Annotated in this window: 53 protein-coding genes, 1 pseudogene and 2 riboswitches (2 of these 56 only partly in view); of the genes and pseudogenes, 23 read left to right on the top strand and 31 right to left on the bottom strand. The window is 72.3% G+C overall.

Features of this window, described 5'->3' with window-relative positions:
* Positions 1–584, bottom strand: partial view of a response regulator gene (locus tag ACZ6I3_RS13585; protein WP_469414378.1) — the 5' portion only. Its footprint begins 88 nt before the window's first position; 584 of the gene's 672 nt are visible here — the first part of the coding sequence; it begins with the start codon at positions 582–584; its stop codon lies beyond the left edge, outside the window.
* 209 nt (positions 585–793) lie between these two features.
* Between ACZ6I3_RS13585 and ACZ6I3_RS13580 the strand changes: the two genes are divergently transcribed.
* The gene (locus ACZ6I3_RS13580; protein WP_469414376.1) at positions 794–2,020 is read left to right on the top strand and encodes a DUF418 domain-containing protein; all 1,227 of its coding nucleotides are present in this window, start codon (positions 794–796) and stop codon (positions 2,018–2,020) included.
* Between the two features lie 29 nt (positions 2,021–2,049).
* On the opposite strand, the gene ACZ6I3_RS13575 is transcribed toward ACZ6I3_RS13580, so the two are convergent.
* Together ACZ6I3_RS13575 and nac are read right to left on the bottom strand one after the other, a co-directional pair.
* On the bottom strand, positions 2,050–3,045 hold the full coding sequence (locus ACZ6I3_RS13575) for a 2-hydroxyacid dehydrogenase (RefSeq protein ID WP_469414373.1): 996 nt from the start codon (positions 3,043–3,045) through the stop codon (positions 2,050–2,052).
* 91 nt (positions 3,046–3,136) lie between these two features.
* Positions 3,137–4,069 carry a nitrogen assimilation transcriptional regulator NAC gene (gene nac, locus ACZ6I3_RS13570; RefSeq protein WP_469414372.1) on the bottom strand — a complete coding sequence of 311 codons (933 nt, stop codon included), beginning with the start codon at positions 4,067–4,069 and terminating at the stop codon, positions 3,137–3,139.
* Between the two features lie 256 nt (positions 4,070–4,325).
* Here nac and ACZ6I3_RS13565 point away from each other — a divergent pair, with 256 nt between their 5' ends.
* The 7 genes from ACZ6I3_RS13565 to ACZ6I3_RS13535 all read left to right on the top strand — a co-directional run bounded on the left by ACZ6I3_RS13565 (position 4,326) and on the right by ACZ6I3_RS13535 (position 10,910).
* Positions 4,326–5,108 carry a LamB/YcsF family protein gene (locus ACZ6I3_RS13565; RefSeq protein WP_469414371.1) on the top strand — a complete coding sequence of 261 codons (783 nt, stop codon included), beginning with the start codon at positions 4,326–4,328 and terminating at the stop codon, positions 5,106–5,108.
* A 1-nt stretch (position 5,109) separates the two neighbouring features.
* Entirely contained in the window at positions 5,110–5,823 is a 714-nt protein-coding gene (locus ACZ6I3_RS13560) for a 5-oxoprolinase subunit B family protein (protein ID WP_469414369.1), read from the top strand.
* Positions 5,816–6,802, top strand: coding sequence for a 5-oxoprolinase subunit C family protein (locus tag ACZ6I3_RS13555; RefSeq protein ID WP_469414367.1), 987 nt, complete (start codon positions 5,816–5,818; stop codon positions 6,800–6,802). Before ACZ6I3_RS13560 ends, ACZ6I3_RS13555 begins: the two co-directional genes overlap by 8 nt.
* Positions 6,803–6,906: 104 nt before the next feature.
* Complete coding sequence (locus tag ACZ6I3_RS13550; protein ID WP_382829603.1) at positions 6,907–8,217, top strand: MFS transporter; 1,311 nt, start codon at positions 6,907–6,909, stop codon at positions 8,215–8,217.
* A gap of 34 nt (positions 8,218–8,251) precedes the next feature.
* Entirely contained in the window at positions 8,252–8,995 is a 744-nt protein-coding gene (locus ACZ6I3_RS13545; protein ID WP_399022832.1) for an SDR family oxidoreductase, read from the top strand.
* A 4-nt stretch (positions 8,996–8,999) separates the two neighbouring features.
* On the top strand, positions 9,000–10,226 hold the full coding sequence (locus tag ACZ6I3_RS13540; protein WP_469414365.1) for an aspartate transaminase: 1,227 nt from the start codon (positions 9,000–9,002) through the stop codon (positions 10,224–10,226).
* A 9-nt stretch (positions 10,227–10,235) separates the two neighbouring features.
* Positions 10,236–10,910, top strand: coding sequence for a 4-carboxy-4-hydroxy-2-oxoadipate aldolase/oxaloacetate decarboxylase (locus tag ACZ6I3_RS13535; protein WP_469414363.1), 675 nt, complete (start codon positions 10,236–10,238; stop codon positions 10,908–10,910).
* Between the two features lie 18 nt (positions 10,911–10,928).
* Here ACZ6I3_RS13535 and ACZ6I3_RS13530 read toward each other — a convergent pair whose 3' ends face one another.
* Entirely contained in the window at positions 10,929–11,378 is a 450-nt protein-coding gene (locus ACZ6I3_RS13530; protein WP_469414362.1) for an ATP-binding protein, read from the bottom strand.
* A gap of 173 nt (positions 11,379–11,551) precedes the next feature.
* Between ACZ6I3_RS13530 and ACZ6I3_RS13525 the strand changes: the two genes are divergently transcribed.
* The 4 genes from ACZ6I3_RS13525 (at position 11,552) to ACZ6I3_RS13510 (ending at position 14,781) form a co-directional block, all read left to right on the top strand.
* On the top strand, positions 11,552–11,917 hold the full coding sequence (locus ACZ6I3_RS13525) for an STAS domain-containing protein (RefSeq protein WP_469414360.1): 366 nt from the start codon (positions 11,552–11,554) through the stop codon (positions 11,915–11,917).
* The gene (locus ACZ6I3_RS13520) at positions 11,914–12,792 is read left to right on the top strand and encodes an alpha/beta fold hydrolase (RefSeq protein WP_469414358.1); all 879 of its coding nucleotides are present in this window, start codon (positions 11,914–11,916) and stop codon (positions 12,790–12,792) included. Before ACZ6I3_RS13525 ends, ACZ6I3_RS13520 begins: the two co-directional genes overlap by 4 nt.
* Before the next feature lie 111 nt (positions 12,793–12,903).
* Positions 12,904–13,494: a hypothetical protein gene (locus tag ACZ6I3_RS13515; protein ID WP_469414357.1), complete on the top strand. Its 591-nt coding sequence runs from the start codon at positions 12,904–12,906 to the stop codon at positions 13,492–13,494.
* Between the two features lie 102 nt (positions 13,495–13,596).
* Complete coding sequence (locus ACZ6I3_RS13510; protein WP_469414355.1) at positions 13,597–14,781, top strand: Rieske 2Fe-2S domain-containing protein; 1,185 nt, start codon at positions 13,597–13,599, stop codon at positions 14,779–14,781.
* 111 nt (positions 14,782–14,892) lie between these two features.
* Here the strand turns inward: ACZ6I3_RS13510 and proP are convergent, their stop codons facing one another.
* On the bottom strand, positions 14,893–16,389 hold the full coding sequence (proP, locus tag ACZ6I3_RS13505) for a glycine betaine/L-proline transporter ProP (RefSeq protein ID WP_469414354.1): 1,497 nt from the start codon (positions 16,387–16,389) through the stop codon (positions 14,893–14,895).
* A 196-nt stretch (positions 16,390–16,585) separates the two neighbouring features.
* Here proP and ACZ6I3_RS13500 point away from each other — a divergent pair, with 196 nt between their 5' ends.
* Positions 16,586–18,076, top strand: a complete 1,491-nt coding sequence (locus ACZ6I3_RS13500; RefSeq protein ID WP_469414352.1) for an MFS transporter — start codon at positions 16,586–16,588, stop codon at positions 18,074–18,076.
* 18 nt (positions 18,077–18,094) lie between these two features.
* On the opposite strand, the gene ACZ6I3_RS13495 is transcribed toward ACZ6I3_RS13500, so the two are convergent.
* The 3 genes from ACZ6I3_RS13495 to ACZ6I3_RS13485 all read right to left on the bottom strand — a co-directional run bounded on the left by ACZ6I3_RS13495 (position 18,095) and on the right by ACZ6I3_RS13485 (position 22,113).
* Positions 18,095–18,850, bottom strand: coding sequence for a hypothetical protein (locus ACZ6I3_RS13495; RefSeq protein ID WP_469414351.1), 756 nt, complete (start codon positions 18,848–18,850; stop codon positions 18,095–18,097).
* Between the two features lie 79 nt (positions 18,851–18,929).
* Complete coding sequence (locus ACZ6I3_RS13490; protein WP_469414350.1) at positions 18,930–20,591, bottom strand: amidohydrolase; 1,662 nt, start codon at positions 20,589–20,591, stop codon at positions 18,930–18,932.
* A gap of 25 nt (positions 20,592–20,616) precedes the next feature.
* The gene (locus ACZ6I3_RS13485; RefSeq protein WP_469414349.1) at positions 20,617–22,113 is read right to left on the bottom strand and encodes an APC family permease; all 1,497 of its coding nucleotides are present in this window, start codon (positions 22,111–22,113) and stop codon (positions 20,617–20,619) included.
* Positions 22,114–22,260: 147 nt separating this feature from the next.
* Between ACZ6I3_RS13485 and ACZ6I3_RS13480 the strand changes: the two genes are divergently transcribed.
* Entirely contained in the window at positions 22,261–22,968 is a 708-nt protein-coding gene (locus tag ACZ6I3_RS13480) for a TetR/AcrR family transcriptional regulator (protein ID WP_469414347.1), read from the top strand.
* Between the two features lie 34 nt (positions 22,969–23,002).
* On the opposite strand, the gene ACZ6I3_RS13475 is transcribed toward ACZ6I3_RS13480, so the two are convergent.
* The 3 genes from ACZ6I3_RS13475 to ACZ6I3_RS13465 form a co-directional block, all read right to left on the bottom strand.
* Positions 23,003–24,817, bottom strand: a complete 1,815-nt coding sequence (locus ACZ6I3_RS13475) for an ABC transporter ATP-binding protein (protein ID WP_469414346.1) — start codon at positions 24,815–24,817, stop codon at positions 23,003–23,005.
* A gap of 244 nt (positions 24,818–25,061) precedes the next feature.
* On the bottom strand, positions 25,062–25,709 hold the full coding sequence (locus tag ACZ6I3_RS13470; RefSeq protein WP_469414344.1) for a dihydrofolate reductase family protein: 648 nt from the start codon (positions 25,707–25,709) through the stop codon (positions 25,062–25,064).
* Positions 25,710–25,780: 71 nt separating this feature from the next.
* Positions 25,781–26,365, bottom strand: a complete 585-nt coding sequence (locus ACZ6I3_RS13465) for a TetR/AcrR family transcriptional regulator (protein WP_469414343.1) — start codon at positions 26,363–26,365, stop codon at positions 25,781–25,783.
* 92 nt (positions 26,366–26,457) lie between these two features.
* Between ACZ6I3_RS13465 and ACZ6I3_RS13460 the strand changes: the two genes are divergently transcribed.
* Together ACZ6I3_RS13460 and ACZ6I3_RS13455 are read left to right on the top strand one after the other, a co-directional pair.
* A complete protein-coding gene (locus ACZ6I3_RS13460) occupies positions 26,458–26,889 on the top strand; it encodes a tautomerase family protein (protein WP_469414563.1) in 432 nt (143 codons plus the stop codon).
* Positions 26,882–27,913 (top strand): zinc-dependent alcohol dehydrogenase, encoded by a 1,032-nt coding sequence (locus ACZ6I3_RS13455; RefSeq protein WP_469414341.1) that lies wholly within the window; start codon positions 26,882–26,884, stop codon positions 27,911–27,913. Before ACZ6I3_RS13460 ends, ACZ6I3_RS13455 begins: the two co-directional genes overlap by 8 nt.
* On the opposite strand, the gene ACZ6I3_RS13450 is transcribed toward ACZ6I3_RS13455, so the two are convergent.
* The 4 genes from ACZ6I3_RS13450 to ACZ6I3_RS13435 all read right to left on the bottom strand — a co-directional run bounded on the left by ACZ6I3_RS13450 (position 27,908) and on the right by ACZ6I3_RS13435 (position 31,553).
* Positions 27,908–28,240, bottom strand: coding sequence for an STAS domain-containing protein (locus ACZ6I3_RS13450; RefSeq protein ID WP_469414339.1), 333 nt, complete (start codon positions 28,238–28,240; stop codon positions 27,908–27,910). The genes ACZ6I3_RS13455 and ACZ6I3_RS13450 overlap by 6 nt on opposite strands.
* The gene (locus ACZ6I3_RS13445) at positions 28,237–29,556 is read right to left on the bottom strand and encodes a PP2C family protein-serine/threonine phosphatase (protein ID WP_469414337.1); all 1,320 of its coding nucleotides are present in this window, start codon (positions 29,554–29,556) and stop codon (positions 28,237–28,239) included. The genes ACZ6I3_RS13450 and ACZ6I3_RS13445 overlap by 4 nt, the downstream gene beginning before the upstream one ends.
* Entirely contained in the window at positions 29,556–30,359 is an 804-nt protein-coding gene (locus tag ACZ6I3_RS13440) for an alpha/beta fold hydrolase (protein ID WP_469414336.1), read from the bottom strand. Before ACZ6I3_RS13440 ends, ACZ6I3_RS13445 begins: the two co-directional genes overlap by 1 nt.
* Before the next feature lie 180 nt (positions 30,360–30,539).
* Entirely contained in the window at positions 30,540–31,553 is a 1,014-nt protein-coding gene (locus tag ACZ6I3_RS13435) for a LacI family DNA-binding transcriptional regulator (protein ID WP_469414335.1), read from the bottom strand.
* Between the two features lie 126 nt (positions 31,554–31,679).
* Here ACZ6I3_RS13435 and ACZ6I3_RS13430 point away from each other — a divergent pair.
* Positions 31,680–31,958 (top strand): annotated as a pseudogene (locus ACZ6I3_RS13430) (beta-galactosidase); the annotation flags it as partial.
* 40 nt (positions 31,959–31,998) lie between these two features.
* On the opposite strand, the gene ACZ6I3_RS13425 reads toward ACZ6I3_RS13430, so the two are convergent.
* Positions 31,999–32,655 carry a maleylpyruvate isomerase N-terminal domain-containing protein gene (locus tag ACZ6I3_RS13425; RefSeq protein ID WP_469414333.1) on the bottom strand — a complete coding sequence of 219 codons (657 nt, stop codon included), beginning with the start codon at positions 32,653–32,655 and terminating at the stop codon, positions 31,999–32,001.
* Between the two features lie 207 nt (positions 32,656–32,862).
* Here ACZ6I3_RS13425 and ACZ6I3_RS13420 point away from each other — a divergent pair, with 207 nt between their 5' ends.
* Complete coding sequence (locus ACZ6I3_RS13420) at positions 32,863–34,656, top strand: FAD-binding dehydrogenase (protein WP_469414331.1); 1,794 nt, start codon at positions 32,863–32,865, stop codon at positions 34,654–34,656.
* A gap of 336 nt (positions 34,657–34,992) precedes the next feature.
* On the opposite strand, the gene metE is transcribed toward ACZ6I3_RS13420, so the two are convergent.
* The 10 genes from metE to ACZ6I3_RS13370 all read right to left on the bottom strand — a co-directional run bounded on the left by metE (position 34,993) and on the right by ACZ6I3_RS13370 (position 46,590).
* Positions 34,993–37,326 carry a 5-methyltetrahydropteroyltriglutamate--homocysteine S-methyltransferase gene (gene metE / locus ACZ6I3_RS13415; protein WP_469414329.1) on the bottom strand — a complete coding sequence of 778 codons (2,334 nt, stop codon included), beginning with the start codon at positions 37,324–37,326 and terminating at the stop codon, positions 34,993–34,995.
* 166 nt (positions 37,327–37,492) lie between these two features.
* A riboswitch (cobalamin riboswitch) is annotated at positions 37,493–37,712 on the bottom strand.
* Positions 37,713–37,739: 27 nt separating this feature from the next.
* On the bottom strand, positions 37,740–38,591 hold the full coding sequence (locus ACZ6I3_RS13410; protein ID WP_469414328.1) for an energy-coupling factor ABC transporter ATP-binding protein: 852 nt from the start codon (positions 38,589–38,591) through the stop codon (positions 37,740–37,742).
* The gene (gene cbiQ / locus ACZ6I3_RS13405; RefSeq protein WP_469414327.1) at positions 38,588–39,337 is read right to left on the bottom strand and encodes a cobalt ECF transporter T component CbiQ; all 750 of its coding nucleotides are present in this window, start codon (positions 39,335–39,337) and stop codon (positions 38,588–38,590) included. Before cbiQ ends, ACZ6I3_RS13410 begins: the two co-directional genes overlap by 4 nt.
* Before the next feature lie 5 nt (positions 39,338–39,342).
* Positions 39,343–39,687 (bottom strand): energy-coupling factor ABC transporter substrate-binding protein, encoded by a 345-nt coding sequence (locus ACZ6I3_RS13400; RefSeq protein WP_469414325.1) that lies wholly within the window; start codon positions 39,685–39,687, stop codon positions 39,343–39,345.
* Positions 39,684–40,385 (bottom strand): energy-coupling factor ABC transporter permease, encoded by a 702-nt coding sequence (locus ACZ6I3_RS13395; RefSeq protein ID WP_469414323.1) that lies wholly within the window; start codon positions 40,383–40,385, stop codon positions 39,684–39,686. Before ACZ6I3_RS13395 ends, ACZ6I3_RS13400 begins: the two co-directional genes overlap by 4 nt.
* A 30-nt stretch (positions 40,386–40,415) precedes the next feature.
* Positions 40,416–40,600: riboswitch (cobalamin riboswitch) on the bottom strand.
* Between the two features lie 78 nt (positions 40,601–40,678).
* On the bottom strand, positions 40,679–42,106 hold the full coding sequence (locus tag ACZ6I3_RS13390) for a serine/threonine-protein kinase (RefSeq protein ID WP_469414322.1): 1,428 nt from the start codon (positions 42,104–42,106) through the stop codon (positions 40,679–40,681).
* A gap of 262 nt (positions 42,107–42,368) precedes the next feature.
* Positions 42,369–43,667, bottom strand: a complete 1,299-nt coding sequence (locus ACZ6I3_RS13385) for an MDR family MFS transporter (protein WP_469414320.1) — start codon at positions 43,665–43,667, stop codon at positions 42,369–42,371.
* Positions 43,664–45,475 carry an ABC transporter permease subunit gene (locus tag ACZ6I3_RS13380; RefSeq protein ID WP_469414562.1) on the bottom strand — a complete coding sequence of 604 codons (1,812 nt, stop codon included), beginning with the start codon at positions 45,473–45,475 and terminating at the stop codon, positions 43,664–43,666. The genes ACZ6I3_RS13385 and ACZ6I3_RS13380 overlap by 4 nt, the downstream gene beginning before the upstream one ends.
* Positions 45,476–45,588: 113 nt before the next feature.
* Positions 45,589–46,125: a GNAT family N-acetyltransferase gene (locus tag ACZ6I3_RS13375; protein WP_469414319.1), complete on the bottom strand. Its 537-nt coding sequence runs from the start codon at positions 46,123–46,125 to the stop codon at positions 45,589–45,591.
* 30 nt (positions 46,126–46,155) lie between these two features.
* Complete coding sequence (locus tag ACZ6I3_RS13370; protein WP_469414318.1) at positions 46,156–46,590, bottom strand: nuclear transport factor 2 family protein; 435 nt, start codon at positions 46,588–46,590, stop codon at positions 46,156–46,158.
* A gap of 137 nt (positions 46,591–46,727) precedes the next feature.
* Between ACZ6I3_RS13370 and ACZ6I3_RS13365 the strand changes: the two genes are divergently transcribed.
* Positions 46,728–47,468 (top strand): carbonic anhydrase family protein, encoded by a 741-nt coding sequence (locus ACZ6I3_RS13365; RefSeq protein WP_469414317.1) that lies wholly within the window; start codon positions 46,728–46,730, stop codon positions 47,466–47,468.
* Between the two features lie 54 nt (positions 47,469–47,522).
* Here ACZ6I3_RS13365 and ACZ6I3_RS13360 read toward each other — a convergent pair whose 3' ends face one another.
* Complete coding sequence (locus ACZ6I3_RS13360; protein ID WP_469414316.1) at positions 47,523–48,320, bottom strand: VOC family protein; 798 nt, start codon at positions 48,318–48,320, stop codon at positions 47,523–47,525.
* A 169-nt stretch (positions 48,321–48,489) separates the two neighbouring features.
* Here ACZ6I3_RS13360 and ACZ6I3_RS13355 point away from each other — a divergent pair, with 169 nt between their 5' ends.
* Positions 48,490–49,338 carry a class I SAM-dependent methyltransferase gene (locus tag ACZ6I3_RS13355; RefSeq protein WP_469414315.1) on the top strand — a complete coding sequence of 283 codons (849 nt, stop codon included), beginning with the start codon at positions 48,490–48,492 and terminating at the stop codon, positions 49,336–49,338.
* A gap of 17 nt (positions 49,339–49,355) precedes the next feature.
* Here ACZ6I3_RS13355 and ACZ6I3_RS13350 read toward each other — a convergent pair whose 3' ends face one another.
* A complete protein-coding gene (locus ACZ6I3_RS13350; protein ID WP_469414313.1) occupies positions 49,356–50,153 on the bottom strand; it encodes an SDR family NAD(P)-dependent oxidoreductase in 798 nt (265 codons plus the stop codon).
* A 64-nt stretch (positions 50,154–50,217) separates the two neighbouring features.
* Between ACZ6I3_RS13350 and ACZ6I3_RS13345 the strand changes: the two genes are divergently transcribed.
* The gene (locus ACZ6I3_RS13345) at positions 50,218–50,694 is read left to right on the top strand and encodes a DUF4396 domain-containing protein (protein ID WP_469414560.1); all 477 of its coding nucleotides are present in this window, start codon (positions 50,218–50,220) and stop codon (positions 50,692–50,694) included.
* Positions 50,695–50,721: 27 nt separating this feature from the next.
* Here ACZ6I3_RS13345 and ACZ6I3_RS13340 read toward each other — a convergent pair whose 3' ends face one another.
* Complete coding sequence (locus tag ACZ6I3_RS13340) at positions 50,722–51,867, bottom strand: winged helix DNA-binding domain-containing protein (RefSeq protein WP_469414311.1); 1,146 nt, start codon at positions 51,865–51,867, stop codon at positions 50,722–50,724.
* 143 nt (positions 51,868–52,010) lie between these two features.
* On the opposite strand from ACZ6I3_RS13340, the gene ACZ6I3_RS13335 reads away from it, so the two are divergent.
* Positions 52,011–52,685 (top strand): hypothetical protein, encoded by a 675-nt coding sequence (locus ACZ6I3_RS13335; RefSeq protein WP_469414309.1) that lies wholly within the window; start codon positions 52,011–52,013, stop codon positions 52,683–52,685.
* A gap of 148 nt (positions 52,686–52,833) precedes the next feature.
* Positions 52,834–53,448 (top strand): sigma-70 family RNA polymerase sigma factor, encoded by a 615-nt coding sequence (locus tag ACZ6I3_RS13330; protein WP_469414308.1) that lies wholly within the window; start codon positions 52,834–52,836, stop codon positions 53,446–53,448.
* A gap of 61 nt (positions 53,449–53,509) precedes the next feature.
* Here the strand turns inward: ACZ6I3_RS13330 and ACZ6I3_RS13325 are convergent, their stop codons facing one another.
* Both ACZ6I3_RS13325 and ACZ6I3_RS13320 read right to left on the bottom strand, forming a co-directional pair.
* Positions 53,510–54,718, bottom strand: a complete 1,209-nt coding sequence (locus ACZ6I3_RS13325; protein ID WP_469414307.1) for a type III PLP-dependent enzyme — start codon at positions 54,716–54,718, stop codon at positions 53,510–53,512.
* A protein-coding gene (locus ACZ6I3_RS13320) for an IucA/IucC family protein (RefSeq protein ID WP_469414306.1) crosses the window boundary here: on the bottom strand, positions 54,715–54,823 show its end. Its footprint extends 1,637 nt past the window's final position; 109 of the gene's 1,746 nt are visible here — the last part of the coding sequence; its start codon lies beyond the right edge, outside the window; it ends in the stop codon at positions 54,715–54,717. The genes ACZ6I3_RS13325 and ACZ6I3_RS13320 overlap by 4 nt, the downstream gene beginning before the upstream one ends.

Raw genomic sequence — 54,823 nt, 5'->3', positions numbered from 1 at the left:
AGCTTGGTGAGGATCGCGCTGACGTGATCCTTCACCGTGCCCGCGCTGAGATGGACGCGGGCACCGATCTCCGTGTTGGACAGGCCCTCCGCGACCAGGACGAGCACCTCGCGCTCACGCTCGGTGAGCCGTCCCACGCGCGCCGCCTCGGCATCGCCGGCCGCCGCGGCCCCGGGATGGCTCTGCCACACGGCACGGGACGCCTTCGGCGACATCACGACCCCGCCCGCGGCCAGGGTCCTTACCAGCTGGGCGAGTTGATCGGGCTCGGTGTCCTTGAGCAGGAACCCGGCCGCTCCGGAGCGCAGCGCGGTGAGGACGTACTCGTCCGCGTCGAACGTCGTCAGCATCGCCACCACCGGCGGCTTCGGCAGGGCCCGCACCTCCCGCAGCACGGTCAGGCCGTCGACGTCCGGCATCCGGATGTCCAGCAGCACGACGTCCGGCCGCTCCCGCCGTACGCTGTCGACGGCCTCCGCGCCCGCCGTGGTCGCGACGACCTCGATGTCGTCCGCCGCGCCCAGGATCAGCTTGAAGCCGGACCGCACCAGCGCCTCGTCGTCCACCACCACTACCCGGATCACGCGTGCTCCGCCTCGTCGTCCCCGTGCGCACGCCTCCGGCCGCACGTCGGTGCCGACCGGCACCGGTCCCACCGTAGAACGTGGAATCCCGTGTGCGGTGGTGCGGCGGGACGCTCCCGCCACTCGGGGGGTCCGGACCCGCCGTCCGGCGGGCCGGACCGGACAGGTGCGGGATGGTCCCGGCTCAGGCGGGTCCAGAGCCTGGAATCATGACCCAGAACGCAGACGACACGGCACTCGCGGCACCGCCCGCCGCCCGGCCGGAAACCGCCGCGCGTGGACACGCCCCGGTGGGACGCCTGATCGGAGTGGACCTCGCCCGGGGGCTCGCGGTCTTCGGGATGTACGCGGCCCATGTCGGCCCCGATCCCGCCGAGGGCGGAGCGACCGGCTTCCTCATGGAGCTGGCGCACGGCCGGGCCTCCGCGCTCTTCGCCTTCCTCGCCGGCTTCTCGATCATGCTGATCACGGGCCGCCGCACCCCGAAGACGGGCCGGGCGGGTCGTCAGGCGGTCGCCAAGGTCGTGATCCGGGCGCTGGTGCTGCTGGCCCTGGGCACCGCGCTCACGCTCACCGATACGCCGGTCGAGGTGATCCTCGCCTTCTACGGCCTGTACTTCCTGCTGGTCCTGCCGCTCTACCGGCTGAGCGCCCGCCCGCTGGCGATCATCGCCGCGTCCGGCGCGCTGGTCCTTCCCCAGGTGCTGTACGTCGTCCAGGGCGCCCTGAACTCCGGCGAGGAAGGAGGCCCCGGGGGCATCTGGGCCTGGCCCGCGGATGCCGATGGCATCGTCTCGCTGCTGTTCACCGGCAGTTACCCCGCGCTGACCTGGATCCCCTTCGTCGTCGTCGGCATGGCCGTGGCCCGCCTGGACCTGGCCGCCACCGCCGTCCGCATACGCCTGGCCCTCACCGGTGTCTCCCTGGCCGTGCTCGGTTACGGCGGCTCCTGGCTGGCCCTGCACCTGGTGCCCGGAGCCCTGCCCGCGATCAACGCCTCCGCCTGGGGCGAGGGCGGTTCGGCCGCGTCCGCCTGGTGGTCCGACACCTGGGGCTACCCCGGCGGCGACACCCCGGCCGCCCTCCTCGTGGCCTCCCCGCACAGCGAGACCACCCTCTCGATCATCGCCAACGCCGGTGTGGCGATCGCGGTCCTCGCCGGCTGTCTCGCGGCCGTCGACGCCTTCCCGCGCTTCCACCGGCTGGTCCAACCGGTGATCGCGGTCGGCACGATGTCCCTGACCGCGTACGTCTTCCACGTCGTCGGCATGCGCTTCCTCGGCATCGAGGAACTCCCCGGCTCACCGCCGCACGTGCTGCTCGGCTTCATCGCCGCCGTGACCCTGCTGGCGGCAGTGTGGTCCCGGTACTTCCGGCGAGGCCCTCTGGAGTGGCTGCTCGGCAAGGCGGCCAAGCCGGCCGAACTGGTCCGGTGAGCCGTCGGAGATCGAGTGGGAGAGGCCGGTCAGGGCTGCCGGACGACGTCGCCGGGCACCGCTGGGCTGCCCGGCAGCGGCGTCCGGGCGGGGCGTCCGGCCAGGACGTCCAGGATGTTGTCGACCGCCAGGTCGACCATGGCGGCCCGGGTGGCCTCGGTGGCCGAGCCGATGTGGGGCAGTGTGACCACGTTCGGCTCGGCGACCAGCGGTGACAACTGCGCTCCCATCGGCTCGCGTTCGAAGACGTCGAGTCCGGCGGAGTGCAGCCGCCCATCCCGGACGGCGTGCAGCAGGGCCTCCTCGTCTACGACACCGCCGCGGGAGGTGCTGACCAGCGTGGCCGTGGGCTTCATCGCGGCCAGTTCGCGGGCGGAGACGAGGTGTCGCGTCTCCTCGGTGAGCGGGACGTGCAGCGACACGACGTCGGAGTCGGCGAGCAGCGTGGCCAGATCGACCGAGGTGGAGAGGTCGTCGTCGGGCGCGTAGGGGTCATGGTGGAGCACGCGCATGCCGAACCCGTGGGCGCGGCGGGCCACCGCGCGGCCGATCTGGCCGTAGCCGACCAGGCCGAGGGTGGCGCCGTGGATGTCCAGACCGAGGTAGTCGTGCATCCGGAACAGCCCCCAGGACCCCGACGCCATACTCGCCCCGGCGGCGCCGATCCGCCGGCGGGCGGCGAGGATCAGGGCGAAGGTGAGGTCGGCGGTGGTCTCCGCGAGCACACGCGGGGTGTGGGTGACGACGATGCCGCGCTCGGCGGCGGAGGCCCGGTCGACGTTGTCGAAGCCCATGCTCGCCAGCGCGATGACCCGCAGAGAGGGGCCGGCGGCGTCCATCAGCGCGCCGTCCACCGGGTCGTTGCCCAGGGCGAGGATTCCGCTGACTCCGGGTGCGAGCGCCGCGAGGTCCGAGGGCCCGGGCTTGCCGTCACCGGGCCAGGCCACCCTTTCCGCAGCCTCGGACAAGCGGTCCAGGCCGTTGCCGGGCAGGTTTTCACGGGTGGTGAGCACACGCTTCTGCATTCATGTCTCCAGGGCAGCGATTTTCGCAGAAAACTAGCCGCGACTGCCGCCGGAAACAAATAGAGGTTTTGTGTGACGCTATTGCGGTTTCTTATTCTTCGTGCGGTGATTCTTCGTGCGGTGTCTCGTCGAAGTCCGTGATGAGTTCCAGGAACAGGTCGTGCACCGCCAGGGCGGGTTCCGACAGGGGCTGGTTGTCCGAGGTGACCAGGGACAGCTTCACCTGGATCACGGGATGCACGATGCGGCGTACCGACAGGGAGCGGACGTCGAGGATGGCGCGCGCGGCCGACCAGGGCAGGACGGTGGCGCCGAGGCCCGCGTCGACGGCGTTGACGAGGGTCAGCGCGGACTCGACCTCACCCGCCACGTTCGGCAGGAGCGAGGCCTGCTGGAAGGCGGCGTCCACCACCTGCCGGATCGTGTGGATGCGGCTGGGCAGCAGCAGGGGCACGTCCTTGAGCTCGTCCAGATCCACCTCGCCCGCTCCGTGCGGGGCCGTGCCGCCGGGCGCGCCGATCAGGAACAGGTCCTCCGTCCGCAACGGCTCGAACTGCACACCCCGCAGCGGGCCGGCCCCGTAGATGAACGCCATGTCCATCCGCCCGGTCATGATGGCCTCGCTGATCACACCGCCGAAGTTCTCGTTGATGTGCAGCAGGATGTCCGGATAGCGCTCGCGCACGCTCTTCAGCAGCGGCAGCGCCAGCGCCGCGCCCAGACTGTACGGCGCGAGACCCACGGACACGCTGCCGGCGGGGGCCCGGCCGGAGACCTCCACGGCGGCGTGCGCGAGGTCCACCTGCCTCAGGATCAGCTGGGCGTGCCGGTACAGCGCCCGGCCCGCCTCGGTCGGGGCCACCCCGCGTTTGCTGCGGATCAGCAGCTGCTGCCCGAACTGCGCCTCCAGCGCGGACAGCTGCTGGCTGAGCGCGGGCTGGGCGATGTGCAGGATGTCGGCCGCGCGCGTGATGCTCCCCGCGTCAATGATCTTGATGAACGAGTACAGACGCCTGGTGTCCATGCGGGGCCTTCCACGGGGAGCGGAGCCTCATCGTAGGGAGGGGGCACCCGGAAGCACAGCCCCGAGAGGGCCCGGCGTGTGAGGCAGGTCATAACCGTTCGCGATAACGCCAGATCGAACGCATATTGGCGGTCGAGCGAGCAGGGGATTAAGTTGAGCGGAACATCCAGCCAGGATGCATTTCGGGAAATCGGCGAGACGTGATCGCATTCCCCTTCCTCGCATTGTCCTTCCCCATATTCTCCCGGAGGACTTCATGACCCCCAAGGTTGATCTCGTCGCCGATCTGGGCGAGGGATTCGGCGCCTATACAATGGGCGACGACGAAGCCCTCCTGGAAATGCTGACGTCCGCGAATGTCGCCTGCGGATTCCACGCCGGCGATCCGCGCATCATGGACGCCACCGTCCGGACCTGCGTCGAGAACCGGGTGGCCGTGGGCGCCCACCCGAGCTTTCCCGACCTGGTCGGCTTCGGCCGCCGCGCCATGGACCTCACGCCCGAGGAGGTCCGCACCGACGTGCTGTACCAGATCGGCGCCCTCCAGGCGTTCGCCGTCGCGCACGGCACCCGGGTGCGGCATGTCGCCCCGCACGGACGCCTGGGCAACCTGGTCGCCGTACGCGCCGACTACGCCCGTGCCGTCGTGGACGCCGTCGCCTCCCTGGACGAGTCGCTGATCGTCCTCGCGCAGGACGGCGAGCTCGCCGACGCCGCCCGGGCCCGCGGACTGCGCGTGGGCATCGTCGGCATCGCCGACCGCGCCTACCGCGACGACGGGACCCTCGTCCCCCGCTCGGAGCCCGGAGCGGTCGTCCACGACCCGGACGAGGTGGCCCGGCGGACCCTGCGCATGGTCACCGAGGGAGTCATCCGCAGCGCCGACGGCAAGGACATCCCGGTCGCCTGCGACACCGTCCTGCTGCACGGCGACAGCCCCGGCGCGATCGCGCTGGCCGGCCGCATCCGCGCGGAACTCCTCGCCGCCGGTGTCGAGATCGCCTCGCTCGACAAGGTGCTGAGCGGGACGGGCGCCTGACATGAACGGGAACATCACGATCACGGACTGCGGTGACTCCGCCCTGACCGCCAGGGCCGTGGGCCTGGACGCCGAAGACGCCTGGCGGCTCGTCCACGCCCTGGCCGACGCCCTGGACGCGGTCCGGCTCCCCGGAGTCCACGACGTGGTGCCCACCTACGACGCCCTGCTCGTGGAGTTCGACTGCACCGGCACCGACCACGACACCGTCCGGCGGATCGTGGCGCACGAGGCCGCCCGCCTCGGACCGGACCCCGCGCCGGCATCACCGCCCCGACGCTTCGTCGTGCCCGTCGTCTACGGCGGCGAGCACGGGCCCGACCTGCCCGAGGTCGCCCGCCGACTCGACCTGACCGAGAGCGAGGTCGTCGCCCTCCACACCGGTAGCGACCTCACCGTGCGCTGCCTCGGAGCACCCGCCGGCGCACCCATGACGGACGGCCCGCCCTTCCCGAAACCGGTGCCGCGGCTGGCGTCACCCCGCACCCACGTCGACCCCGGCGCGGTGGCCGTCGCCGGACGGCAGGCGGTCATCTGCCCGATGCCCTCGCCCGGCGGCTGGCCGCTCCTCGGACGCACGCCCGTGCGCGTCCTCGACCCGCACAGCGACCCCATCACCGCCTACCGGCCCGGCGACACCTTCCGCTTCGTCCCCATCACCCCCGACGAGTGGGACGACCACGCCGGCACCCCCCTGGCGGCCTGTCATGGCTGACACCCTCACGATCCGCACCCCGGGCATCGCCACCGTGCAGGACCTCGGCCGGGTCGGCCGCTCCCGCTACGGTCTGCCCGCCGGCGGAGCCGCCGACCAGCACTCGGCGCGCGTCGCCAACGTCCTGTGCGGCAACGACGACCGCGCCCCGCTGCTGGAGATCACGGCGTTCGACTTCGCGTGCGTGCCCTCCGCCGACATCCTCGTCGCCGTGACCGGCGCCCCCGCCGACGTGACCGTCGAGGGTGGCGTCCGCCCCCAGTGGGAACCGGTCTCCGTGTGCGCGGGCGAGACCCTTCGCGTCACCGGCATCCGCCGGGGGCTGCGCGTCTACCTGGCCGTGCTCGGCTCGTTCGAGGCCGACTACCTTCAGGGCAGCTGCGCCCCCGACACCATTCTGGGCTTCGGCCCCGCCCTGAGCGGCGGCGACGAACTCGTGCTGCGCGCGGCCTGCCCGCCCCTCGACCACCCCTTCTCACGGATCCCGCTGTTCCGCCTGAACGCCCCCGTCCCCGCGTTCCCCGCCACCTGGACCATCGACGTCACCGACGGCCCCGACCGGGCCGAGTTCGGAGACACCGGAAGCCGGCTGTTCGAGGCTCCCTTCACCGTCAGTCCGCGCAGCAACCACATCGGCCTGCGACTGCGGGGCGACGTACCCCGCCGCGTCACCCAGGGCGAGATCCTCTCCCGCGGCGTCCCGATCGGCGCCGTCGAGGTGCCGGCGGGGGACGAACTCCTCGTGCTGCACCGCGGCCGGGGCGTCACGGCCGGCTACCCCGTCCTCGCCGTCGTCACCGCCACCGGCCTGTCCGCCCTCGGGCAGGTACGCCCCGGGCAGAGCATCCGCTTCCGCCACCGCACCCTCGACCAGGCGGTCACCGCCCACCGCGCCCAGCGGGGCGCCGTCGACGCCCTGCGCACCCGCGTCCGCACCGCCTTCGAGGCCCTGCGGATCCGCGCTCCCGACACGGCCTGACGCCCAGCCACCTCCCCAGCCGTTCCCCCCGTCCCCCTCGCCCGCCCGCACGGAGCCCCACGCCCCTCGTCTCGTCCCCAGACCGCCGCAAGACAGGAGACGCCATGACCACCATGGCCGCTCAGCCAGTCCCCAACACCGTCGACCCCAGAACAGCCCGGAAGGTCACCCTCGCGGGATGCGTCGGCATCTTCGCCGAGCTCTACGACAACGGCATCTTCGGCTTCATGGCCGGCACGCTCGCCGCCGTCTTCTTCCCCGGCTCCGACGACGCCATCATGCTCGTCTTCCTCGGGTACGCCGTCTCCTTCTTCTTCCGCCCCCTCGGCGGCATCATCTGCGGACACCTCGGCGACCGCATGGGGCGCCAGCGGATGCTGGTCTTCGTCATCATGCTGATCAGCGTCGCCACCGCGGCCATCGGCATCCTGCCCACCTACGCGAGCATCGGCATCGCGGCCCCGGCCCTGCTGATCCTGCTGCGCGTCGCCCAGGGCTTCTCCGTCGGCGGCGAGGCGTCGGGCGCGATGAGCTTCCTCGCCGAGCACGCCCCGGAGGGCAAGCGCGGCCTCTACACCAGCTACGCGCAGATCGCCTCCTTCCTCTCCCTGCTCACCGGCACGCTGGTCGCCGCCGCCATGACCAGCGGACTCGGCGACGAGCGCATGGAGTCCTGGGGCTGGCGCATCCCGTTCCTGCTCGCCGTCCCGCTCGGCATCACCGGCATCTACATCCGCAAGCGCATCAGCGACACGCCCAACTTCAACCGCCTGAAGGAACAGGGCGGCCTGTCCAAGAACCCCCTGAAGGAAGCGTTCACCTCCGCCGAGCACCGCCGCGCCATGCTGCTGGCCCTGTTCATCCCCCTGATGAACGGCTCCGGGTACTACGTCCTGTTCAGCTACATGCCCACCTTCATGAGCAGCGAGCTCGACTTCGGCAAGGTCCAGGGGCTGCTCGTCACCGCCTCCAGCCTGGTCGCGATCTGTATCGCCATCCCCTACATGGGGCGTCTCTCCGACCGGATCGGACGGAAGAAGGTCATCGCCGGCTCGGCGATCGCCATGGCCGTCGTCGGTATCCCCTGTTACCTGCTGATCGGCACCGGCAACCTCGCCCTCGCCGTCGTCGGCGCCTGTGTCATGGCCGTCGTGTTCGCCGGGCACACCGGCGTCATCCACATCCTGCTCGTCGAACTGTTCCCCACCCGGGTGCGCTACTCCGCCTACGGCCTGGGCTACAACGTCTCCTCCGCGCTCTTCGGCGGCACGGCCCCGCTGCTGATGACCTACCTCATCGCCCAGACGGGCAACGTCAACATGCCGGCCTTCTACGCCGTCGTCACCGCCCTCGGCACCCTCATCGCCGTGTCCCGGGTGAAGGACCGCGCTCACCTGCCCCTGCGCGACGCCTGATCCCCCTTCCCCTCACTTCTAGGAGCACAGCAGCATGCCCATCTCCGACTACAGGACGGCCCTCGTCACCGGAGCGTCGACCGGCATCGGAGCCGTGGTCGTCGAGCGACTCGCCAAGCACGGCCTCGAGGTCCACGCCGTGGCGCGCAACGCCGAACGGCTCGACGCCCTGGCCCGCGACACCGGTTGCATCCCGCACGCCGTCGACATCACCGACACCGAGGCGCTCACCGCCGAGCTGGACGGTCTGGACATCGACATCCTCGTCAACAACGCCGGCGTCTCGCGCACCGGCAACATCCTGACCGCCGACGAGTTCGCCGTCGACGAGCAGGTCGCCGTCAACATCCAGGCCGTTCTGCACCTGGTGCGCCTGCTCATGCCCGGCATGGTCGAGCGCGACCTCGGCCACATCGTCAACATCAGCTCCATCGCCGGCGTCTACAACTTCGGCGGCAACACGATCTACCACGCCACCAAGGCCGCCGTGCACACCCTCTCCCGCCAGCTGCGGGTCGACGGCTACGGCCGCCGGGTCCGGGTCACCGAGATCTGCCCGGGCCGCGTGGAGACGGAGATCTTCGGCCGTCTGCTCGGCGACATGGAGGAGGCGCAACGGCGGTTCTACGACGGCTACGAGTCCCTCAAGCCCGAGGACATCGCCGACTCCATCGAGTTCGCCGTCGACTCGCCCCGGCACGTCAACATCGGCCACATCGAGATCCTGCCCACCTTCCAGGTCCCCGGCGGCCTCAACTTCGAGCGCAGGGAGGGCTGATCCCATGGACACGGCAGAGCGGGTACGCCGTATCAAGCCCTCGCCCAGCACGGCCGCCGCCCAACGCGTGCGCGAGCTGAAGAGCCAGGGCCACACCATCCTCGACCTGACCGTGGGCGAGCCCGACTTCGACACCCCCGACCACGTCAAGGCCGCCGCGATCGAGGCCATCGAGGCGGGCGAGACCAAGTACACCCCCGTGAACGGCACACCGGCCCTGCGCGCCGCGATCACGGGCAAGCTCCGCGAGCGCCACGGACTGGAGTGCGCCGACGCGCGGATCGCGGTCGGCGGCGGAGCCAAGCAGGTCATCTTCCTCGCCCTGATGGCCACCCTGGACGAAGGGGACGAGGTCATCGTCCCCGCCCCGTACTGGGTGTCCTATCCGGACATGGTCCGCGCCAACGACGGCACCCCGGTCGTCGTGGACTGTCCCGAGGCGGACGGCTTCAAGCTCACTCCGGAGCGGCTCGGGGCGGCGATCACCGCGCGCACCCGCTGGGTCGTCCTCAACACCCCCGGCAACCCGACCGGCTCCGCCTACACCCCCGCCGAACTGCGGGCGCTCGCCCAGGTGCTGCTGGACCATCCGCAGGTGCGCGTCCTCACCGACGAGATCTACGACGAGATCTGGTACCGCGAGGAGGACGCCCCGTCCCTGGCCGCCGTAGAACCCCGTCTGGCCGAGCGGGTGTTCCTCACCAACGGCGTCTCCAAGACGTACGCCATGACCGGCTGGCGCATCGGCTACGGCGTGGGCCCGGCGGACCTGGTCACCGCGATCAACACGCTGCAGTCCCAGACCTCCTCCTGCCCCTCCTCCGTGAGCCAGGCCGCCGCCGCTGCCGCGCTCACCGGACCGCAGGACTTCGTACGCGAGACCGTGCGCGTCTACCGCGCACGCCGCGACGCCACCGTGAAGCTCGTCAACGACATTCCCGGTCTCAGCTGCACCGTCCCCGACGGCGGCTTCTACCTCCTCGTCAACTGCCAAGGCGCGATCGGGAAGTTCACCCCGTCGGGAAGCCGGATCGAGAGCGACGAGGACTTCGCCCGCCACCTCCTCGACAGCGGGCAGGTGGCGGTCATCCACGGAGCCGCGTACGGCGCGCCCGGCTATTTCCGCATCTCCTTCGCCACGTCGACGGACGTGCTCACCGAGGCCTGCGCGCGCATCGCGACGGCGTGCGCCGACCTGTCCGCCGCCCCCTCGACCGTTCCCTCCGTCTGAAAGGCCGCCATGATCCGCGTCAGCACGAAGTTCGATCGGCCGGACGCAGCTCTGGTCGAACAACTGCGGGCCTTCTCCTCGGCCACCGTCCACGAGGCGCAGGGCCGGCTCGGCGCGCTGGACTCGGTCATCAAGCCCGTCGACCACCGCATGTCCCTCTGCGGCCCCGCCTTCACGGTCCAGTGCGCACCCCGCGACAACCTGATGCTGCAGACCGCCATCGCCTACGCCCGCCCGGGGGACGTCATCGTCGTCTCCGCCGGAGCCTACGAGGAGGCCGGCTCCTTCGGGGACGTCCTCGCCAACGCCTGCCAGTCCAAGGGGCTCGGCGGCCTGATCACCGACACGGGCGTGCGGGACACCGAGGACCTGCGCGCCCTGGGATTCCCCGTCTTCTCCCGCAGCATCTCCATCAAGGGCACGGTCAAGGAGACCGTCGGGCCGATGTGCGAGCCCGTCACCGTCGGCGGCGTGCTCGTCCGCCCCGGTGACGTGATGCGGGCCGACGCCGACGGCGTGGTCGTCGTCCGCCGCGAGGACGCGGCCGAGGTGGCCGCCGCCTCACAGGAACGGGTCGACACCGAGGCGGACTACATCGCCGCGTACCGCGCGGGCAGGACCGTCATCGACATCTGCGGGCTCGAGCCGCTGCTCGCGGCGAAGGGCCTGGTGATCGAGGAGTAGCGGCGAGAGGCATGCCGGTCAGGGCCTCGTGTCGGCCAGGGAGATGCGGGCGGTGATGCGCTTGCCGACCGGCTGCCGCTCGATGTCGAGGTCCTGGGCGACGGCCTTGACGATCTCCAGGCCGTGCTGGCCGACGCGGTCCGGGTCGGCGGCCCGGGCCGCGGGCACGGCGGGGTCGCTGTCCCACACGACAACCTCCACCGCGGTGCCCGCGACGCGCAGTTCCATGAGGACGGGACCGGGCGCGTACTTACGGGAGTTGGTGACCAGCTCACTGACGACCAACTGGGTCAGGTCCATGGCCCGCGGGGAGACGTCCAGGCCGTGCTCCTCCCGGAGCCGGGTGAGGAAGTCGGCCGCGTGGTGACGGGCCTGGGCGATGCAGCCGTCGTCCCCGCCCAGGGCGTAGCCCACCTGCGCCGGGCGGGCGCCTGGCTCCGTACGGTCCCCGTCGGGTTGCGGCTCCAACAGCATCGTCCTTCTACTCCCCGTTCACGCGCGTGCGTGTACCCCCCACTTTGTCATGCATGCCACGGGCGTGTTGTTCGGCACAGTCGATCGGATGCGTCCGGCCGGGAGAGTGCGGCACAATCGTCGGCACAGACGTTGCACGGGGCAGCCCAGGCGCAGTTGAGGAGACGGTGACCGACAACCAGGGGACGAGCCGGCCGGACCGGCTGTCCATCGAGCACTCCACCGCCGACGGCATCCGCGTCGTGACCTTGCGCGGCGAGATCGACCACGGAGTCAAGGACGCACTGCAGCAAGCCCTGTTGCCCCAGGACGGGGATGCCGGGGCGCCTCGGATCGTGGCGGATCTCAGCGGCGTGACCTTCATCGACTCCAGCGGCATCAACGTCTTCATCCACACCCATCAACGTGCCGACGCCGCACAGGGATGGCTGCGCCTGGCCGGGATCCGGGGATCGGTGATGCGGGTGGTCCAGCTCGTCGGCCTGGACGCCGTCGTCGCCTGCCACCCCACGGTCGAGGAGGCTCTGACGTGAGCGGACCGGGGCGGCCGACCTTCGTGCTGGTGCACGGAGCCTTCGCGAACTCCTTCTCCTTCGCACCGCTCCAGGCCGAACTCGGCCTCCTCGGACACCGCTCGGTCGCCGTCGACCTGCCCGGTCACGGATTCGGGGCGACCTACACCCACGCCTATCAGGCGCCGCAGGATCTCGAAGGGCTCGCCGGCACGCCCGGCTCGATCAAGGGTGTGACGCTCGCCGACAACGCCGCGCACCTGATCGGGATCCTGGAACGGGCCAAGCGCCACGGCCCCGTGATCCTCGTCGCCCACAGCCGCGGCGGCATCACGGCCACGGCGGCGGCCAACGCACGGCCGGACCTGATCGACCGCATCGTCTACGTCGCGGCCTGGTGCCCGGTCGATCTCGACGTCGGCGGCTACTACGCCGAGCCCGAGATGGCCACGGTCGACGTCGCCGCGCTGGGTGCGGCGATGGCCGGTGACCCCGCCGAACTCGGCCTGCTCCGCGTCAACTTCCGCACCGCCGACCCGGACGCCCTCGCGGCGTTCAAGGCGGCCTTCCTCGCCGACGGCACCGACGAGGAGTTCCTGACCTTCCTGAACACCTTCCAGCCCGACGAGAACCTGGACGCCGGCGCCTCGAAGGACCGGGCCCAGGCCGCGACCTGGGGCCGTGTCCCGAAGACCTTCGTCCGCCTGGCCGACGACGCGAGCATGCCTCTCGCCCTTCAGGACCGGCTGATCCGCGAGGGCGACCGGCTGACGCCGGACAACCCGTACGACGTCCGCACCCTCGGGGGCAGCCACCTGAAGTGGCTGGTCGACCCGGCGCCGGCGGCGAGCGTCCTGGGTGAACTCGCCGCGCCCCTCGACGCCACGCCGTCATGAGTACGCGTACTCAGTAGGGCCCGCGAAACCACCCATCCGGCCGACCGGCCGAGATGAGAGGCTCGCCGCATGTCCGCCTCAACGCCCTTTCGCCGAACCCCTGTTGCCGCTGTGGGGCTTGTCCTCGTCGCGATCCTGACCGTCACCGCCTGCGGTGATCTGCACGCCTCGGACACGACGGCCGGGGCCGCTCCCAGCAGGTCCAGTACTGCCGGGCCCTCGCCCAGTACCACCGGAGCCTCGCCCAGTGCCGTCGGAGCCTCGCCGTACGTGGAGCCCGGGGCCGGTGACGGGGCCCCGCACTACAACGAGAACAACGGCCACCGCCGTCCGGGAGAGATGTCCCCGGCCCACGCGAAGGATGCCGAGCGGGAGGCCGATCGCATCAGGCCGGTGCTCGAACGGCTGTGGAAGCGGCGGACGTGGGACCCCGCGACGGTGCGTGCGGCCCTGCTCCGGCTCGGCTACGAGGAGGAGCGCGTCACAGCGGACGGCAAGCGGCTCGGCGGGACGCTCACCGTCGCCAAGATGTCCTCGCGCTGGAAGGACGACGGTTATGTGACGCCCGAGGGGGCGCAAGTGGCCCTGCGCGTTCACGACGACGCCTGCGTGATGGCGTTCGTACAGAAGACGAACTTCTCGGCGGTCGCCAATGGCCCGTACCCGGAGAGCGGCTGCTTCTCGCCGCCCTTCGCCCACTGAACGCGGAACTCACCCGTCCGCACGCGCTGGGCAAGGCGTCGCCGGGAGGCCCCCTTCAGGATGGAGGAGCCCGGGACAGCCGTGCGCGTGCGAGGGAGAGGTATGACCGAGACCGACAGGGCGAGGATCTTCCCCGCCGAGGACGGAAGCCGGTCCTCGCCGCAGCCCGATCCGGGTACCGGCACGGCCGATCTCCGGCGCGTCGGCGCGCACCCCGATTTCTGGTACCCGGTCGCGCTGTCCCGGAGCGTCCGGAACAAGCGGGTGGTCGCGACCGCCTTCGCGGGTGAGCGGATCGCGCTGTACCGCGGGGAGAGCGGCACCGTGCACGCGCTGGAGGACCGGTGCGCGCACCGGCAGGTGCCGCTCAGCATGGGCGTCGTGGAGGGCGACACCCTCCGCTGCTGCTATCACGCCTGGGCCTATCGCGGTGACGGCCGCATCTCGCAGATCCCGTACCTGTCCCGCGACGACGGCCGGCCGCCGCGCGGCGTGCGCGGCTACCCCGTCCGCGAGGCCTACGGCTTGGTGTTCGTGTTCCCGGGCGACCCGGACAAGGCGGCCGGCACCGCCCTGCCCGATCTGCCGGCCTTCGGCTCACCGCGGTACAGGACCATGACGTACTCCCGGACCGTGCGCTGCCACTACTCGTTCATGCACGAGAACCTGCTCGACATGAACCACCAGTTCCTCCACCGGGGCGTGGTCGGCAAGCTCCACCCAGAACTGCTGGAACACCGGACCGACGCGCGGTCGGTGGAGGCCCGCTATCTGTTCACCCACGCCGGGGGGAAGCGGAACCGCGGCGCCAGTCTGCTGGCAGCGGAGGGCATCAGGGGCAGCGACTCCAGCGACGTCATGACCATCCGCACCGCGTACCCGTACCAGACACTCGACCTGGTCCCCGAGAACGCCGAGCGTCCGGCGTTCCGCCTCTGGGCCGCCTATGTGCCCGAGGACGCCGAGCAGCGCGTCTGCCACACCTACGGTCTGCTGATGATCGAGAAGCCCCGGGTCCCGGGCGCGCTACAGCTGGCCTGGCCGTTCATCAGGCGCTTCACCGAACGGGTCTTCGCCGAGGACCGGATGGCCGTCGAAGCCGAGCAGCGGGCCTGGGACGAGCAGGGCGAGGACCGCAACCACGAGGTGTTCTCCCTGATCCTGGACGTCCGCGAGGTGCTGCGTTCCAACGGCGTCCCCCTCCGGCCCCGGGCCGCCGTGTGCGGCACCGCCCAGGCGTGCGACGGCCGGGCGTCGGCGTCCGGCGGCACCCGGGCCCCGAGGTAGCCGCCGGGCGGTTCCTCGCCCCGCACATGCGCACCGCGTTCCCGGCCTGCCGGGACCCAACCGCGAAGGGCCCCGCCCGCACCCTGCGGACGGGGCCCTTCGCGTCGGTCCTCAGAACTTCGGCTGGGGCGACTGTGCCTCGACGAGTTCCTTAGCCTCCGCCTCCGTCTCCACGGACGGCGGCGAGCCCGCCAGTGGCTTGTTGGCGGTCTCCCGCATGCACAGGACGGCGATGACGCCGATGACGGCAGCGCCCGTGGCGTAGTACGCCGGCACGAGGGTCGAGTCGAAGGCGCTGATCAGAGCCGTGATCACCAGAGGTGTCGTGCCGCCGAAGAGCGAGGTGGCCAGGTTGTAGGCGACCGAGAGGGAGCCGTAGCGGACGTGGGTCGGGAAGATCGCCGGGAGCGCCGCCGACATCGTGCCGAGCATCATCACCAGGGACAGCCCCATCATCAGCAGTCCCAGGGCGATGAGGAGGACACTGCCCTGCCGGATGAGCAGGAACGACGGCACGGAGAGGAACAGGAAGCCCAGCATCCCCGTCATCAGCAGCGGCTTGCGCCCGAAGCGGTCGGACAGCCGTCCGACGTAGTTGATGACGCACATCTGCAGGACCATCACGAGGAGCAGGATCAGCAGCCCGTGATTGGTGCCGTAACCCAGCTCGTCGGACAGGTACGTCGGCATGTACGACAGCAGCATGTAGTCGTTGATGTTGTACGCCGCGACGAGCGCCAGGCACAGCAGCAGCGGCCGCCAGTACCGGGTGAAGATCTTGCCGAGGTCACCGGTGGCCGAGGTCTCCACGGAATCGGCGGCCTCGCTCGCCTTGACCTGGCCGCCCTCCAGCTTCTGGAAGGCGGGCGTCTCGTCCAGCTTCAGCCGCAGATAGAGACCGATGAACCCGAGCGGCGCCGCGACCAGGAAGGGGATGCGCCAGCCCCACGCCAGCATCTCGTCCGCGCTGAGCACGGTGTTGAGGACGACGACGAGGCCGGAGGCCCCGACATAGCCGCCGAGCGTGCCCAGCTCCAGGAAGCTGCCGAAGAAGCCGCGCCGCTTGTCGGGCGCGTACTCCGCGATGAACGTCGAGGCGCCCCCGTACTCACCGCCGGTCGAGAAGCCCTGCACCAGCCGGAAGAAGATCAGCAGGGCCGGAGCCCACATGCCGATGACGTCGTGCGAGGGGACGAGGCCGATGGCGAAGGTCCCCACCGCCATCATGATCATGGTGAGGGAGAGGATGCGCTTGCGGCCGACCTTGTCACCCAGCGGTCCGAAGACCATGCCGCCGAGCGGACGCACCAGGAAGGCCACCGCGAACGTCGCGAAGGAGCTGAGCAGCTGGGCCGTGTCGTTCCCGGACGGGAAGAAGACCTTGCCGATGGTCACGGCCAGATAGCTGTAGATGCCGAAGTCGTACCACTCCATCGCGTTGCCGAGAGCGGCGGCCTTCGTGGCGCGTTTGACCGCAGCGTCGTCCGTCACCGTGATGTCGCTGCGGCGCAGCTTCGGGTGGCGGCGCTTCTCGATCGCCCGGAACAGCATCCGGTGTCGTCTCACAGCCGCGGGATCCACCGACTCGTCATTGTCGGTCGCCGCCATTACGTCGTTCCTTTCGCCGGTGGTTTTCCCAAGCACCACGCCTGCACAGTTCTCGCGCGCTCAAACGTCCTCCGCGTCACAGATGATCTTCCCCGCGTCCGGCAGCTTCCGCTTGCGGGCCGTGGCGTGTGCCCGTCCCCTGGTGGGGGAACGTGATTCCCCGGGTGAAGGTGGGGCCCCGGTGAGAGGAGCCCAGGTGACAGCGTCGGCACAGGAGGCTGCCGGGTACGAGCCGGACCCGCGCCGGTGGCGGGCCCTGTGGGTCACGCTGGTGGCCGGCTTCATGAGCCTGCTGGACGTCTCGATCGTGGTGGTCGCCCTGCCCTCCGTCCAGCGCGGCCTGCACGCCTCACCCGCGCAGGTGCAGTGGGTGGTCTCCGGATACGCCCTCGCCTTCGCTCTCGCCCTCGTCACCGCGGGCCGCCTCGGTGACGCCCTGGACCGCCGCCGCATCTTCCTGCTGGCCCTCGGCGGCTTCGTGGTCTTCAGCGCGGCCTGCGGGGCGGCCCCCAGCATCACGCTGCTGATCGCGGCCCGGCTCGCCCAGGGACTGGCCGCCGGTTTCATGGCGCCCCAGAACTCCGCGCTCATCCAGCAGCTGTTCCGCGGCGCCGAACGCGGTCGCGCCTTCGGGTTCTTCGGCGCCACCGTCGGCATCTCCTCCGCCGTCGGCCCCCTCGCCGGCGGCATGATCCTCGCCCTGGCCGACGGCGCCCAGGGCTGGCGGTGGATCTTCTACGTCAACGTTCCCATCGGCATCCTGGCCGTCCTGCTCGGCCGCCGCCTGCTGCCCCGCACCCAGCGGTCCGGCCGGGGCCATGTGGACCTGCCCGGGGTCCTGCTCCTCGGCCTCGGCGTCCTCGCGCTGATGTTTCCGCTGGTCCAGGCGGGCTCCGGCGGCTTCGGACGGCTGTGGTGGCTGTTCCCCGCCGGTGCCGCGCTCCTGGTCGCCTTCGCCCGACGGCAGCGCCGCCTGGTGGCGCGTGGTACCCAGCCGCTGCTCGATCCGCGACTGTTCACCACCGTGCGCGGCTACGCCGTCGGTGCCGGCGTCGGCACGCTCTACTTCGTCGGCTTCAGCGGCGTCTGGCTGGTCTTCGCGCTCTTCTACCAGGACGGTCTGGGCTTCTCCCCGCTCCGGTCCGGCCTCGCGGTGACCCCCTTCGCCCTCGGCTCGGCCTGCGCGGCCGCGATCGCCGGGCGGCTGGTGGACCGGCTGGGGCGCATGCTCACCGTGGGCGGGCTCGCGGCGGTGATCGTCGGCCTGGGCGGCACCGCGCTGCTGCTGCGCTTCGCACCGGTCGGCGTCGCGCCCTGGGTGGCCGCCCCGGCGCTGTTCCTCGGCGGCGCCGGCAGCGGCTGCGTGATCTCCCCGAACATCACCATGACCCTGCGCGATGTGCCCGTGCGCATGGCGGGTGCGGCGGGCGGCGCGCTGCAGACCGGGCAGCGGCTCGGCGCCGCCGTGGGCACCGCCGCCCTGCCCGGCCTGTTCTATCTGGTGCTCGGCGGGAGCGACGACTACCGGGGCGCCCTCGTCATCGCGCTGGGCGCCGCACTCGCCGGCATGGCGGCCGCCCTGGCCCTCGCGACGTTCGACTGGCGGCGTGACCGGCGGAGCAGGCAGGGACACGGGACCTGCCCGGAGGATGTCGCCAACAGTCCGGTGCACGCCCGGCAGACCTGACGCGCACGTGGCCGGGCCTCAGGTGGTCTGTGGTTGTGCTTCCCGTGGCGCGGCGTCGTCCAGGTCGCCGCGTACGGCGGCGATGGCGAAAGCCGTCGCGGAGGCGAGCACGACCAGCGCGAGCGGCCCCCAGATCGCCGGTATCGCCCACATCGGCCAGTCATTGGCCGACTGGGCCCAGAGGGTGAGAATCGCGGTGGCGCCCAGGCCGACGCCGTGCCACCGCACCACGGTCCCCGCCCTCGCATGACGCCGGTCGCCCCGCGCGAGGAGCGGCCACAGCCCTCCCACGAGGGCCGCCAGGCCGAACGACACACAGGCCAGCGCGCCGCCCAGCCGGTCCTCGGGCCACCCCACCGGCCCGGAGGACGTCTGCTGCCGCCGCCCGTCGGAGTCCCGCACCTCGACGACCCGCCCCTGCCAGATCAGGCCGACGACCCTGTCGTCCGGCTCCAGTTCGGAGACCACGGGATCGGCCCGCAGGAACGTCACCCTCCACGGCTTGCCGGACGGCAGGACCAGCTCCGCCTCCGGGGACGCGTTCCGCTCACCACGGTTCGTGTCGGCCTCCCGGACCGTGAACTCCTGCTCCCACACGCATCCCGACGCCCGTACCGGAACAGAAGCGCAGGCCGGCGCTGCACGGAACGCCCGCTCCCGCTCCAGCGCTCCCCGGATCTCGAGGGCCGACGCCACTCCGAACGCGAGAGCCGCGACAGCGATCACCAGCCAGAGAACGGACCGCAGCGCCTCGCGTCCCGGCGACTCCACCATGTCTCGTCCCCCCGCTTCCCGGTTCACGCGGAACCCGCAGGTGCATTGGAACACGCCTACGGGTCCGCGCCCAGGCCGTTTACCCGGCGGTGTGGACCCGCCGGCCCTCGACGAAGGTCTCCAGGACCCGGGTCGCGGCGATCTCCTCGGGCGGGCCCGCGAACGGATCGCGGTCGAGGACGACGAGGTCGGCCGACTTCCCGGCGGTGATGCTGCCGGTGGTGTCGTCGAGGTGGTTCACATAGGCGCTGCCCGCCGTGTAGGCGGCGATGGCCGTGCCCAGGTCGAGGCGCTGCTCCGGCAGGAAGGCCGGGGTGCCCCCGGGTGCGTCGGGCGAGATCCGGTTGACGGCGACATGGATGGCCTGGAGCGGATCCGGGCTGCTGACCGGCCAGTCGCTGCCCGCGGCGAGGGTCGCGCCGGCGCGCAGCAGATCACCGAACGGGTACTGCCACGCGCCGCGCTCCGCGCCCAGGAAGGGCAGCGTCAGTTCGTCCATCTGCGGTTCGTGCGCGGCCCACAGCATCTGAAGGTTGGCGCTCGCGCCCAGGGTGCGGAAACGCGACAGGTCGTGGGGGTGGACGACCTGGAGGTGCGCGAGGTGGTGCCGCGTGTCGCGATGACCGTTGGCCGCCCGGGCTGCCTCCACCGCGTCGAGCGCCTCACGCACCGCGCGGTCGCCGAGCGCGTGGAAGTGGACCTGGAAGCCGAGCGCGTCCAGCTCGGTGACGTACTTCCGGAGCTCGCCCGCCTCCACGAAGCTGATCCCGCTGTTGTCCGAGGAGCAGCCGCAGCCGGTCAGATAGGGGGCGAGCATCGCGGCGGTGTGGTTCTCGGCGATGCCGTCCTGCATGATCTTCACCGTGCCGGCGCGGAACCGGTCCCGGCTCAACTCGTCCCGGGAAGCCACCAGTTCGGCGATCTGCTCGGCACCGCGCTCGCGGTCCCACCACAGCGCGCCGACCACCCGTGCGGTGAGCAGGCCCCGGTCCAGGGCCGCCTGGTAGGCGGGCGCCGGGTCGGTCATGTTGGCGTAGGTGCCGATGATGGCGTCCTGCCAGGCGGTGACGCCGTGGGAGTGCAGCACGGCCTGGGCGCACAGCAGAGCGGCGAGCTTCTCCTCGGGCGTGGGGTCCGGCAGCAGTCGGCCCACCAGGTGGACCGCGCCCTCCTGGAGCATTCCGGTGGGGTTTCCCCCGGCGTCGCGCTCGATACGGCCGTCGGCGGGGTCGGGCGTACGGGCGTCGATGCCCGCGCGCTCCAGGGCCCGGGTGTTGACCCAGGCGCCGTGGTGGTCGCGGTTGGGCAGGAAGACGGGGCGGTCCGGGACGATCGCGTCGAGGGCGGCGGCGGTGGGGGAGCCGCCGGGGAACGCCTCCAGGGACCAGCCGCCACCGGTGATCCACTCGGCGTCCGGGTGCTCGTCCGCGTACGCCCTGATCCTGCGCAGGTACTCGGCCGGGTCGACGGTGTCGCCGAGATGGCACTGGCCGAGTTCGATGCCCGCGCCCAGCGGATGGACGTGGGCGTCCTGGAAGCCGGGCAGCAGCAGCTTTCCGGCGAGGTCGACGACCTCGGTGCGCGGCCCGATCAGCTCGCGCACCTCGTCGTGGCCGACGGCGGCGATCCGCCCGCCGCGCACGGCCACGGCGGTGGCGCGGCTGCGGGCGGGATCGACGGTGTGCACGGGGCCGCCCGTGAAGACGAGGTCGGCCGGTCCCGTGGCGTGGGGGTGCGACATCAGGGTGAACTCCATGGGGGTGGGCTCAGACCGCCGTGCGGTCCATCGGGAGGGTGAGGGCGTCGGCGTCGGTGCCGTGCCCCGTCGTGAAGTACGGCGAGCGCCGGACGTACTTGGCCACGGCCGCCATGCCCAGCCCGGCGAGCACGATCACGGCGGGCAGCGAGAACATGAACCAGCCGTTGTCCGGACTCAGTTCGAAGTGATCGCTCATGGTCAGGTACGAGTATCCGAGGTAGCCGCCGAGGCCCAGCAGCACCAGCCCCGCCACGGCGGGCACACCGACGGCGAGCAGCGCCTCGCGCGGTCCCTCGTTCCTCGCGGAGCGGAAGCGCACGGCGCAGGCGAGCGCGGTGAGGCCGTAGTAGAGGGCGACGATCAGCCCGATGGCGTTGACGGCGGCCAGCAGCATGTCGCTCAGTTTGGGGATCGCGAAGGCCGCCAGGGCGATCACGGCGGCGACGGACATCACGACGGCCGTACCGACGGCGGGCGTGCCGTACCGCGGGTGGATCCGGGTCCACAGCGGCCCCATGGTGCGGTCGCGGCCCATGGCGAGCAGTCCGCGTGCCGTGGGGATCAGGGTGGCCTGGACGGAGGCCACGGCGGAGAACATCAGCGCGACCAGGGGCAGGGTGGCCCAGGGTTCGGCGGCCAGTTTCGCCCCGAGGTAGGGCAGGGCCTGGGGACCGTTCCGGACCAGTTCCGTCAGGCTCATCTCCCGCTGGAAGGCGACCGAGGCGAAGAGGAACAGGCCGAGCATGGCGAAGAGGGCGATGAGCCCGCCGCGGGCCGAGTCGTCCGGGCGCTTGGTCTCCTCGGTGACGCTGAAGGCCGCGTCCCAGCCCCAGAAGAAGAACACCGCGAGGACCATGCCCTGGGCGAAGCTGGTGCCGCTGGAGATCTCGAAGGGGTTGAACCAGGAGAGGGAGAACGCGTGGTCGCCGGTGACGAGGGCCCAGCCGCAGAAGCCCAGCAGCACCGCGTACTCGAAGACCAGCAGGGCGAACTGGAACCGGGTCGCGCCCCGGACGCCGGTGACGGCCAGAGCCGTGAGGGCGAGCAGGATCACCAGGCCGACCGCCGTACAGACACCGGTGGACGTCGGATCGAGGGCGATGCCGGCGAGGCTGGTCAGACCGGCCTTGTTGGCGAAGAGCAGGACGACCGAGCCCATGATCGCGCTGGTGTAGGCGCAGAAGATGACCGAGCCGACCAGCGTCACCCAGCCGGTCAGGAAGCCGGGCCAGGGGCCGAGGGATCGGCCGACCCAGGTGTAGCCGTTGCCGCAGTTGGGCTCGGAGCGGTTGAGGCGGGCGTAGGCGGTGGCGATGCCGAGCACCGGCAGGAACGCCAGGAGCAGCAGCGCCGGGGCCTGGAGGCCCACGACCGTCGCGATCGTGCCCATGCCGATGGCGATGCTGGTGGTGGCCGCGGTACTGGACGCGGCGATGGCGACGCCGTCGACGACACCGAGGGATCGGCGCAGCGTGGTGGTCGGACTCGGAGGGGCGGACGACATGGAGGGCTCCTCGGGGGAGGGTCGGGAAGAGCCGCGCGGGAATGCGATGGAACAACCGGCGTCCACATTGGGTCAACCCTGTTGACGTAAGGTGGGCCGGGGCCGTTCACTGCGTTGCACACGCGTGCGACGAGAGGAGTCCGGGTCATGACCACCCGCGTCCCGCAGGAGCGCCGGCGTCGGCGGCCCACCCGTTCCGGTGTCGTGCTCTCGGAGCAGCTGATCGTCGAGACCGCCCTGCGCCTGATCGGGGAGCACGGCCCCGAGGCGCTGAGCGTGCGTCGGCTCGGCGCGGCACTGGGCTGCGACCCGACCGCGCTGTACCGCTACTTCCACGGCACCGACGACCTGGTGCTGGCCATCGCCGACCGGATCATCGGCGACGCGATGGCCGGCTTCGTCCCCGGCGACGACTGGGTGGCCTCGCTCCGTGAGATGGCGACGAGGGTCCGTGCGGGATACCTCGCCCATCCCCGGGCGGCCGCCATGGCCGCACACCGGGTGACCCGGCGCCGGAACGAGATCCACGCCGTGGACACCGGGATCGGCCTCCTGCTGAACGCGGGCTTCGCACCGGCCGACGCCGCCCGGCTCTACCTGGCCTTCATCGACACCGTGCTCAGCCACGCCGCCGCGGAGGCGGCGTTCCACGCCCTCCCGCGACAGCAGCGCGAGGCCGACCACCGGGCCTGGCGGGACGTCTACCAGGACCTGGACCCGCAGACCTACCCGTCCCTCACCGCGGTCCGCCCCCAACTGCCGGGAATGGCGGACAGTTCCTTCGAACAGGCGGTGGACCTCCTGCTGGAGGCCCTGACGGCCCGGGCCCCGGCGGGCCGGCGCTCGCCCCGCTGACCCGGGTCGTCGGAGTTCCGAACCGCACCCGCTCTCACACCACCTCCGCCTTCCCCGGGTTGTCGTCCAGGAAGCCGCCCGACTGGTGCTGCCACAACTTCGCGTACGCGCCGTCGCTCGCGAGCAACTCCTGGTGGGTGCCCTGTTCGACGATCCGGCCGCGGTCGAGGACGACGAGCTGGTCCATGGTGGCGACCGTGCTCAGCCGGTGCGCCACCACGAGCGCCGTCCGCCCGTCCATGAGCCGCCACAGCGCCTCCTGGACGAGCAGCTCGCTCTCGGAGTCCAGGGCGCTGGTCGCCTCGTCGAGCAGCAGGATCGGCGCGTCACGCAGGATCGCCCGGGCGAGGGCGACGCGCTGGCGCTGACCACCGGAGAGCTTGATGCCGCGCTCGCCCACCATGGTGTCGAAGCCGTCGGGCAGGGCGTCGGCGAACTCGGTGACGTGCGCCGCCTCGGCCGCCCGGCGGATCTCGGCGTCGGTGGCGTCCGGCCGGGCGAACGCGATGTTGTCCCGCAGGGTGCGGTGGAACATCGCCGGGTCCTGCGGCACATAGGCGATCAGACTGCGCAGATCGGCCTGGCGCAGCCGGCTGATGTCCTGACCGCCGATCAGGATGCGGCCCGCGTCGATGTCGGTCATCCGCAACAGCAGCCGGGTGAGCGAGGTCTTGCCGCCGCCGGACCGGCCGACCAGGCCGAGCTTCGCCCCGCTCGGCACGGCCAGGTCCAGCCCGTCGAACAGTGGTCGACCGCCACGGTGTGCGAAAGTCACCTTCTCGAAGCGGACATCGGCCGCCCGGGACAGCAGCGGCTCCGGCGACGCCGGGTCGAGCACGGTCGGCGGCGTCAGCAGGAGCTCGGTGAACTGCGCGGCCTCCGTCATCGAGCTCTCCAGCCGGCGGTATATCTGATTGAACTCGAACATGATGCGGGTCGCGTTGCCGTAGTAGGCGAACGCGACCACGATCGCCTCCACGCCGTGCGCGCCCCCCGCGAGGGTGATCGCGAGCAGCAGGCCCATCGCGTTGGTGAGCACGGACATCGGCGCCACCAGGGTGTCGATGCGCAGGTTGTTGTAGTCCCACGCCCGCACGGTGAGCCGGCGCGACACCGCGACCCGGGAGCGGTGCTCGGCCGCCTCGCTCTTCTCGGCGGCGAACGCCCGTACGGTGTCCATGTTCATCAGGCTGTCGGCGACATGGCCCGACACCCGGGCGATCGCCTCCTCACGCTGGTCGACGATCCGCTGGCGGCGCCGGATGAGCGGCGCGACCAGCACCGCCGTCAGCGCGATCATCACCAGCAGACCGGCGACGAGCAGCGGTTCATAGCGCCAGAGCACCACCGCGCCGAACGCCAGGGGCACGAAGCTCCCCACGATCTGGAACGTCACCGTGTCCACGAACTGCTCGAAACGCGAGGCGAAGCTCAGGACCCGCTTGGTCAGCGAACCGGCGAAGTTGTCGTGGAAGAAGGCGGCGTCCTTGGCGAACAGCTCGTCCATCCCGAGCACGTACAGATGCTCGATGCCGAGGGCGTCGAGGCGGTTGAGGCAGTGCAGGGCGACGCGCCACAGTGCCTCAGCGAGCAGCAGGACACCGGCGAAGCCGAGGACGTACGGCAACGCCGAGTCGACCGTCACGCCCTCGTCACCGGCGATGTCGCCGACGAGCTTGGCGACGATCAGCGGCGCCACGTAGTTGATTCCGATGTTGCCCAGCGCCATGAGCAGCATCGCGGGCACCGTCAGCCGGCGCAGCCGCGTCAGCTCCCGTCCGTAGTAACGAAGTGCGAGTAAGACCGAGCGCTTGCCCGGCTGGACCCTGCGAGATTCAGGCGTTTCCATCCCACCCCTGTGTCGTCCTGCGGCAGCCCGCCACGCGCTCACGCGGGCAGGGGCCATCGCCGCAACGAATGTGTGGATTTCGGTCGAGTCCGGCAGTGTCCCGCGACGGCGACCGCGCCGTCCAAGCGTTTTCCGGCCGGGCGGTGGTGCGCGGGGGAGCGCCAAGGGGCGCGGCGGGCGGCGCGGGAACCCGACTCGGTCGGTTCAAGGGGCGAGCAACGTGATCCGGTCGGTGCCCGGAAGGTCAGAGGCCCGTACGGGTGAACGTCACATGCGTGACTCCGCCGGGCGAGGACGTGGCCTCGACCTCGTAGTCCTTCTCCAGGTCCTCCAGTCCGTCCCAGAGGCGTACGCCGCGGCCGAGCAGGATCGGGACCACCGTGACGTGCAGGTGGTCGATGAGCCGTGCGGCGAGGAAGTCGCGGATCACGGTGGGGCCACCGCCGATGCGTACGTCCTGGCCGGCCGCCGCCTGGCGGGCCGCGTCGAGCGCCTCGGCGGGCGAGGTGTCGAGGAAGTGGAACGTCGTGCCGCCCCCCATCTCGATCGACGGGCGAGGGCGATGGGTGAGGACGAAGGTCGGTGTGTGGAACGGCGGGTTCGGCCCCCACCATCCCTTCCACTCCGGGTCGTTGTGCCATCCGGGGTAACCGAACTTCCCCGCGCCCATGATCTCGGCGCCGATCCCGGGCGTGTGCTGCCGTGCGAAGGCGTCGTCGAGGCCGCCGGTCCCGCCGGGCCGGCGGGTCATCTCGTGCCAGAACCGAGTGGCGAACATCCACTCGTGCAGTCTTTCGCCGGCATGGCCGAACGGCGCGTCACGGCTCAACCCCTCACCGGTGCCGAAGCCGTCGAGGGAGAGGGAGAAGTTGTGCACACGAGCGAGTGACATGGCCGGCCGGTCCCTTCCTTCTGGAAACGTCCCTGTGCTCAATGTTCCAGGTCCCGGCGGCCACCGCAGTTCTAGTCCCTGATCGCGGCGCGGACCAGGGCCTGCAGTTGCTCGGCGGTGTGATCCAGCGGCTGGGTGCTGCGCTTGGCGCGGCACATGGCCACCGTCCCCTCGACCGCCGCGACGATCAGGGTCGCGAGCTGTGCCGCCTGCTCGGACTCGGCGCCGTGCTCGCGCAGCGAGGCGGCCAGCAGGCCCTCCCATTCCTCGAAGACATCGGCGGCGGCCGTCAGGGCGGTGGGCGTCTCGTCGGCGGGGGGCTCCTCGATGGAGACGGCGAGGACCGGACAGCCCGCCCGGAAGTCGCTGCCCACGACGATCTCGCGCCACAGGGCGAGGAAGGCCCGCAGTCCGGCGACCGGGCCCGCCTCCAGTTCCCTGCGCAGGCTGCGGGCGGCCCACGCACCCGTGTGGCGCACGGCCTCGGTCGCCAACTGCTGCTTGCCCTCGGGGAAGTAGTGGTACGTCGAGCCGAGCGGCGCCCTGGCGTGCTTGGCCGTCTCACGGATGCTCGTCGCGTTGAGGCCGCGCCGGCTGATCATGTCGGCCGCACCGGCCACGATCCGCTCGCGCGCCGTCGGGCTGTGCTTGCTCACGTACGCGATCCCTTCCGATCCCACTGGCTATAACGGTCGTCATAGTCTAGCGTGACCGTCGCCTATAACGACTGTCATAGAAAGGCATGTCCATGCCGATGATCCGGCTCACGGCCCCGTCCGGCGCCCTGACCGAGGAAGGCCGCCGGTCCGTCCAGCGCGACCTCGCCGCCGTACTGCTGCGCTGGGAGGGCGCACCCGACACGCCGTTCTTCCGCGCCCAGGCGTGGAGCTACCTCGCCGAACTGCCCGAAGGCGCCCAGACCACCGCCGAGGACGACGCGCCGCGCTTCCTGGTGGAGGTCACCGTCCCGCAGGGCGCCCTGTCCGAGCGCCGCAAGGCCGGCCTGGTCGAGGAGGCCACGCGGACCGTCCTGGCCGCCGCCGGACTCACCCCGGACGACGCCCTGCGGGTGTGGGTGCTGGTGCACGAGCAGCCCGACGGCACCTGGGGCGCGGGCGGCTCCGTCATCCGCTACGCCGACCTGGTCGCCCTGGCGAAGGGGCAGAGCACCGATGCGTGAACTGACCTATGTCGCCAAGGGCACCGTCGAGTGGCGCGAGGCGCCCGACCCCCGGGTCGAGTCCGGTCAGGAGGCGATCGTCGCCCCGGTGGCGGCCACGCCCTGTGACGTGGACTCCTCGATCCTCGCCGGACACGGCTTCGTGGAGCCGCCCTTCGCGCTCGGCCACGAGTGCGTCGCCCGGGTCGTCGAAACCGGCGACGCCGTCACCGCCGTGGCCCCCGGTGACCTGGTCGTCGTCCCCTGGTCCATCAACTGCGGTACCTGCGACCGCTGCCGGGCCGGGCTGACCGCGCACTGCACCGCCGTCCCGTACATGGCGATGTACGGCGCCCCGATCGGCGGCAGGTGGGGCGGGCTCTTCTCCGACCTGGTCCGCGTGCCCTACGCCGACGCCATGCTGGTCCCGCTGCCCACCGGCCTCGACCCGGTCGCCATGGCCTCCGCCAGCGACAACTGGTCCCTGGCCTGGCGCCTGGTCGCCCCCCACCTCAAGGCCCGTCCCGGAGCCCGGGTCCTGGTCGTCGCCCGCGGCAGCATCGGCCTCTACGTGTGCGACATCGCCCGCGCGCTCGGCGCCTGCGAGGTGTTCTACGTCGATCCCGACGCCGAGCACCGCCAGATGGCACGGGAGTTCGGGGCCGCCACCGCCGAGAAGCTGGAGCCGGTCCCGCAGAGCTTCGACATCGCGGTGGAGGCCACCGGCCGTGTCGAGCAGCTCGCCCTCGCCCTCAAGTGCCTGACACCGGAAGGGATCTGCGAGAGCGCGGGCAACCACTTCCGCCCCGGCGAACTGCCCCTGCTCGACATGTACCTCACCGGCGTCACCCTGCGCATCGCCCGCGACAGCGTACGCGCGCACATCCCGGACGCCCTCGCCCTCGCCGCCTCCGGCAGGGTCGCCCCCGAGAAGGTGGTCTCCCACGTCATCGACTGGGAGGACCTGCCGGCCGCGCTGCCCGAGAAGCACCTCAAGCCGGTCTTCGTCAGGGCCGGTGCCGCGGACCTGCCGGGCGGGTCATGACCTGGGGCTGCTGTCCTGGCGCAGGGTGAAGACCTGGTCGAGACCCACGAGCGTGAGGACCCGCAGCAGGTTCGCCGGTACGCCGGCCAGAACGATGTCGGCCTCGGCGGCCAGGGCGTGCTGGCGGGCGGCGAGCAGGGCGGTGATGCCGGTGGAGTCGCAGAACGCGAGGCCGGAGAGGTCGAGGACCAGGCACTGTCCCGAGGTCAGGGGCACGTGGTCGACCTGGCGGCGCAGTTCGGGGGCCTGGGCGTAGTCCAGGTCGCCGGCCACGTCCAGAACGGGGCCGGTCGCGGTGTCGCGGTGATCGATGGTCAGCGTCTTCATGAGGGGAAACCCGGTGCGGGGCGTATGAGGGAGGAGTCGGCGGGGACGCCGAGGGCGAGCAGGGCGGTGTCGTCGTTGAGTCCGTCGCCGAAGCCGTCCAGCAGCCCGGTGAGTGCGGTGATCACCTCGCCCGGGGCGGCGGGAGCGAGGTCGGTGCCGAAGGCCAGCAGGGCGTCCTCGCCGTACAGGTCGTCGCGGCCGGGGCCGGTGTGGGCCTCGGTGAGTCCGTCGGTGTACAGCACGATCGTGTCGCCGGCGGCCAGGACCGTCTCCACGGTGCTGATCGGTGCGTCGGGCAGCACGCCGACGAGCAGCCCGCCGCGCGTGTGCAGGAACTCGGCGCGGCCGTCGGACCGCAGGACGAGTGCCGGCGGGTGGCCCCCGGAGGCGAGCCTCACGACCGTCGGACCGTGGTCCCCGCCGGGTTCGACGATCCCGAAGACACAGGTGCAGTAGCGCGGGTCGCCGCCGGCCGTGTACCGCTCGTGCAGGACGGCGTTCAGCGTGGCCAGGGCCGCGGCCGGATCCGGGTCGTGGTGGGCGGCGGCCCGGAGGGTGTAGCGGGTCAGCGAGGTGAGGGAGGCGGCCTCGGGGCCCTTGCCGCACACGTCGCCGAGGAAGAACGCCCACCGGTCGCCGGCGACGGGGAACAGGTCGTAGAAGTCGCCGCCGAGCTGGTCCGGGGCGGCCGTGTGGTAGTGGACGGCCGTCTCGAGACCCGGCACGGCGGGCAGCGAGTCCGGTACGAGGGACCGCTGCAGCACGGCCAGCGCGTCGGCCAGCCGGGCCCGGTCGGCCTCGGCCTGCCGCCGGGCCTCGTCCGCCTCGGCACGGGCCCGCTCGGCTTCCTTGCGGCGGTGCAGGAGTTCCGTCTCGTAGGAGCGGCGGTCGGAGGCGTCGAAGACGGTGACCCGGATCAGCAGGGGTTCGCCCTCGGTGCCGTACTTGACCACGGCGGAGACCAGCACCGGCAGCCTGCCGCCGCCCTGGCGCCTCAGGTCCAGGGCGATGCCGCGCAGCTCGCCCTGCATGCGCAGCAGCGGCGCGAAGTGCGTCTCGTGGTACAGCTTCCCGCCGACGGTGAGCAGATCCGTGAAGCGCTTGTGGCCCACCACGGCCTCGCGTTCCAGGCCGAGCCAGTCCAGCAGCGTGGTGTTGATCTTGGCGATGGTGCCGTCCATCAGCGTGGACAGATAGCCGCAGGGTGCCGACTCGTACAGGTCCTCCGCACTGTCCTCCAGCAGCGCCGTGAACGCCGCGGCCGTGCCCGCCTCGTCCCCGGTCCCGGCGGGCTCCGAGGCGTTCGCACGACACATCACCGCGGGGACTCCAGGAAGTCGAGGATCGCCTGGGCGGTGGCCTCCGGAGCGCTCAGCTGCGGACAGTGTCCGGTGGCGTCGAGGGTGACCAGACGGGAGGAGGGGATCGCCGTGTGCACAAAGGCGCCGACCTCGCGCGGCGCGATGGCGTCCTGCTCGCACTCCAGTACGAGGGTCGGTACGGTCACGCCCTTGAGATCCTCGCGGCTGTCGGTCAGGAAGGTCGTACGGGCGAAGACCCGGGCGATGTCGGGGTCGGTGGCGCAGAAGCTGTTGGTCAGCTCCTGGCCCAGCTCCGGACGCTCCGGATTGCCCATGATCACCGGGGCCATCGCGGACGACCAGCCCAGATAGTTCGCCTCCAGGGAGTCCAGCAGCTCGTCGATGTCCTCGGTGCTGAAGCCGCCGCGGTATCCGTCGTCGTCGATGTAGCGGGGTGAGGGCGTCACCATCACGAGCGCCCCGATCCGCTCCGGGGCGGCCCGCGCCGCCAGCACCCCGACCATGGAGCTGACCGAGTGCCCCACGAACACCGCCCGCCGAAGGTCCAGCTCCTCGCACACGTCGACGACGTCGGCGGCGTAGCCGTGCAGCGAGGAGTACCGCTCCTCGCTCCAGGCCGACAGATCCGACCCGCCGGAACCCACGTAGTCGAACAGCACCACCCGGTACCGCTCCGCCAGAGCCGGCACCACCAGGCGCCACATGTTCTGGTCGCAGCCGAACCCGTGTGCCAGGACCAGCACCGGCGCGTCGTCTCGGCCGGTGATGGTCACGTTGTTCCTGCGGCGGATGTCCATGCGGTCATGCTGCCACCCCGGCCGGCGGGCTTCGACGGCGGACCGGCCGACGACATGATCGTTCTCGCCGGGCGTGGACGCCGTCGTGTGCCGCGACCGGGCCGACACCGGCCATCCGAAAGGGTGATGCGGCCGGTCGGGCGCGTCCCGCCCGGATGTGAAAGGCCGTCCCTCCTCGCCTCAACCCCCCGAACTCTCCCGCACGATGAGCCGGTGCCCGGCCACATGGTCGCCGGGCGGCGCGGTGTCCGGAGCGTCGATCCGGGCCAGCAGCTGGGCGACGGCGGCCCGGGCGATCTCCTGCTTGTCGGGGGCGACGGTCGTCAGGGTGGGGACGCTGAAACGGGACGCCTCGATGTCGTCGAAGCCGACCACGTCGAGCTCGCCCGGCACGGAACGGCCCAGCTCGTGCAGGGCCCGCAGCGCGCCCAGGGCGAGATGGTCGTTCAGGCACAGCAGCGCGTCCGGGCGGGGATCGCGTTCCATCAGCGCGCCGGCGGCCCGCGCGCCGTCCTGCCAGTGATAGGCGTCCACCCGCACCACCAGGCCGGGCTCGAAGGGCACGCCCGCCGCTTCGAGGGCCTCGCGGTAGCCGTCGGTGCGCAGCCGGTCGGTGCCCTGGCGGCCGTGCAGGGCGCCACCGACCACCGCGATGCGCCGGCGGCCTCTGGACAGGAGGTGCTCGGTGGCCTCGCGCGCCGCGCGCACGTTGTGGATGCCGACATGGTCGGTGCCGCCCTCGGCGGAGCGCTCGCCGAGCAGGACCACGGGCAGGCGCCGGTCACGGACGGCGAGATCACGCGGCTGCAGGGAGAGCGGACTGAGGATGACGCCGTCGGAGAACTGCGCGTCGAAACCGTGCAGCGCCGCCAGCTCCCGCTCGCGCACCGCCCCGGTCTGGTGTAGCAGCACGGTCTGCCCGCGCCGGTCGGCCTCGGCCATGACGTGCTTGGCCAGCTCGGCGAAGTAGGCGACGTCCAGCTCCGGGACCGCCAGGGTGATCATGCCGGTGCGGCCCTGGCGCAGTTGCCGCCCGGCGATGTTGACGCGGTAGCCCAGGGCGTCGATGGCCTCCTGGACGGCGGCGCGGGTCTGCTCCGAGACATGCTCGAAGTCGTTGATCACGTTGGAGACGGTCTTGGGGGAGACGCCGGCGTACTCCGCCACGTCCTTGATCCTTGGTCTGGCCGCCACGCTGTCCCGTCCTTCCGACTGCCGAGATCGTACCGACTGCGCTCATCGGGCCGTCCGACGGGTTTACATCGATGTAAACCCGTGGTGCCATGGGCGTCGACCGGCACATGTGACACGAGGAGCCCCATGGACGTGCCCCGCCCCGAGTGTCCGAGGCCCCAGTTCGTCCGTGGCGCGTGGCTGAACCTCAACGGCTCGTGGCAGTTCGAGATCGACCGGTCGGACACCGGCCTGGAACGCGGGCTGTTGACGCGCGAACTCACCGGCACGATCGTCGTCCCGTTCTGCCCGGAGTCGGAGCTCTCCGGGGTCGGGGATACGGACTTCATGGAAGCGGTCTGGTACCGGCGGACCGTGACCGTGCCGGCGGACTGGGTCGGCGCCCGGGTGCTGCTGCACACCGGCACACGAACTGACGAACGACCGGGGAGGGCCGGGAGCCGGGTCAGCCCAGGTAGAGCGGCAGTTTCGAGGCCTGCGCGCCCAGTTCGGCCCGCTCCGCCTCCGTGGGCACCCGCCTCCCGGTGCCCACCAGCAGCGCGTCCAGGTCGGTGAACGACGCGGGGAACGCGCTCCCCGCGATCCGTTCCAGCAGCTCGCGGGAGCGGGTGAGCCCCTCCGCCGGCGGCTGCTCCGCGTCCGGGAGGTGCGCGATCAGGTCGAGGTGGTGCAGCGTCCACTCCAGGACGTACGCCGAGAGATAGTCCGCCACGGTGAGGACCTCGTCGCGGGTGCCGACCCGGCCGGCCGGGTCGGCGAGCCGGGCGGCGCGGCCGGCGGCGGAGCCGACGTCGTCCAGGTGGAAGGCGAGCAGGTGCGGATCCTCGTACGCGGCGGCGAGCCGGACGGTCAGCGCGTCGAGCGGGTCGTCACCGGTCGGTGGCGTGTCGGCGAGCTCCCAGTAGGTCACCGCGTCACGGGTCGGTTCCCGGTCGGAGGGAGTGGCGAGGGTGATCAGGACGTCCTGGGCGTCGATGACCAGATGGCACACCAGGTCCCGCACCAGCCAGCCCGTACAGCCGGACGGCCGGGCGAAGTCCTCGTCGGCCAGGTCGGCGACCGCCGCGCGCAATGCCGTCCAGGAACGTGAGAAGAGATCCACCTCGGCACCGTAGTGGGGTGCGTCGCGGGCGGACAAACGCATTTCGGGCGGCCGGTACGCCCTTGTGCCAACTCCCGAACCGCGCCCTTGAGTTCATCGGCGCAGGACTCTGGCGGCCTTGAGAACTCCTGGGCTACCGTCGGTAACACCCCTGGTTGCCCCAGGGGCCTCTCCCGACCCCTGCGCACCTCCTCCGGAAGGCGGCCCATGGAACACCCGTCAGAACCCGCCGCGTTCACCCGCCGTCGTGCCCTGACCGTGGCGGGCGGTGTGCTCGCCGGCGCCGCGCTCGCGCAGTCGGCGTTCCCGGCCTTCGCGGCAGGCGCCGGATCGTCGGACGCGGACGCCATCGTCGTCGGCCACGGCCTCGCCGGGCTCGTCGCCACCGCCGAACTGGCCGCCGCCGGACGCAAGGTGCTGCTGCTCGACCAGGAACCGGAGGCCGGCCTGGGCGGGCAGGCCTTCTGGTCCTTCGGCGGGCTGTTCTTCGTCGATTCCCCCGAGCAGCGGCTCATGGGCATCAAGGACTCGCAGGAACTGGCCTGGCAGGACTGGCTGGGCACGGCCGGCTTCGACCGTGGCATCACCGACCCCTCGGGCCAGGACCACTGGGCCCACAAGTGGGCCGAGGCGTACGTGGACTTCGCCTCGGGGGAGAAGCACTCCTGGCTCGCGGGGCTCGGGATGCAGTGGTTCCCGATCGTCGGCTGGGCCGAGCGCGGCGGCGGCCTCGCGGACGGGCACGGCAACTCCGTACCCCGCTTCCACGTCACCTGGGGCACCGGTCCCGCCATCGTCGAGCCCTTCGAGAAGAAGGTGCGCGCGGCCGTGGAGGACGGCAAGGTGACGTTCAGGTTCCGGCACCGCGTGGACGACCTGATCGTCACGAACGGTGCCGTCACCGGGGTACGCGGAAAGGTCCTGGAACCCAGCAGCGCGGCACGCGGCAAGCCCACCTCCCGCAAGGTCGTCGGCGACTTCGAACTGAACGCCCCCGTCGTGATCGTCACCTCGGGCGGCATCGGAGCCAACCACGACCTCGTCCGGCGGAACTGGCCCGCGCGCCTCGGCACACCCCCGAAGTCCATGATCACGGGTGTGCCCGCGCACGTGGACGGGCGGATGCTCGCGATCACCGAGAAGGCGGGCGGACGGATCGTCAACCCCGACCGCATGTGGCACTACACCGAGGGCCTGAAGAACTACGACCCGATCTGGCCCGACCACGGCATCCGCATCCTGCCCGGCCCGTCCTCCATGTGGTTCGACGCCACGGGCAAGCGCTTCTCCAGCCCCGACATCCCGGGCTACGACACGCTCCACACCCTCAAGTCGATCACCGACACCGGATACGACTACTCCTGGTTCGTCACGACCCAGAAGATCATCGCCAAGGAGTTCGCGCTCTCCGGCTCCGAGCAGAACCCGGACCTCACCGAGAAGAACGTCTGGAAGCTGCTGTCGCGCATCTGGCAGACCCCCGAGCCGATCGAGCGGTTCAAGGAGAAGGGCGAGGACTTCGTCGTCGCCAAGACCCTGCCCGAACTCGTCGCCGGCATGAACAAACTGACGGGGGACGACCTGATCGACCTGGCCGGCCTGCAGCGGCAGATCGAGGCCCGCGACCGCGAGATCGCCAACCCGTACACCAAGGACGCCCAGGTCATGGGCATCCGCAACGCCCTCGCCTACCCCGGCGACACCCTCAGCCGCACCGCCTCCGCCCACCGGATCCTGGACACGTCCGCAGGATCGCTGATCGCCGTACGCCTCAACATCCTCACCCGCAAGACCCTCGGCGGGCTCCAGACCGACCTCTCCGGCCGCGTCCTGAACGCCGCCGGCAAGCCGATCAGCGGGCTGTACGCGGCCGGCGAGGTCGCCGGCTTCGGCGGCGGCGGTGTCCACGGCTACCGCTCCCTCGAAGGCACCTTCCTGGGCGGCTGCCTCTTCTCGGGCCGCGCGGCGGGCCGGGCGGCGGCCGCGGCGACGGCGGGCTGAGGCGACGGTCGCCACCCCGCCCGCGAGCCGGGGGCCGAGGCCTCGGTAACCCGGCGTCCCGGCCCGGCCGCCGGCGATCCGGGATCTCCCGGGCCGTGCTGCCGGGCCCGGCCCGTGGCTCAGGCGACGGGCCCGGCGGGCGCCCGCCGCGGAAGTCGACCGCGGCCGAGCCGGGCGCGGGCTGCGGCAGCGGCCCCAGCGAGCGCGATCCGGCCCGGCGGGGTCCCGCGCGACCTGGCCCGTCGGGGAGCGGGCCGCGATAGGCCTCGGCGGGATCCCGCGCGCGACCTGGCTCCGGCAGGGCGGGCCGCTGCCTCGGCCCGCCCTGCCGGAGCGTCAGGCGAGTCCGGGCCGCTCCCCGTCCAGTTCGGCCCGGACGGTCCGGGCCGCCGTGACCAGGTTCTCCAGGGACGCGCGGGTCTCGGTCCAGCCGCGGGTCTTCAGGCCGCAGTCGGGGTTGACCCACAGCCGTTCGGCGGGGATGGCCTTCAGGCCGGTGCGCAGCAGGTCGGCCGCCTCCTGCGCGTCGGGAACCCGCGGGGAGTGGATGTCGTAGACACCCGGCCCCGCCTCACGCGGATAGCCGTGCGAGGCGAGTTCGCGGGCGACCTGCATGTGGGAGCGGGCGGCCTCAAGGCTGATGACGTCCGCGTCGAGGTCGTCGATGGCCTGCACGATGTCGCCGAACTCGGCGTAGCACATGTGCGTGTGGATCTGCGTGTCCGGCCGCACGCCGCCCGTGCTGAGCCGGAAGGCCTCCGTGGCCCACCCCAGATACTCCGGCCGGTCGGCGGCACGCAGCGGCAGCGTCTCGCGCAGGGCCGGCTCGTCGACCTGGATGACCGACGTCCCGGCCGCCTCCAGGTCCCTCACCTCGTCGCGCAGGGCGAGAGCGACCTGCCGGGCCGTCTCGGCGCGCGGCTGGTCGTCGCGGACGAAGGACCAGGCGAGCATGGTGACCGGGCCGGTGAGCATGCCCTTGACCGGACGGTCCGTGAGGGACTGCGCGTACGTCGTCCAGCGCACGGTCATCGGCTCGGGCCGGGAGATGTCGCCGGCCAGGATCGGCGGGCGGACATAGCGGGTGCCGTAGGACTGGACCCAGCCGTGCTGCGTGGCGAGATAGCCGGTGAGCTGCTCGGCGAAGTACTGGACCATGTCGTTGCGTTCGGCCTCGCCGTGCACCAGGACATCCAGACCTGCCTTCTCCTGGAAGGAGATCACCTCCTGGATCTCGGCCCTGATGCGCTCCTCGTAGCCGGCCGTGTCGATCCGGCCCGCGCGCAGGTCCGCCCGGGCGGTACGCACCTCACCGGTCTGCGGGAACGAGCCGATCGTGGTGGTCGGCAGCAGGGGCAGACCGAGCCGGGCGCGCTGGGCGGCGGTCCGCTCGGCGTACGGCAGCGAGCGGCGGGCGTCCGCATCGGACACCGCGGCCGTGCGGGCGCGGACCGCCGGGTCACGGGTGATCGGTGAGTTCGCCCGGGAGGACAGGTCCGCCCGGTTCGCGGCGAGCTGCGCGCCGATGGTGTCCGTGCCCTGCGCGAGACCGCGCGCGAGGGTCACGATCTCCGCGGTCTTCTGCCGCGCGAAGGCGAGCCAGCGCAGCACCTGCGGCTCGATGTCCCGCTCCGCCGCCGTGTCCAGCGGCACGTGCAGCAGGGAGCAGGAGGCCGAGACGTCCACCCGGTCGGCGAGGCCGAGGAGTGTGCCGAGCCGGGAGAGCGACGCCGCCAGGTCGTTGATCCAGATGTTGCGCCCGTCGACGACACCGGCGACCAGCCGCTTGCCCGGCAGACCGCCCACCGCGGCCAGATCGTCCAGGTTGGCCGCCGCCGACTCCGTGAAGTCCAGCGCGAGCCCCTCGACCGGCGCCTTCGCCAGCACCGGCAGGGCGTTCCCGAGCCGGTCGAAGTATGAGGCGACCAGCAGCTTCGACCGGTCGGTGAGGGCTCCGAGGTCACGGTAGGCACGCTCGGCGGCGTTCAGCTCGGCCGGGGTCCGGTCCTGGACCAGGGCCGGCTCGTCCAGCTGCACCCACTCGGCGCCCGCCGCGCGCAGGTCGGCGAGGACCTCGGCGTACACGGGCAGCAGCCGGTCCAGGAGCGTGAGCGGCTCGAAGTCCGCGGGCACCCCCGGGGCGGGCTTGGCGAGGAGCAGATACGTGACCGGGCCGACGAGGACGGGGCGCGCGGTGTGGCCGAGCGCCAGGGCCTCGCGCAGCTCGGCGACCTGCTTGGCGGAGTCGGCGGTGAAGACCGTGTCCGGACCCAGCTCGGGCACCAGGTAGTGGTAGTTGGTGTCGAACCACTTGGTCATCTCCAGCGGCGCCACGTCCTGCGTGCCACGCGCCATGGCGAAGTAGCCGTCCAGGGCGTCCGCCTCGACGGCGTCCCGGTGGCGGCCGGGGATCGCGCCGACCATGACGGTGGTGTCCAGGACGTGGTCGTAGAACGAGAAGTCGCCCGTCGGGACCTCGTCGATGCCGGCGTCGGCCAGCTGCCGCCAGTTCGAGGCGCGCAGGTCGGCGGCGGTGGCCCGGAGGGCGTCGGCGGTGACGCGGCCCTTCCAGTAGCCCTCGATCGCCTTCTTCAGTTCCCGGTTCTGGCCCTGGCGGGGGTAGCCGTACACGGTGGACCGTGCTGCCGCGGCTGCGGGCTTGGTGGTCACGGAGATCTCCTTCGCGAGACGAATCCCTGAGATCCCGGCGACGGGACGAGAGCGCGAAGGGGTGACGAACCGGACGGAGACGACCTCGCGCGGCACAGCGCGGTCATCCGCCTGGTAAGTACGCCGACCCGCCCTCGAGGTCACCGGAATGTCCGCGCACGCATCGTCCGCGCGCGGGCAGTTGGCAGGTCTTCGGACTCGCGGGCACGTCTCACCATGTGAGAACACCTACTGGCCGTCGCTTCCCGGGCCCTGCGTGGACCCAGTGCGTATGACGGCGGTCGTTCCCGCTCACCGCTGCGGGGCAGTCCCGGATTCCCACCGGGTTCCCTCTTGCGACGCATCCCGCCTGGCGGACGGGGCGAACCAGCTGCACCGCCAGCCTATACACGACAAGGCCGCGGAAGCGACCCTCAGCCGCCGCCGGCCGGCCGCCCCGCCGCCAGCGCGGCCAGCTCCTCGGGAGTGCGCGGGCCGGGCGCCGACCCCGTCAACAGCCCCTGCGCGCGCAGGAGGTCCGCGGCGGCGGCACCCCACGGCAACCGCAGTCCCGCCTGCCGGAGGAGATCGGTCCGGGCCAGTGCCGTGGGAGCGGGCGCGAGGTGCACACCGTCCGGGGTGAGGAGCGCCGCGTCGTCGGCCCAGCGCAGGGCGAGATCGACGTCGTGGGTGGCCATCACCACCGTGGTGCCGTTCGCACGCAGCCCGTCGAGCGTGGCCAGGAGCCGTTCCTGGCCGTCGGGGTCGAGTCCGGCCGTGGGCTCGTCGAGGATCAGCACCCGGGGCCGCATCGCGACCGCGCCCGCGATGGCGGTCCGTTTGCGCTGCCCGTAGGAGAGCAGATGGGTGGGCCGGTCGGCCAGGGCGCCGATGTCCAGGGCGGCGAGCGCCTCCGCCACCCGCGCCCGTACCTCCGTGTCGGACAGCCCGAGGTTCAGCGGCCCGAACGACACGTCCTGCTCGACGGACGCCGCGAACAGCTGGTCGTCCGGGTCCTGCACCACCAGTTGGACGGTCGTCCGCAGCCGGGTCAGGCCCTTGCGGTCGTACGTCACCTGCTGCCCGTCGACCGTCAACCGCCCCTCGTGCGGACGCAGCCCGCCGCTGAGCAGCCGCATCAGCGTGGTCTTGCCGCTGCCGTTGCGGCCGAGCAGCGCCAGCGCCCGTCCCTCGCGGATGTCGAAGTCGAGGCCGCTGAGCACGGCCGGGCCGTCCTCGTAGGCGAAGGACGCGCCCCGCAGGGCGACGAGGGCGGGCTCGCTCATGCCGGCGGCCTTTCCAGTACGAAGGTGAGGACGACCAGCGCCGCGAGGAGCGCGCAACTGGCGACCGTGAAGCGGACGGAGACCCGGGCCTCCGGCACCAGAACCCGCAGGGTCCCGTCGTAGCCGCGCCCGGCGAGACCGGCCTGGAGGCGGGCCGCCCGGTCGAAGGCCCGGACGAACGCGGTGGCGCCGAGCCCGCCCAGCGAACGCCAGGCGGCGGCCCGCGTGGTGTGCCCGAGCCGGGCGGCCTGCGCGTCGCGGATCCGGCGCACTGAGTCCAGCAGCAGAAAGCTCATGCGGTACGTCACGAGCGCGACATCGACGACCGGCGCCGGGACGCCGGCCCGGACCAGGCGCGGCAGCAGGTCGGACATGGGCGTGGTGAAGGCGAACAGCAGCACCCCCAGGGAGGCCGCCGAGGTGCGCAGCAGCAACTCCCCGGCCCGCAGCGGCCCGTCGTCCGCGAGGGAGACGAAGCCCTCCGGCCCGCCCACCTGGACGAGCAGCGTGAGAGCGCCGGTCACGCAGAAGCCCAGCGGCACCCGGTAGGCCCGCCACAGCCGCCGGCCGGGCACACCGGCCGGCCCCAGCAGCAGGGACACGGCCGTCACCAGCACCAGGGCCGCGCCCGGCCAGGGCGGCAGCGAGATGGCCAGCACGGTGAGTCCCAGACCGAGCACGGCCTTGTCCACGGGATGGCGGCGGCGCCAGCGACTGCTGTGCGCCGCCGCGTCGATCGGCAGCACGCGGCTCAGGCCCTTTCGGCCGCCGGCTCCTCGGCGTCCCGCTCCCGCGCCTGCTGCTCACCCTGGCGCCGGCCCCGGCGCAGACCGAAGTAGTAGGCGAGGACACCGGCTCCGAGCGCCGCCTGCAGGGCGAACAGCGCCGACTCGATCTCACCCGACGGCGGCTCGTACAGCGGCGAGAACCAGGGCTCGTAGTCCGGGTCGATCTCGGTGATCGCCGTCTCCGCCTGGGCGTCGGCGCCCGCGAACGGCTCCTCCTTGTGGTCGCCGAGGCCGAGCGCGAGCGGCAGTACGGCGAGCGCGGCCACGGCGAGCAGCAGCAGGAGGTTGATCTTCGTGTTCTTCTTCATCGGGCCGCCACCTCGGTCTCGGTCACGGACTGCTTCTTGGCGAGGAGCACGCCCAGCCGGGTCAGTTCGCCCTTGCTGGACTGCACCAGCAGCCGCATCACGAGCACGGTCAGCAGGCCCTCGCTCACCGCGAGCGGGATCTGGGTGACGGCGAAGATGGTGCCGAACTTGCCGAGCGCGCCCACGAACCCGCTGCCCGGGTCGGGGAAGGCGAGCGCCAGCTGCACGCTGGTGACGCAGTACGTCGACAGGTCGGCGAAGAACGCCCCGAAGAAGACCGCGACCATCAGCGGCACGTCGTACCGCCGCAGCAGCTTGTACACGGCGTATCCGACCCAGGGGCCGACGATCGCCATGGAGAAGACGTTGGCGCCGAGCGTGGTCAGACCGCCGTGGGCGAGCAGCAGCGCCTGGAAGAGCAGGGTGATGGTGCCCAGCACCGCCATGATGGGTGGCCGGAAAAGGATGGCTCCCAGACCCGTTCCGGTGGGGTGGGAGCAACTGCCGGTGACCGACGGCAGTTTCAGGGCGGACAGAACGAACGTGAAGGCACCGGAGGCACCGAGGAGCAGGGTGCTCTCGGGGTGCTCGCGCACCTCACGGGTGAGCGACCGGACCCCGTGGACGACGAACGGCGCCGACGCGACGCCCCAGGCGACCGCGTGTGCGGGCGGGAGAAAACCCTCGGCTATGTGCATGGTTCAGCAGACCCTCTCCAGCACCTCGTGGATGGTTGACGCGCCCTGGCCGGTCTCCTGGCTTACGGGTACCACCGCCCGTACTCCGCCTTCCCGGGTCACAAGGACCCAGTGGCTGCCCGTGAGGGCTGGAGCCGGACTTCCCGATTCACAGTGGCGAGGGCCGCACCGGCATCACACCGGCTTTCCCGTTCACCAAGGCGTGGTGACAGTAATGCCGAGATAAGGACGATGACAAGCCACCCGAGGGGGCGCGCGAGGGGGCGTCCGCTCGCACACCGGCGCAGGACCGCTCAGTCGTCGCCACCGTCGTCATCGTCGTCCCCGTCTTCCCAGGTCCGACGGGGCTTCTCCTGCTGGGGTTTGTCCGCCTTTCGCGGTGGGCCGGCCGTCTCCTGGGCCGGAGTCGCGGGGCTGGGCGTCGTGTCGACCGGGGTCGGGGGAGCGGGTGCGCTGGTGGACGGGGTGATATCGGCCACTGTGCCGGCGGCCGGCACGGTGGCGTCCGGAGCCGGGTCCGCCGCCGGAGCGGAGGAGAGCGGCGACGCGGAGTCCGCGGACGGCGTGGCGGCGGGGCTGCTCGCGGAGGGGGACGCGTCGGGTTCCGTGCCCTCCGTCGCGGTGTTGTCGGGCGAGAACCACATCATGCCGGCGAGCATCGCCGCGGCGAAGAGCGCCGCCGCGGCCACGGTCGCGGCCGCTCTGCGCCGGTTGTCGGGGGCGGCTCGGGGTGCGGCGCGGCGCGCACGGCCGGCCTGGGGCGTGCGGCCGGTGCGCAGCCCCGGGGCACCGGGCAGCGCGTACGTGGCCGGGTTGCGGGTCTCGGCGGCCGGATACGGCCTCGGCGTGACGGACGTCACCGGGGGCGCTGCCTCCGGCAGCGGCTCGGGCAGTCCCCGCCAGGCGCCGCCGGCGAACCACTCGGCGGTCCCCTGGGCGGTGGGCCGGTCCTCGGGCTGCTTGGCGAGCAGGCCGAGCAGGTAGTTCTCGAAGGCCGGCGGGAGTCCGGCGACACCGAGCTCGCGGGGCGGTACGGGCACGGAATCGAGATGCTGGTGCAGGAGCGCGACGGCGGTGTCTGCCTGGAACGGCGGCCGTCCGCTGAGGAGTTGGTAGAGCAGGCACCCCAGGGAGTACATGTCGGAGGCGGGCCCGGCGGGCTGGCCCAGGGCACGTTCGGGCGCGAGGTAGAGGCCGGTGCCGACGATCTGGCCGGTGGCGGTGAGCGCGGCGCCGGGGTCGTCGAGGAAGCGCGCGATGCCGAAGTCGCCGATCTTCAGGGTGCCGTGGGCGTCCAGCAGGAGGTTGGCGGGCTTGATGTCACGGTGGACGATGCCCTGCGCGTGCGCGGCGGCGAGCCCGGCGGCGGCCTGCGCGGCGAGATCGGCCACCCGCTCGGCGGGCAGCGCGCCGGAGGCGGCCAGCACCCCGGCGAGGCTGTCGCCCTCGACCAGTTCCATCACCAGGTACAGCCGGTTGTCGTACTCGCCGAAGTCCAGGACACCGACGAGATGGGGGTGGTTGAGACGCCCGGCGGTCTGGGCCTCCAGACGGAACCGGGAGGCCGCCGTGACGTCGGTGTCCTGGGGCAGCAGCAGCTTGACGGCCACCGCTCTGGCGAGCGTCTCGTCGTACGCGCGCCAGACCTCTCCCATTCCACCGCGTCCGATCTCAACATCCAGCCGGTAGCGGCCCGCTAGCAGCACTCGTCCTCGTCTCATGCGTGGGGGAAGGTACGTCGCCGCATGCCGAACTCCCCGTTTTGAGGCGGGGGTTGGTGGGGAACGTCGCAGCCGACCCAGGATACTGGCGCCGCGTGACCAATGATCTCCGCAGCGGGGGAGAGAGACGGTACGGTCGCGGAAATCCGGGAGCGGAGGAGTCGCCCGGCGGGGTGACGGTGCGGTGCGCGCGGTTGCCGGGGGTGTCCTGCGCGCGCCTCGGGGCGCCGGGGGCCGTCTGCTGGTGCCTGGGCGTGCCGGATCAGGCCGCCTCGTCCGCCTCCTCCGCCCGCTCCTCCCGGCGCGGCAGCAGAGCCACCGTCAGGGCCGGCACGGCCGCGAGGACCAGCCAGGGCACGGCGGCCGGGAGGCCGAGGTCGAGCAGGGAGCCGGTGGCCGCGCTGCCGGCCAGGACGATCAGGCCGGAGACGGAGGACAGCGCGCCCATGTAGAGGCCGATCCGGCCCTCCTCGGCCAGGTCGGGCACCCAGGCGCGGGCGGCGGGCACGACCAGCATCTGTCCCACGGTGAGCAGCACGACGAAGCCCGCGGCGGGCAGCAGTCCGGCGGCTCCCGTCCAGCCCGCGGGGCGCGCCGCGGCCACCACCGCGAAACCGGCCGCGATCAGCAGCAGCCCGGCCGTCATGGAACGGCGCAGGTCCAGCCGGTCGCCCGCCCAGCGGGTCACCGGCAGCTGGGTGAACACCACCAGCACCGAGGACAGGGCGAACAGCCAGGACAGCGGCGCCTGGGAGCCCGCCGCGCGCTGCACCTCGTCCGGCAGCGCCAGATACAGCTGGTTGTAGGCGAGCAGGTACGAGCCGTACGCCCCGCACAGGGCCAGGAAGGGGCGGTTGCGCAGCAGCAGGCGCGCCCCGCCCCGTTCCCGGATACGGACCCGGCCCGGGATGTGCTGCGGCATCAGCCACAGATGCCCGGCCAGGACGAGCACGAAGACCGCCGCGCCGGCGAGGCACGCGGTGCGGAAGTCGACGGCGAGCAGCAACCCGCCGAGCAGCGGTCCGACGAAGGCCCCGGCCTGGCCCGCGACGCTGAACAGGGCCAGGAGACGCGTGCGCGAGCCGTGCCCCTCCTCCTCCCAGACCACCGCCTGGCGGGCCACCTCGGACTCCACGGCCGGAGAGAACAGCGCGGCGGCGAAACCGATCACCAGCACGGCGCCGATCACGGCCCAGCTCGCCTCCGCGTATCCGAGCCACGCGAACCCGGCGATCCGCAGCACACAGCCGGCCAGCACGACCGGCCGCACCCCGAACCGGTCGACGAGCGAGCCGCCGACCACGAACAGTCCTTGCTGGCTGAAGGTGCGCAGCCCGAGCACGAACCCGACCAGCCAGCCCGCCATGCCGATCGCGGTGCCCAGGTGCTCGGCAAGGAACGGCAGGACGGCGTAGAAACCGACGTTGAAGGCGAGCTGGGTCAGGATCAGCAGCCGCAGCAGCGGCGACAGCTCCTTCCAGAGCCGCCAGGTGCTCTCGCGCGGGGTCTTGGACGTACGGGCGGCCCGGCGGGCCGGCACGCGGGAGACGGGGTCGGTCATCGTTCTTCCGCCGGTGAGGTGGACACAGGGGTGGACACGGGGGCCAGGAGGGCGTCGGGGCTGTTCCGCCGCCGCTGCGGGGGCATGACCCGCTCCCCGGGGGACCCGGACGGGCCCTCGGGCCGGCCGCGCCGCCGGGGCAGCCGTACGCCGCCTGCGGCCGTCACCGCGAGCGCCCCGAGCAGGGCGAGCACGGCGGCGGGGAAGAGGACGGCCCACGGGGCGCGCTCGGCGTACGGCTGGTTCTCGGCGAGCAGCAGGCCCCACTCGGGGGACGGCGGCTGGGCGCCCAGGCCGAGGAAGCCGAGGGCGGCGAGGCTCAGCGCGATGCCGGGCAGCCGGAGCAGGGCGTGCCGGGCCACCGGCGACAGCACGGCGGGCAGCAGTTCGTGCCAGAGCAGATACCAGCGGCCGGCGCCCAGGGCGCGGGTCGCGGCCAGGTGGGTGGTCGCGCGTTCCTGCCGCAGCAGGGAGGACGTGTGGGCGGCCAGCGGGGACCAGGCCACGACGCCCACGGCGAACGCGGGCGTCCAGGGCCCGCTGCCCGCGACGCCGGAGACGAGGAGTCCGGCCAGGACGGGCGGCACGGCGCTGACGGTGTCGACCAGCGGCCCCGACAGCCTCGGCAGCAGCCCCAGCAGCAGCCCCGCGACGAGTGCGGCGGCGCTCACCGCGAGGGCGATGCCGAGCGTGGTCAGCGCGCCGTGCGAGACCCGGGCGAGGACGTCCCTGCCGAGCGCGTCCGTCCCGAACGGATGCGCCAGGGAGGGGGGCCGCAGCCGGGCGAGGGTGTCCAGGGCGAGCGCGTCGCGGGGCAGGCCGAATCCGATGACGGCGGCGAGCAGCGCCCCGTAGAGCAGCGGCAGGGCGCGGGGGGCGGAGGGGCCGGGGCGGTGCAGGGAGTGCAGGGCGCCGTCGCGCAGCGCGGGCCCGATGAGCAGCCGGGCCGACAGCCGGGCGAGGACCCCGGCGAGAGCCGCGACCAGGACGAGGGCGAGGGTGCCGGTCTGCAGGACGGGCAGGTCCTGGGCGAGGGCGGCGTGCAGGGTGAGCCGGCCCAGGCCCGGTATGTCGAAGATCTGCTCGACGGCGACCGAGCCGCCGGTCAGGCCGACCACGAACAGGCCCAGGTTGGGCAGCAGTCCGGGCACGCAGCGGCGCACCGCCTGCCGTGCCACGGACTTCGGCGGGACACCGCGTGCCGCGGCCGCCTGGGCCCACGGTTCGGCGAACGCGCTGGGCAGCAGGTCGTCCAGCATCCGTCCGAGGATCGCCCCGGCGGGCAGACCGAGGGCCAGTGAGGGCAGCACCATCCACTGCGGCCCGTACCACCCGAGGGCGGGCAGCCAGCCCAGCTGGACGCCGATCACCGAGGCCAGCACGGAGGCGACGAGGAACTCGGGCAGTGCGGCCAGCACGGCCGACGCGGTGCCGCCCGGGCCGCGTGCGGCGAGCCGCCCCCGCGAGCCGAGCCGGAGTGTGCGGGCGCACACCGCCGCCACGGTGCCCGCCGCGACCAGGAGGGCCCCGGACATCAGCAGCAGCGAAGCGCCGAGCGCCTGCACCACGCCGGGCAGCACCTGGCCGCCGGACACCCACGACGTGCCCGCGTCCCCGTGCAGCAGCCCGCCCAGCCAGCGGCCGAGCAGCACCAGCGGGCCGTCGTCCAGCCCGAGTTGGTCGCGGATGGCGCGCAGCGTCTCGGGCGTCGGGTCACGGTCGGCCGAGCGGGCCTTGAGCACCGTCAGCGCCGGGTCCGTGCGTGACAGCCACGGCAGCAGGCCGATCGCGCCCACCAGGGCGGCCATGAGCACGGCCCGCCACAGCAGCGTCGGGGCGCCGCCCCGCGCGAGGACGCGCAGGGCGGCCAGGCCCTTGGTCAGGGGTGAGGTCGAGGTGTTCAGTGTCGTCCCCGTGGTGTTCAAGCGAAGGGAATCTCGAAGTGCACCACGCCGTTGCCGCCGCCGGGCACTTCCTCCCGCTCGTCGCAGACCACCTTGCCCAGCGTCCCCCACAGGCCCATCGCGCCGGGCGAGTGCGGATACGTGTGGAGATACACGGAGCGGTAACCACCGTCGGCCCGGGCGAAGTCGACCAGGCCTGTCACCAGCCGCCGGGCCAGTCCGCGCCGGCGGTGTGCGGGGGCGACGTACAACCGCCGCAGCTGCGCGGTCTCGCCCGAGGGGTACCGCTCGGCCAGCCAGCGCGGGTTCGGCGGATGAACCGGCCCGCGCGCGTCCAGCGCCCCCGTGGCCGCCACCGTCCCGTCCCGCTCGTCCACGGCCACCAGGAGGGTGTGCCGCGGTGGTTCGACGTAGAACGGCACCGGGTCGATGATGTCGGCGTGCCAGAGCGGCACATAGCCGGTGTCGAAGTCTCGGTACACGGCGTCCAGCATCACCACCCGCGCCCCGTCGATGTCCGCAGGCGTGGCTTCCCTGATGCTGTAGTCGTGCATTTGCGCATCATATGCAAATCAGATGAACGCTCATTCAGGGGCCGCTGATGTGGTTCCGGGGGCCGCCGACGTGATCTGGCTCAGCACGCACCGCCAGCGCCCGTCCCGCTTCACGAACACGTCCGTCGTCCACTCGTCGGCGTCGTAGCGCTCGCCCTGGTAGTGGGCCGTGTTGGTGACCCGTCCGGTGACCACGGCCGTGTCGCCGTAGACGCGGACCCGGGGCCGGGTCCTGAGGTCCATCGCGGAGTGGGTGAGTTCCCCGGACCGGACGAGGGAGAGGAACCTCTCCTTCGGGTCGATCCCCGACTCGGAGACGATCACCCACTCGTCCGCCATGAAGCCCGCGATGCGTGCGGGGTCGTTGGCGACGATCGCCGCCGCCCAGTCCCGCGCCAGACCGGCGAACTCGCGGACGGTGTCCTCGCCGGGTTCCTGAGCCGCCGCTTCGGGATCCTGGTTCATGTCGCGACCGTAGCGCGTCAAGGCCGCGATCCGGGGTGTTCAGCAGTCCGGGTGATCTCGCGCGTCCCGGGCGCCGTCGGGGGAAAAGGATGCGGTCGTCGTTGCCCGGCAGTCCGCCCCTCCGAAGGTGATCCCCTGTGTCCCTGACCGCCCCCGCCCACTCCGCCGCCGGCACCGCGCTGCAGACCCAGAGCCCGGTCGACATCCGTCCGGCGGCCACTGACGTTTCGGCGCTGCCGCCCCTGCGCCTGCGCCATCCGGCGCGGCTCGCCATGCGGCTGCGCTTCGAGCGTCCGAAGCGGCACCGGCCCGACTGCGTCCGGGCCGAGGAGGGCTCGGTGAAGGCCGAGCCGCCGCGCGGACAGGACTGCCTGATGGGCGTCGGCGACGCCACCTACCACCTGGAGGACATCCACTGGCACACGCCGTCCGAGCACACCGTCGGCGGGGTGACGTTCCCGATGGAACAGCACCTGAAATACGCACGGACGATCGGAGAAGGGGACGGGGACGCGACCGCGATCGCGGCCGGTGCGAAGGAGTACGCGGTGCTCGCCGTGTTCGTCCACCCGGGCGACGCCAACGGCTCCCTGGACCGGCTGCTGGAATCCGCCCGCCGGAGCGAAGACCCGTGGCTCGTGCCCGACGTGGAGATCGACACCCTGCTGCCGCCCTGCACCGAGTCCTACCGCTACCTCGGGTCCACCACGACCTGCCCCTACACCACCGGGGTGCGCTGGACGGTCCTGACCCATCCGGTCCAGGCGTCCGCCGCCGCCCTTGCGCACTACCGGAGCCTCTTCCCCGAGGGCAACGCCCGCGAGGTGCAGCCGCTCGGGAAGCGGCGCATCGCCGGGGACATCCATCGGTGGTGGTGACTCGTGCGGCCGAGGGCCGGCCGCACCACCCCGTGCACCGGCTGGCGGGCCGGTTCAGCCCTGGGCCGGGGTGAGCACCACGAAGTCCGCGTTGGCCGGGTCGAGGCAGACGGCCAGCCGGCCGACGCCCTCCGCGTCCTCGGGGCCCATCTGCACGCTGCCGCCGTTCTCCCTGACCTTGGCCACCGCGGCGTCACAGTCGTCGACGGCGAAGACCGGATGCCAGTACGGCCGCCCGTTCGCCAGCGACAGGTCCGACTTGCCGACCTCCATGAGGCCGCCGTGCATCCGCTCCTCGGGCAGTCCGGCGGGGGTGATGAGGGTGTACGTGCCCCCGCCGCCCGGCAGCGGCATGTCACTGAACCGCCAGTCGAAGAGCCCGCCGTAGAACTCCTTCGCCGCCGCCGCGTCGCTCGTGTACAGCTCCGTCCAGGACAGCGAGCCCGGCTGGTCGACCAGATCGAGGCCCTTGGTCGTCCCCGGCTGCCAGACGGCGAACTGGCCTCCCTGCGGGTCGGTGTACTGCGCCATCCGGCCCCATTCCTCGAGGTCCATCGGCGCGACGCGCACACTGCCGCCCGACTGCTCCACCGCCTTCGTCGTGGCGTCCGCGTCGGCGACGCTGTAGTAGAGCATCCAGGCCGAGCGCGCTCCCTCCTCGGTGAGCTTGCCGAGCCCGGCGACGATCTTGCCGTCCTTCCGGAACATCCCGCCCTCGAAGTCCTCGCTCTCGCCCATGGACTCGTAGTCCCACCCGAGCACGGCGCCGTAGAAGGCGGCGGCGGTCCGGACGTCCGGAGTGCCGAGGTCGAGCCAACAGGGGGAACCGGGGGCGAACTCCGTGGTGATCATGGCGATGCTTCCCTTCCGCAGGTCCAGTGTGCCCAGCGTGACACCGGGCACTGACAAGCGCCCGTCGGCCGCTCTCCGACGGGGGACCTCCGGTCGGAGATGGAATCATCGGGGTCGTCGGCCGGTCGGGTGGTCGCGGAGTTCGGTGCGGTGAGGGTGGTGGGCGGACGTGGTGGTCGGCTGGGAGTGGGACGACACGTTGTTCTCGGGGACCGCCGCCTACTACGAGCGGGGGCGGCTGCCGTACGCCGCCGGGCTGGCGGACGCGCTCGCCGAGGAGCTGCGGCTCGACGGGGAGGGACGCCTCCTCGACGTGGGCTGCGGGCCCGGAACCATCGCCCTGAGCCTCGCGCATCTGTTCGGCGAGATCGTCGGGGTGGATCCCGAAAGCGGGATGATCGCCGAAGCCGGGCGCGGGGCCGCCGGCCGGGGAGTGGGTGCCAGGACCCGGTGGGTACGGGCGCGGGCCGAAGCCCTGCCCGCGGGGCTCGGCACGTTCGACGTCGCCACCTTCGGCCAGTCCTTCCACTGGATGGACCGCGACCTTGTGGCCGCGACCGTCCGGGACATGCTTCGGCCCGGCGGGGCCCTGGTGCACATCGCCGACCTGAAGACAGAGCCCCGGACCGCCGACGGCATGCCGCACCCGGCGGTCCCCTACGCGGGGATGGGTGACCTGGTGAAGCGGTACCTCGGTCCCGTGCGACGAGCGGGCCGCGGGGTGCTGACGCACGGCACACCGGGCGCGGAGGACGAGGTGCTCGCCCGGGCGGGCTTCTCCGGCCCCCGGCGTCTCGTCGTCCCCGGCGGGCAGGTGCTGGAGCGGACCTGTGACGATGTCGTCGCCTGGGTGTTCTCCATGTCCTTCTCGGCGCCCCATCTCTTCGAAGGACACCGGGACGACTTCGAGGCGGACCTCCGGCTGCTGCTGCGCGAGGCCTCGCCGTCGGGCCGGTTCTCCGAACGGGCACCGAGCACGGAGGTCTTCGTGTGGCGGAAGGGCCCGGCCGCTGCCTGAACGAAGGGCCGGCCGCGTCAGTGGACGGACATACCGCCGTCGACGTAGACCGACTGTCCGGTGAGATAGGCGGACGCCGGGCTCGCGAGGAAGACCGCCGCGCCCGCGAAGTCCTCGGCCAGGCCGTTCCGCCCGATCAGCGTGCGGGAGGCGAGGGCGGCGACCTTCTCCGGGTCCGACGACAGGCGCTTGTTGAGCGCTGTCATGACGAAGCCCGGAACCAGGACGTTGCAGGTGACGCCGCGCGGCGACCACGCCTCGGCCTGGGAACGCGCCAGCGACTCCAGGCCGCCCTTCGAGGCACCGTACGCGCCGCTCTGCACGAACGCCCGATGCGCCTGCTGCGAGCTGATGTGCAGGATCCGCCCGAACCCGCGCTCCGCCATGCCGGGGCCGAAGCGCTGCCCCAGCAGGAAGGGCGCCTCGAGGTTGACGGCCATCGTGAGGTCCCAGACGTCCTCGGTGAGTTCGTCCATCGGCGGGCGCAGATTGATCCCGGCACTGTTGACGAGGATGTCGGGCTCCCCGAACGCCTCGACCGCCCGCTCGGCGGCCGTCCGCACACCCTCGCGGGTGCTCAGATCCGCGCCGACCCACGCGGCGCGGCAGCCCTCAGCCGTCAACTCCTCGACGGTCGCGGCCAGTCCGGCTTCGCCACGGGCCACGACCACGACGCTCGCGCCGGCGCGGGCGAGGGCACCGGTGATGGCGCGCCCGATTCCCGAACTGCCGCCGGTGACCACCGCGACGCGGCCGTCCAGGGAGAACAACTCGGAGAGATACGCCTGCGTCGACCGGGTGGGCTGTGTCGTCATGACCCGACACTCTAGGCGGATCGATCATGGGGGGAGCATGCGGGCTGACGCATACTGGCACGTCATGGACCACACCCCGCATCACCCCGAACGGCACCCGCGCGGGCCGGCGTCCTGGGGGACCGCGGTGAAGGCGACGCTGCACTGTCTGACGGGGTGTGCGATCGGCGAGATCCTCGGCATGGTCATCGGCACCGCGCTCGCGTGGGGCGACGTGCCCACCATGGTCCTGGCGATCGGGCTCGCCTTCCTCTTCGGCTACTCGTTCACCCTGTTCGCGGTCCTGCGGGCCGGCCTCGGCCTCAAGGCCGCGATCAAGGTCGCGCTGGCCGCGGACACGGTCTCGATCGCGGTGATGGAACTCGTCGACAACGCGATCATCGCGCTCACCCCGGGCGCGCTGGAGGCCCACCTCACGGACGGACTGTTCTGGTCCGCGCTGCTGGGCGGTTTCGCGGTCGCGTTCCTGATCACGACCCCGGTCAACAAGTGGATGATCGGCCGGGGCAAGGGTCACGCCGTCGTGCACGCCCACCACTGAGGTGAAGTCGCCCACGGCACAGGAGAGTCACCCGCGGCCGGTGAGCAGGCGTACCTGGCCGTCGGGGAGTTTCGGCCACCAGTGGTGGTAACGGCGGTAGACCTCGGTGTCGCGGCCGGTCAGGAGAGACGCCAAGGACGCGGCCTCTTCCTCGAGACCGTCCCACGCGGCGCGGGGCAGGTCGTGGAACGCCGTGGCCTCGATGCCGTCGTCGGTCGCGCGCCACACGCCGGCGACCCGGCCGTCCACCAGGAGGGTGGGCAGCACATCACCGTTGACGCGGATCACCAGACGGCGATAGTCCGGGGGGATCACGCGGCTGCGGTCGGCGTGGGCCAGGAGGACGCTGTCCCACATGGCCATGAGCCGCGGGGGCGCCGGGGTGTCCGCCGGTGGGCGTGGGGCGTCCGGTAGGTCGAACAGGACCGTGCCGTCCGGTCCGCGCAACTCCTCCACCGTGTCGGACAGGGCGAGCAGCACCTGCCGTACGGGCTGCCGCGGCAGCATCGCGAACTGTGCCACGTCCGCGACCGACGCCGGCCCGAAGCCCTGTAGGTAGCGCAGGACGAGCTGCCGCAGCGCCTCGGCGGCCGGCTCCCGGCCCGTCGGCACGGGACCGGTGCGCGCCGCGACGAACGACGCCCGGGTGCCGAACGACCACGGCCCGCCGGTCGGGAGGTGGAGCAGCGGCGCGTACCCCTTCAGCCCCCACCACGCGCCGGCCTTCTTGTCCGCGCCGACCCGTTCCTCCAGCCATGCCTGAAGCTCCACGGCCGTACGCGGCCGGTCGGCGAAGTCCAGCAGCTCCGGGACGAGTGCCTCGCCGTCGGCCGGTGTGAGACCCGCCGCGGCGAAGCGGTGGCCGAGCCGTGAGGCGTACAGCGTCTGCTGCATCGCCTCACGGAACACCTGGTAGTCGTCCCCGTGGACCGCGTGCAGCGTGATCCGCATCAGGGTCGCCTTGACCACCGCGCGCCGCGCGAAGGCGTCGTCCAGCTCGGCCGGAGAGAAGCCTGCCAGCCGGTTCCACAGCGCAACGTACGGCGAAGCGGCATGCTGCGCCTGGAGCGCCACCACATGCCGTACGGCCTCCCCGGCCTCCATCACCTCCCGGCCCAGCAGCATCTGACGGCCGAGGGTCGCCCGGTTGAGCTCCTGCGCGGTGATGTCCACGCCGGGGATTCTGCCGTGGCCCGACCGGAGGCATCGATTCCAGGACAGTGGCCTGGATCACACGTCACGGATTGAGTATCAGGGCCGGGCGATTTCCGTACCCAGGGGTGACGGGGCGGGGCCGGATGCGAAGATGAGGCGCCATGACAGCTGGGTGGTGTGCTCGCACGACACGGGCCGCGGTGTTCGCGGCCGTCTGTGTCGTGCTCGCCGCCCTGGGGCACGTCATGATGTCCGGCGACCATGTGCCCCTGTCGACACTGGTGGCCGGCTGGGCCGTGACGGGAGTGGCGGGCTGGTGCCTGGCGGGCCGCGAGCGCGGCCTCCGACTGGTCGTCGCCGTCGCCGTGATCGTCCAGACCGGACTGCACTCGGCGTTCTCACTCGTGCCGGCACCGGCCGCCGGCGCGGCGGGTGGCACGGACTCCATGGACATGCCCTCCATGGGTCATGGCATGGGAGCCATGAGCCACGGCATGGGGTCCACGAGTCACGAAATGGGCTCCATGTCCCCTCACATGGGGCATGCGGGACACGCCATGGACGGTGACTCGTCCCTCGGCATGCTCGCCGCCCACCTGCTGGCCGCGCTGCTGTGCGGTCTGTGGCTGGGCCACGGCGAACGGGCGGTCTTCCGTCTGCTGCGCGCCGTCGGCAGCCGGCTGGCCGCGCCGCTGCGGCTTCTGTTCGCCCCGCCCACGCCGCCGCCCCCGCCCGTGCGCGTACGGCGCTGGTCCTCGGATCGCGCGCCGCGCCTTCTCCTTCTCGTCCACGCGATCACCTCTCGAGGACCGCCCGTGGGGGCCGCTGCCGCCTGACGGCAGCCGGCAGTCCCGGGGCGGCACTCCGCGCGCCCCGGTCTCGGTCGTACGTCCGTGCGTCACGCCGTACGGATGCGGCCGTATCCCCGCTCACCGGGCCGCACGCGCGTTTCGTGTGCTCCCGGAATTCCGAGAAGGACACCAGGTGATCACTCCTGCCCTGCCCCTTTCATCCGAGCGAAGCCCGTCGGCCGACGAGTCGATAACCGCCTGGGCGCTGGCCGCCCGCGGCGGCGACTCCGCCGCCGTCGACCGTTTCGTGCGCGCCCTGCACCGTGACGTCATCCGCTACGTCGCCCACCTGTGTGCCGATCCGCAGGCCGTGGACGATCTGGCGCAGGACACGTTCCTGCGGGCGCTCGGCAGCCTGCACCGGTTCGAGGGCCGTTCCTCGGCGCGCGTCTGGCTGCTGGCCATCGCGAGGCGCGCGGTGGCGGACAGCCTCCGGTACTCCGCCGTCCGCCCCCGCCCGGCCGATCTGGCGGACTGGGAGCTGGCGGTCGAGCTCGCCCAGCCGCGCGGCCTGCCCGGCTTCGACGACGGCGTGGCTCTGGCCGAGCTGATGGACCGACTGCCCGAGGAGCGGCGCGAGGCGTTCGTCCTCACGCAGCTGCTCGGTCTGCCGTACGCGGAGGCCGCCGCGCTGAGCGACTGCCCGGTCGGCACGGTCCGCTCCCGGGTGGCCCGTGCCCGGGCGACGCTCATGGCCCTGCTGGCCGAGGCCGAGGAGCCGTCGGCGCCTGCCCTGGCCGCGGCCTGACACATCCCGGCCTCGGGTGCCCGCCGGCTCGGTCGGCGGGCACCGGCCACCCGCAGACGGGTCAGGAGACCCGGGTGCCGTCGTCCAGGAAGTGGAACCCGGGCCGGGGATGCATCAGGAAGTCGTGATGCGAGATGTTCCAGGCGTAGGCGCCCGCCAGGGAGAACACCACCCGGTCCCCGGCCCTGAGTTCCGGCACCGGTACCCGGCGGGCCAGCACGTCCTTCGGGGTGCACAGCTGCCCCGCGAGCGTGACGGGCCCGCTGCTCGCCGCCGGCCGGGGCCAGGGGTGCGGCCAGGAGTCCACGGGCAGGACGGAGCAGGGCTGGTCGTGTCCCTTCGTCGCCGGGGTGCGCAGATGGTGCGTGCCGCCCCGGACGACGGCGAACTCCTCGCCGTGGCTGTGCTTCACGTCCAGAACCTCCGTGGCGTACCAGCCGCAGTACGCGGTGAGCGCCCGCCCCGGCTCGATCCGCAGCGTCAGCCCCGGATGCGCCTCGGCGAGCCGGGCCAGCCCCTCGCCGTACGCGGGCCAGTCGAAGCGGCGCTCCGGGTCGGCGTAGTCGACGCTCATGCCGCCCCCGACGTTCACCTCCGCGACCGGCACACCGAGCCCCGTGGCCCACCCGACCACGCTCCTCGCGACCTCCAGCAGCTCGGCCGCTCCCAGCCCGCTCGCCAGGTGGGCGTGCACGCCGCGCAGTTCCAGCTGCGGATACGTCCCGTCGGCGAGTGCCCGGATCACGGACCCGGCCCGGGCGGGGTCCATGCCGAAGGGTGTCGGCCGCCCGCCCATCGCCAGCGAGCTCCCGGCGAGCGAGCCGTCGGGCACCGGCAGGTTGACGCGCGGCAGCACCGCGACACGCCTCCGGGGCGCGACGCGGCGGGCCAGCTCCGCCAGCACCCGCAGCTCGTGCTCGCTCTCGACGTGGAAACGCCCGACGCCCAGCTCCAGCGCGGCCGTCACCTCGTCCGGCGTCTTGCCGGGCCCGCCGAAGGCCAGCGGCCGCCCCGGCACCGCCTTGGCGACATGCGCGAGTTCACCGCCGGACGCGACCTCGTATCCGTCGACGTGGGACTCCAGCGCCGCCAGGATCTCCGGCTCCGGGTTGGCCTTGGCCGCGTAGTACAGCTCGACCCGCCCGGGCAGCGCGGCCCGGACCCCGGCGGCGTGGGTGCGCAGAGCCGCCAGGTCATAGAGATAGGCCGGGAGTTCCGGGGACGGCAGTGACAGGGCACGCTCGCGCACAGCGGGGGTCGGGTGGGTCATCGGGAGCTCCGCTTCGCCTCGTGCAGCACCTCTTCGCCCAGCGGCGACGGCAGCCGGACGTATCCGGCCTGGCGGTCGGCCTTGCGCTCCCAGCGGGTGAGCAGG

It is taken from the genome of Streptomyces sp. NPDC041940, from assembly GCF_055589465.1.
Note: the sequence above shows the minus strand (reverse complement) of the source record. Positions and strands in the feature narration are given on the sequence as shown.

Excerpts from the sequence above, each read along its gene's own strand:
- nac (WP_469414372.1), bottom strand. The coding sequence starts at position 4,069 with ATGGACACCAGGCGTCTGTACTCGTTCATCAAGATCATTGACGCGGGG.
- ACZ6I3_RS13580 (WP_469414376.1), top strand. The coding sequence starts at position 794 with ATGACCCAGAACGCAGACGACACGGCACTCGCGGCACCGCCCGCCGCC.
- ACZ6I3_RS13495 (WP_469414351.1), bottom strand. The coding sequence starts at position 18,850 with ATGGTGGAGTCGCCGGGACGCGAGGCGCTGCGGTCCGTTCTCTGGCTG.
- ACZ6I3_RS13555 (WP_469414367.1), top strand. The coding sequence starts at position 5,816 with ATGGCTGACACCCTCACGATCCGCACCCCGGGCATCGCCACCGTGCAG.
- ACZ6I3_RS13345 (WP_469414560.1), top strand. The coding sequence starts at position 50,218 with ATGGACCACACCCCGCATCACCCCGAACGGCACCCGCGCGGGCCGGCG.
- ACZ6I3_RS13535 (WP_469414363.1), top strand. The coding sequence starts at position 10,236 with ATGATCCGCGTCAGCACGAAGTTCGATCGGCCGGACGCAGCTCTGGTC.
- ACZ6I3_RS13510 (WP_469414355.1), top strand. The coding sequence starts at position 13,597 with ATGACCGAGACCGACAGGGCGAGGATCTTCCCCGCCGAGGACGGAAGC.
- ACZ6I3_RS13440 (WP_469414336.1), bottom strand. The coding sequence starts at position 30,359 with ATGGACATCCGCCGCAGGAACAACGTGACCATCACCGGCCGAGACGAC.
- ACZ6I3_RS13565 (WP_469414371.1), top strand. The coding sequence starts at position 4,326 with ATGACCCCCAAGGTTGATCTCGTCGCCGATCTGGGCGAGGGATTCGGC.
- ACZ6I3_RS13375 (WP_469414319.1), bottom strand. The coding sequence starts at position 46,125 with ATGCACGACTACAGCATCAGGGAAGCCACGCCTGCGGACATCGACGGG.
- ACZ6I3_RS13420 (WP_469414331.1), top strand. The coding sequence starts at position 32,863 with ATGGAACACCCGTCAGAACCCGCCGCGTTCACCCGCCGTCGTGCCCTG.
- ACZ6I3_RS13475 (WP_469414346.1), bottom strand. The coding sequence starts at position 24,817 with ATGGAAACGCCTGAATCTCGCAGGGTCCAGCCGGGCAAGCGCTCGGTC.
- ACZ6I3_RS13550 (WP_382829603.1), top strand. The coding sequence starts at position 6,907 with ATGACCACCATGGCCGCTCAGCCAGTCCCCAACACCGTCGACCCCAGA.
- ACZ6I3_RS13385 (WP_469414320.1), bottom strand. The coding sequence starts at position 43,667 with ATGACCGACCCCGTCTCCCGCGTGCCGGCCCGCCGGGCCGCCCGTACG.
- ACZ6I3_RS13370 (WP_469414318.1), bottom strand. The coding sequence starts at position 46,590 with ATGAACCAGGATCCCGAAGCGGCGGCTCAGGAACCCGGCGAGGACACC.
- ACZ6I3_RS13455 (WP_469414341.1), top strand. The coding sequence starts at position 26,882 with ATGCGTGAACTGACCTATGTCGCCAAGGGCACCGTCGAGTGGCGCGAG.
- ACZ6I3_RS13400 (WP_469414325.1), bottom strand. The coding sequence starts at position 39,687 with ATGAAGAAGAACACGAAGATCAACCTCCTGCTGCTGCTCGCCGTGGCC.
- ACZ6I3_RS13325 (WP_469414307.1), bottom strand. The coding sequence starts at position 54,718 with ATGACCCACCCGACCCCCGCTGTGCGCGAGCGTGCCCTGTCACTGCCG.
- ACZ6I3_RS13485 (WP_469414349.1), bottom strand. The coding sequence starts at position 22,113 with ATGTCGTCCGCCCCTCCGAGTCCGACCACCACGCTGCGCCGATCCCTC.
- ACZ6I3_RS13335 (WP_469414309.1), top strand. The coding sequence starts at position 52,011 with ATGACAGCTGGGTGGTGTGCTCGCACGACACGGGCCGCGGTGTTCGCG.
- ACZ6I3_RS13350 (WP_469414313.1), bottom strand. The coding sequence starts at position 50,153 with ATGACGACACAGCCCACCCGGTCGACGCAGGCGTATCTCTCCGAGTTG.
- ACZ6I3_RS13490 (WP_469414350.1), bottom strand. The coding sequence starts at position 20,591 with ATGTCGCACCCCCACGCCACGGGACCGGCCGACCTCGTCTTCACGGGC.
- ACZ6I3_RS13450 (WP_469414339.1), bottom strand. The coding sequence starts at position 28,240 with ATGAAGACGCTGACCATCGATCACCGCGACACCGCGACCGGCCCCGTT.
- ACZ6I3_RS13480 (WP_469414347.1), top strand. The coding sequence starts at position 22,261 with ATGACCACCCGCGTCCCGCAGGAGCGCCGGCGTCGGCGGCCCACCCGT.
- ACZ6I3_RS13380 (WP_469414562.1), bottom strand. The coding sequence starts at position 45,475 with ATGGCCGCCCTGGTGGGCGCGATCGGCCTGCTGCCGTGGCTGTCACGC.
- ACZ6I3_RS13540 (WP_469414365.1), top strand. The coding sequence starts at position 9,000 with ATGGACACGGCAGAGCGGGTACGCCGTATCAAGCCCTCGCCCAGCACG.
- ACZ6I3_RS13395 (WP_469414323.1), bottom strand. The coding sequence starts at position 40,385 with ATGCACATAGCCGAGGGTTTTCTCCCGCCCGCACACGCGGTCGCCTGG.
- ACZ6I3_RS13545 (WP_399022832.1), top strand. The coding sequence starts at position 8,252 with ATGCCCATCTCCGACTACAGGACGGCCCTCGTCACCGGAGCGTCGACC.
- ACZ6I3_RS13560 (WP_469414369.1), top strand. The coding sequence starts at position 5,110 with ATGAACGGGAACATCACGATCACGGACTGCGGTGACTCCGCCCTGACC.
- ACZ6I3_RS13460 (WP_469414563.1), top strand. The coding sequence starts at position 26,458 with ATGCCGATGATCCGGCTCACGGCCCCGTCCGGCGCCCTGACCGAGGAA.
- ACZ6I3_RS13445 (WP_469414337.1), bottom strand. The coding sequence starts at position 29,556 with ATGTGTCGTGCGAACGCCTCGGAGCCCGCCGGGACCGGGGACGAGGCG.
- ACZ6I3_RS13575 (WP_469414373.1), bottom strand. The coding sequence starts at position 3,045 with ATGCAGAAGCGTGTGCTCACCACCCGTGAAAACCTGCCCGGCAACGGC.
- ACZ6I3_RS13470 (WP_469414344.1), bottom strand. The coding sequence starts at position 25,709 with ATGTCACTCGCTCGTGTGCACAACTTCTCCCTCTCCCTCGACGGCTTC.
- ACZ6I3_RS13360 (WP_469414316.1), bottom strand. The coding sequence starts at position 48,320 with ATGATCACCACGGAGTTCGCCCCCGGTTCCCCCTGTTGGCTCGACCTC.
- ACZ6I3_RS13410 (WP_469414328.1), bottom strand. The coding sequence starts at position 38,591 with ATGAGCGAGCCCGCCCTCGTCGCCCTGCGGGGCGCGTCCTTCGCCTAC.
- ACZ6I3_RS13390 (WP_469414322.1), bottom strand. The coding sequence starts at position 42,106 with ATGAGACGAGGACGAGTGCTGCTAGCGGGCCGCTACCGGCTGGATGTT.
- proP (WP_469414354.1), bottom strand. The coding sequence starts at position 16,389 with ATGGCGGCGACCGACAATGACGAGTCGGTGGATCCCGCGGCTGTGAGA.